Below are 57671 nucleotides of genomic sequence, written 5' to 3'. Positions count from 1 at the left end.
AAACGAGAATTGAAGAAGAACAGATTGACACCTTTTACTTAGATACAGTCAATACAAAAGGAATGTTTGACTTTTTCCGAACAGGTTGGAAATACGATACTATCAAATATGACGAGGGGTACTTTATTTTTAAAGAGGACTTTGAACGAAATAAAGAGCTATTTACCCCTGATTTGATTGAGCCAATTTTAAGTAAATCAGATATCAAAGATTTTGAAATTGAACTTATAAATAATCTCCATCAAATCTGTAATAAACTTACAGAGGTTTACGAAGCTAAAGAAAGTTATTTCTGCGAATTTGAATTTAGAGAAGAAGGCAATCAAAGAAGTATCAAATTTCAAATATCGAAATACTTTTTAGATATCCAATACAAATTATTAAACCTCAACGGAGATTGTCGATTGTCATTTTTCTACCGATGTGATAGAAATGGCAGTGATCTCGAAAAATTAAGTTTTGTAAAATCTTACATTGAATATTATCAATAATAAATAATAAGGCAGCTGCCAACAACGGCTATAGCAAATGCGGGCTGAATACTTAAAAATGAAGATATTACAACTAAATAAATTTACGGGAGGCAGACCAGGGTGCGGCTTCGAAATCCCGCACTTGCCATAGCCAAGGCCGTTGGCGTGCATTACTTCCAAAGCACAAAAGAATCAAAATTCAAAAATGATGGCAGATAACAATATTATAATTGACTTAAGAGTTCAAGAGGATTTGGAAACTAACTTGGGTAAATTACAAATACTAAATGCAGAAATTGCCATTATTCTAGACGAGATTAAAAATGGATTAAACGAAAAAAAGAATATAAGTGAGCCAAGGAATGATAAACCACAAATTAGACATCTAAACCTATTGGAAGACCCTATTCAGTTAAATATCAATTTGAAATGCAAAACATTCTTATTTGTCTTTCGGCAATTTATTTCAAAATACTTTCGAGCATTATATCAAAGTAAAGAAATTCTTGGCTATGAAAAAGTAGCCAACGTGTTGCCAGATTTATCCGTAAATGGCAGTACAAAGAAGATTATCAATCTTTTGAAAGGGACTTATGACTTTGACAAGGATATTATTAATACAATTCAAGAAGGTGGTGACTTCCTAATTATATCAAGACTCCTTAGAAATTCAATAAAAACCTATGCTGTTTTAATTACACATACTGTTTATGACGGTGAAAATGCCAATTTTTATTTGAATTTTCCTATGGATAAAGAGACAAAGGATGACACATTACTGTTTGTGAAAGAGAAATTGATTAAAATGGACGAAACTTCAAACTTCACTGTCAAAGTTGGATTTTTTGACAACTGCCAGCTTTATGCTAATAAATTGTTTGAAATACTAATTGATAAATTAGATAATAAGGGAGTATTTGATAACCAAGGTAACTCACAAAACAAATAAAACGACACGCCAACACTATATATAGCAAATAGGGCGTCCGGTGGTTTTCGAAAGTTCGGTACTATTTATAACACCGCCAAATCGTAGATTTGGCTTTTAAGAATGAATAAGTTAAAACCAAAATACAACGCTTTGGCTCAGTGCAAACTTGAAAGTTCATCGCTTTCTACTGCCCTACTTGCCATATACTAAACGTTGTGGTGCATTAAAACGAACATGAGAAAAAATATTCTAATCATATTACTTTTAGCCTTCTCATCAACCTTTGGACAGACAGATTCGAAGAAAGAGAACTACAAACCTGTAAATTTAGATGAAGCTGTTGAACAATTAAAAATCATTCATCACGACTCAACAAAGCAGAAAATTTTCGCCATGACAGAAGACGAGTTTATGACGGGTGCTCATATGGGACTTGGAATGTGGATGCGAAACAATTGGGGACTTTGGAAAGGAAAAGAACTTGCGGACTATTTTAATTCCATCGGTATTTACCACCCAGATGACATGTCAGGAATTATTCTGACTTCTTACTACAGAGAACTTCAAGGACAAGAGTGGAAAATAGATGAACAGGTTAAATACTATCAAGACTTTTGGAAGAAGTCGAATGAGCATTTCCAAAAGCTTGAGAGCGATACTGCATATCAAAAAATGATTCAGGCAAAGCAAGATTCACTTCAACAAGCTCGGTTCCTTCAAGAAAAGAGTGAATTAACAAAAGGACAAAAGGTCGTTGGTTATCTTGGATATCAATGCCGACTTCTAGACCTTGGAATGAGAAGTAAAATCGAAGGAACTGTTGTAGAATGGACTGCTGATGACAAACTAGTCGTACATATTGACAATTATGTTGAAGCAAATAAAATGAAGCGAGTAAAAAAATGTAATAATGTTCAAAACGACACGGTTATTGTAGAAAACCATAGTTCGTTTCGAATGAAGGAAAAATAAAAAACGACACCACAACAAGGCCTATAGCAAATGCTACTACTCAGAAAACCGAAACTTCAACACTATTTACTCGCCAATTCACATTCGGCGAATTGCCCTGAAAAAAGTAAATTAGTCAATCGCCTTGGTAATTGGCTAACTGCGGTGCAAAACGAAACTGAAATACGAACCAAAACGCACTTGCCATAGCCGAGACGTTGGCAGTCATTAACTAAAACAATGAGATGAAAAAAATATTATTGACATTGCTAATCATACTGTTCTCCTGTATCAGTATTTTAGCTCAAGTAAACTCTAACCACGTAAAGGTTAAAGGATACTATCGTAAAGATGGTACTTATGTTCAGCCTCATTATAGAACAGCTCCAAATTCAACGAATCGCGATAATTTTTCAACAAAAGGTAATACTAATCCTTATACCGGTAAAGCAGGGTGGATAACTCCGGACAACAATGTTAATTATTCAAATAGTACTTCTCACAACTCATATAGAATAAATTATAACTCAAACAAGGCAAGTGAAATTTGCAAATCAAGCACATGCACTAATCATTCTGTTACAAAAACAAACGGGTATCAAACATATTCGACTTCATTTTGTGAATCACATACCCCAATCTGTGAGAATCCTTCTTGTTCAAATCATTCAAGCATTAATTATGGTGGAGTTTACCTGAAATATTGTTCATCTCATACCCATACATGTAAATCAAGTAATTGCTACAACCAAGCCTTGAAAGATAATAGCGGATTTAATTCCTATACTACATACACTAATTACTGCGGGAATCACACACCAAGGTGTCAGAATCCAAGTTGTTCGGACTATGCAAGTACAAATTATAGTGGTGGCTATCAAAAATACTGTTCATCCCATACCCATACATGTAAATCAAGTAATTGCTACAACCAAGCCTTGAAAGATAATAGTNGGAGAAACGTACTGAAAGCAAGCTTAGAACTTCGTAGTTTAGTTCGTCACGGGCGGACAGAAATGCACTTCGAAATTCCCACGTTTCTTAGCTAGAACGTTAGCACCAATTAAAAAATATGACGAAAAAAAATATAGATAAAGGACAAATTTGGATGACTGTTTTTGGAGTTGTTCCAGTAGTACTTTTAATGAACCTTGGGGAGTATTTCTCCAATGACAGTGGAATGCGAATCCTTTATGGTGGATTATTTGGTGGTATTGGAGGTGCAATTGGGTTTGGGCTATATCAAATTGTAAAAGACAAATCGACCTTGATTAAAGGATTAACACTCTCTGCATTGCTTATCATTTCTGTAGTGACTGTTAGGTTAATTCATGTAAACTATTCAGATACTAGACCTACTCTAGCCCAAGAATCAGAATTTAGTACTTGTCCAGTTTGCGGCTACAAAACCTTGACAACAGATGATAAACTCTGTGGAGAATGCTTAGTTGAATTAACGGAAATAGAAATGATTGAAGAAGGATATAGCTCAATAGAAGAATTCATAAAAGAAGAACAAATTTCCTTTTTCACACCGGATTCAATAGTTGAAGATATTGATTTTTTCAACCCAAAAGTATCTGAAGATGGTTACGAAAAGGATTTGTCATGGAAGCCAATTGCTTCTAAAGACACAATTTTAAAATTTAACAAAGAATATGCTGAATACATAAAGAAAAACCCAATTGAAATAACAATTACTGTAGACAGTTTAAAAAAATAAAAAAGCTTGTAACACGGTATATAGCAAATAGGGCGTTCGGTGGTTTTCGAAAGTTCAGTACTATTTACAAACACCGCCAAATCGTTGATTTGGCTTTTAAAATGAATAAATTAAAAACAAAATACAACGTTTTGGCTCAGTGCAAACTTGAAAGTTTATCGCTTTCTACTGCCCTACTTGCCATATACTAAACGTTACAAATCATTGAAAAACTTGATTAAAAAAATATTCTTAATCTCACTATTTTCTATATTTTTTATAGGCTGCAATAACAGTTCTAATAGCAATCCTGAAGTTGATATAATTAAAGACTCTTTAAATCTTAAAAATGATATTTTTAATTTAACAAGTAAAATGCAAGAAAATGACACCGTTTATTTACTTGCAAATGTTTCTGCTTGTATGGTTTGGCAAGTGGAAATGAACCATCTTTTTAAGAAAAATGATACAATCTATGTTGAAACATATCTAAATGGAGATTTTATTGATTCAAGTAATAGTTATTTAGCTAAAGTTCCTTATGTAATTACATTAACTGATTCATTAAACTTTGAAAACTTATTTACTTATTTAGACCTAAAAAATATCAATGATGAAAAAATAAATTCCAATGTGATTACAGTAATTCATAATCTCGATACAGTTAAATATTATTCAAACGGTCTTGGAGACCATTTATATAATATCGAATATTACAACTCAATCAAAAGAAGAATATATCCTAATGCTTCCATCTATCAGCCAATCGAATTAATTCAACCACCTATTCCCGACTCTGCTAATAATAACTTAAATCTTATTAAATAAATTGACATTCAAAAAATACGATAATTTAATTGTTAAGGGTACGTCAATTGAAGTAGATCATATTTTGAAATGTTCGGAATCAGAATTTAAAACCAAAACTCAATCATTGCTAATCTCAGAAGATGATTTAAATCCATTTTCTCTTTCGAAAGCAAGATTCATTGGAAACTTTCATGGTTTTTATGGTAGAGAATTTTCTATCAAGCCTAAAAGTTCATTCTTAAGAACAAAATCTATAAGTAATTCAATTTGGATTAATGGGAAAATTGAGCCATTTGATGAAAATCAAATCTCTATTTCAATTTTATATAATAGAACTGATTTTTTAAAATTAGGTCAAAAGGTGTTAAAATACTCTCTTGGAATTCTTTTATTAATTATCTCAATTAAAACACTTATAAATGCCGAAATTCTAAATTTCATCATTTTTGGTTCAGCAATTTTATTTTTTTATCTTATTGCTATTTTAATTTTTATAGGTCACTGTAAAGACCAAATTAGCTATTTTGAAAATCATTTAATTAAGACTTTTGATAAGTAATTTATGCAATTTAAAAATATATAAATTATACTTACTCAACACATACGGACTTAGTTCTCTGCAAAACTTTCAACCTCACAGCTTTTATTTAACGGCGGGACTGATAACTTTACTGACATTTCATTACCGCTAAATTGCAACTGCCGCACTTCGTATAAACAATTGGACAATTTACAAAGCTCGCTTACGCTACTCATACGGACTAAGTTATTTGCAAAACTTTAAACTTCGCAGCTTTTAGTTACCGGTTTGACTGAGAACAAAGCTCAAAATTTACAGACTGAAAACAAGGCTGATAAAAAAGAAAACGATTTGTAACATTGTATAAAATTAATTAGGCGTCAGCAGGTTATGAAACTTCTACTCTACTTTTTAACTCCACAAAATCTGTTTGCAGATTTCGTAATGTTTGATAATTTACAAAACTGCAAAGCAGTTTTTGCTAATTAGTAAACTGTAAACATTATCTTTACTTATCGTCTAACTAACTTTATACGGGCGTTGTAAAGAATTCCCGAAAATTCAAAAATTTTACTTACCTTTGACGTTAGTAACGTAAAAGATATGGTATTATCCTTTGGCTCAAAAGAGACTGAAAAGATTTGGAACGGAGAAAGAGTTAAGAAACTCCCACTCGAAATACAAAATATCGGTAGGAGAAAATTGAGAATGTTAAATAATTCTCAAGATATTAAAGACTTAAGAGTCCCTCCTTCTAACAGACTTGAGAAGAAAAAAGGAAATCTAAAAGAATATTATGCCATAAGGATTAACGATCAGTGGAGAATAATTTTTAAATGGAATAACGGCAACGCAAGTGACGTTGAGATAATAGATTATCATTAATAAAGTAATTATGGAAAAGCTAAATAACATACATCCAGGAGAAGTCTTACAGTTTGAATTTTTAGAGCCTTTAAAAATATCTGCTTATAAACTTTCTAAAGATTGTCAAATTCCTCAAACAAGAATTTCTGAAATCGTAAAAGGAAATCGAAGAATTACCGCTGATACTGCGTTGAGATTAAGTAAATACTTTGGTAATACTGCTAAATTTTGGCTTGGACTTCAAGATGATTTTGACATTGAGGAAGAAAGAGAAAATAAAGTAGATGAACTCAAAAAAATCAAACTATACAGTGACAGAATAGTTGCTTAGAAAAGCAAACCTTGTTAAAGTAGATTTTAATCAAATAAAATCGCAAGCATTTGCTTTTCAAATTGATGCTTAGTTTCGGTGTAAATGGACTATTTATTTGACTCGAGTATTTTCTTGTGAGTAGTTGACTATAAGAAAAATAACTCTTTACAACACGCTGTATATTGCATTATGGGTAAGGCAGTTCGGTAAGCTAAGTAGTTATTTTCAATCTCGCAAAATCCGCTAGCGGATTTTGTTTTGAAAAGCAATTTACAAAACCGCCAAGCGGTTTTTGCTAAGTGCTAAACTGAAATAGTATCTTTATCAAATCCACAACGCACCATACAGTAACCGTTAGCAATAATAAAAAGTCGACAACAATAAATGAAACACCTGACCTCCTTATTTTTCTTCCTCAATATCTTCAACTTATTTGCCCAATATCCACTTGAGATTCGTTTTCAGCCAGATAGTTCGGTTTATTCATATCAAATCAACGCGAACCCAATTGAAGTTCACACAATTGTATTGCAAAACATAGCGGTTGTTAATACTGGACAAAATAGTCTTGAGATTAATCGACTAACAATTTCTGCATTTAAAGATTCGGTTGAGATTCAAACAACAACAATTCATCAGGGCAAAATAGATAGTTATGCAAATCGTTTACATTCGATTCAAGAGGCAGGTAAGCTAGAGTTTCTTGAAGCAAAACTACAAACGAAAACTTACTTAGAAAACATATATTTTTGCGCTTCCCGTTGGGTGAATGAAAACAACGCAATAGTCATCACAACTTTTCCATTGTTATTCGAAAATCTACCTGATAAAATTGTTGTTTCTGTTTTTGGTTATGATAATCAAGGAAAAGAAGTTGTTTCTACCAATGAAATAAAAGTTATTCAGTACAAATCAAACAATCAATATAGCTTTCCACTCAAAGGAACTTGGTCAGCTTTTGGAGCTCCTAGTTTGAACAGTCATCACAGATGGGTAGGCATTCAAGAGTTTTCATATGACTTCATTAAAATGGATAAAAATGGTAATTCTCATAAAAAAGATGGTAGTAAATTCAAGCAATACTATGCTTATGGAGAAGATGTAGTTTCTGTTGGAGATGGTAAAGTTGTTTCTGTTATCAATGCAATTGAAGAATCAGACATTTTGCTACAATCAGAAGATAGTGATGAACATTGGATGAAAGTAAAAGCGTTGCAAAATGAATTGATGCAAAAAGGGTTTGAGTACGTTCTAGGAAATCATGTTATTATAGAACACGCAAATGGTGAGTATTCATATTATATGCATCTCAAGACAAATAGTATAACCGTACAAGTTGGGGATACAATTAAAAAAGGACTAAAAATAGGAGAATTGGGGCAAAGTGGTATGAGTTCTGAACCTCACTTGCATTTTCAACTTTCAGACAGCCCAGACATATTGAAATCAAGATGTTTGCCAATTGTATTCTCAAATATTGGTGATAAAAATTGGAACATTCTATATGGAGAAATCATTAAAACTGATAATTAAAAATCTATTGCTAACATTGTATAAGCGGCATTAAAACGACCGCTTATACCAAACCGTTGTGCTTAATTAAAAATAAATGAAACATCTTTTCACATCCATACTTGCATTCAGCTTTTTTCTTTTTGGTTATGGGCAGTCAACCCCTAGTATTATGGGCAGTGATGCAGTAGAAATTGTCGATGAGCTTTCAACCAAAATATTGTCTGATTATCTATATCCAAAAAAGGCTGAAATTATAGCTACAAGATTAAATAATTACAGAAACCAGTTGATCAGCAATGAAATGATTGAAACTAAGGTATTCACTGATGACGTAAACGCAATAATGTTTGATGCAACTAAAGATCATCATTTAAAATTCTATTTCGACCAACAAAAATTTGAGACATTTCAAGAAAAAAATCAAACAATCATAGATTCACTCGAACGAGAACAATATCGTAGAGTAAATTTTGGCGTTCAGAAAGTTGAGAACCTTACTAATAATATTGGTCTGCTTCGTCTGAACAAATTTCAACGGTATGAAGATGTGCAAGAAGTTCTGCTTGGTGCAATGATGACACTTGCGAATTCTGATGCCGTGATTATCGACCTTAGAATTAATGGAGGAGGAGATGGAAGAACGAAAGAATATTTAGAGGCATTCTTCTTATCTAAAGAGGAGTATTTTAACCGTGAGACTGAGTTTATAAATACAACAGAGTATAGAGCGATTAAAGGATCCTGTTCAATCTGTAGCCAGCTAGAAAGAGTTCCATTATATATTTTAACCGGAAATGGCACATTCTCCGCAGCAGAAGGTTTCTGTTATGACATACAACAGTCAGGTCGAGGTCAAATTATCGGAACTAAGACCAAAGGAGGAGGTCACTCAGGTTCTAGTATTGCTTTGAAAAATGGATTTTTAGTATTCATACCTATCAGTGGTAAAAGCTCTCCAATTGAAGGTATAGGGATAATACCTAATCAAGAAACGCGTGAAGATCTAGCTCTCCTAGCCGCAAAAAAGCGAATCATTGATGACTTCATTTCCGAATGTTCTGATTCAAATCTTCTCCAACAATACAAATGGAATAGCCAGACTATCAATGCCTATCTTGCTAATCACCAACTGAGTAATCAAATACTAGAATCTTTTGAGGGTGAATACAGTGCAGGGTTTTCTGTGAAAGTTATTGATAGCAATTTGTATCTAGTAAATGACGAGAAGGAAATGAAATCTAAGCTAATCGCAATTGACGAGGGCTATTTCATTGCAAGTGAGAAAAATGATTTTGGAGAAGGAAATTATAGAATTCAGTTCCTCAATGATGGTCAAGCTAAACTGCAAGTGAATCTAGGAGTCAAGGTTGCGGAAATGCCACTTAAAAAGAAAAACTAAGCACAACAAAGCCTATAAGCAATAACGCCCTTCGGGACGCCAATGCTCATAGCCAAACCGTTAGCCACTATTTAAAACCAGACAAATTGGGACTATTTGATAAACTCTTCGGAAAGACCAAAATTGACTCATCTCAACAAGAACCTGAACAAGCAGTAATTATACGTTTTCGTTATGGAATTGACGGACTTGAACCATTACATCGACTTGAAAAGCAATTAGAAGAGAGAATTGAAAAAGAAGGTGTTGGAGAGTATGACGGACATGAAATAGCTACAGACTACAGTGACGGTTTTTTATATATGTACGGACCAAACGCTGAAACGCTCTTTAAAACTGTACAATCGACTTTGGAGAATTCCGACTTCATGAAAGGAGCGATTGCAAAATTAAGATTTGGACCTCCTGAAGAAGGGGTTAAAGAAATCCAAGTGAAATTGAATGAATAAAAAAAAAACAGTAGCTAACAAAGGCTAAGCTTCAGGCGGGTTGACGGCTTGCCTCAAGGTTTTTGCTTATCTGCTATCTTTGGTCACGGCCGACAGGTTAGCGTTTGTAAAATCCGCCCGAAAGCTTAGCCAAACCTTTAGCTGCAATTTCAAATGGACATTCAAACTACTATAAAATATCTAGACTTTGTTGCTGCTGAATGCGAGAGGCATTTAAAGGATGGGAGTGTTTCAGATGATGAACTGAATCAACTAATAATTGAATTTCAAAGGTTTCAAGATAAGGTTAAACAGTCTAGTATTCCGTATGAATTAAAAAATGAAATTCAGACATTTAAATTTGATTATAGTTCAAAGAAAGTAAAAAGGAGTTCCGTAATTATGATAATATCTATACTGACTTTTGGCAGTTGGGCATATTTTCTAGAGATGAGAAGACAAAAAAAACGAAAGGAAACTTTGGAAGACTTAAAACGAAACTCTTCAACTCTAGGATATAAGATCAAATTGAACTATTAAGAATGCATTATAAATCAAAAATAAGAGGATGGAAAAGAAGATTATATCATATTGAAAATTGGTATAAAAACAATACCTATCCTGACTTTGAAGCTTTTGAAAAATATTATGAAGATTACGTAAAAATTAGAATCGACCCTTGGAATAGGGTTTGTGAAAGGAATCCTCCACATTGGTACTCAAAAGCAATTCTAGCAAGGTTAATAGACATATATGACAGATGGGAAATTGAATATGAAAAGCAAAACAAACTATTTGATCTTCAAATTTGGATAAATGACCCTAATTTTATTAGAAGTCAAATAGTTTGTGCGAAAGTTGACAAGGAAGGAATAAAAAGGAACAATTATTTCAGAAAAGCCAATGAACAAACTATATTCCCAAAATCAAAATGGAATTCAAAAGTTTATGATTTAGATAAATTCGTTTTTGAGGAATATATGGATGAGGACTTTGCTTTCGAAAACATAGAGAATTTAGAGCCAGATGATATAAAAGAGCTAATTGAGGAAGGATATCAAAAAGATGAAATTACTATTGATGGTAAACCTGAAACTAGATACAGTAAAAGAGTTGGAAGTGTGTGGATTGGAAGAAAAAAAGCAGCTAACATTAAATATAGTGCATAGTGAGTCAGCAGGTTAAGAAAGTTAATTTACTCTCTGATACTCCGTAAAATTCGCTCCCGATAGCTATCGGGACGAATTTTGGAGAAAAGAAAATGTATCGGTGCTCTGGAGATTGGTAATGGAATTTAAAGAGTCTTTTATAGAAAGTATTTTTAGGATTCGTTCATGAAAAATCAAGAAAAGAACATGAAAAAACAATTAAAGTTTATCAAAAAATAGTGTAACTCATGTATCTTTAACTTTGTAACGCATGTATCTTAACGAACAGTGAAAGAACAACCATTTATCGATTGACAATATTTAAATGACAATAATGAAGAAACCAATTTTAATAGTTTTGACACTTGCGACGACCTTTTGTCTAGGATTCGCTTTTAAGTCAATATCAACAAATAACAACGATAATAATATGAAAAAGGTAACAGGAATTGGCGGCGTATTTTTTAAATGCAAAGACCCAAAGTCGACAACAGAATGGTATCAAAAACACCTTGGACTTGATACTAATCCATATGGTGCGACTTTTGAATGGTATGAAAGTCCTGACAGTACAACTAAAGCTCAAACACAATGGACACCATTTGCCCAAGACTCAAAATATTTTGACAAGGGATTTATGATTTGTTACCGAGTTGAAAACCTAGAAACACTCGTTGAAGAATTGAAAAAAGAAGGCGTAACCATTGTGGACAAAATTGAAACGTACGACTATGGCAAGTTTGTTCATATCCTTGACGGAGAAGGAAACAAGGTTCAACTTTGGGAAGCAATAGACTAAATAGCAGGCAAAAAGCTGAAATTGAACGAACCAAAAAATACCTAACCGCTAACATTGTATAACCGACAATTGGCTTGTGATAAAGTATTAAGAGTGAAAAGTCCAAACTCGATCAATATAGCAGGTATCGTTAGAACTTGTACTGAAAAGGACATTCAAATTGAACTGATTAATTATTAAATTGATGAAACTTAATCAAATCTACTATTCAATCAGCTAGTTATAAATATGACCAACAAAAAAATCCCACATTGCAAAGCAATGTGGGATTTTCTGCTCTAGTGATCGAGACAGGATTCGAACCTGTGACCGTCTGCTTAGAAGGCAGATGCTCTATCCAGCTGAGCTACTCGACCATTTTTTAAGACTTTGACGTCTTTCAAAAAGGAATGCAAAGAAACTACTTTCTTTAGTTTTATACAATATCTTTTTGCCAAATATTTAAATATTTTTTAATCCACTCATATATTGATATTTATATACCAAAACAAGCACCTTACTGCTTTCAATTGGCGTACTTCTCAACAGAAAGAAAGTTAATTTCAAGTTAAGATTTGTTCAACAATAAAAAATACCCTCCATGTGGTATTGTAATTCCTTTTCATCAGTCCTAGTTTTGCAACCGAAAACCTTATTTAGAATCAGTTTAAATAAAAATAAGCTCAACTATGAACCCTAGATTTAATTTCAAACAATTGATTTTCCCTGCTTTAATAGCAGCAACACTTACCGCTTGTGACAGCGATGATGATCAAGTAACTCCTGATATTTCTGTACCTACACCTGCTACTTATGAGTTTAGTAGAAATGGTGCTTCTTCAGTGTCTTATTCAGGACAGACCGACCGATTGAATCAGTTGGTAGAAATGAAAGCGGTGTTAAAAACTGGAGATAATGGAAGTTTGGTAGCTGAGTCTACTTTACTAGATATGTTTGAAAACACCAATAATAATGGTAATGGTAATTTTAGCTTTACTTCTACCAAACAGTTAGCCGATAAAACCTTTGCACCAGATGTTTCATTTTATAAATCTCTTTTTGCTGAAGTGGAATTAGCGAGTACAAATGGTGCTAACAACATTACGGCATCAAATGGTACTGCAGGATTATTACAAAGAAGTAATGGAAACACCATCCTTGTTAGCGACAGTGGGTTTGAATTTACCCAAGTATTTGAAAAAGGAATGATGGGTTCATTAATTATGTATCAGATTTCTAATGTATACACAACTGATGAGAAAATTGGAAACAGTGTAGACAACACAAATTTAGAAGAGGGAAGTAATTATACTAAAATGGAGCACCATATGGATGAGGCGTTTGGCTATTATGGAGCTCCTGTGAATTTTAGTTCAGCATACGATGGCAGTGAATCTCCTAAATTTTGGGCTGCATATAGTGAAGAGTTGAATGCTAATACCGGTTCAATCGATGCAATCATGAATGCTTATAAAACTGCTCGTCAAGCCATTGTGATGAAACAATACACTGAAAGAAATGCGCAGATTCAAGTGTTAAACGAATCTTTAGAGCGTTTGGCAGCTGCGGCAGCGGTTCATTATGTAAACTCAGCTCTAAATGCTACTACAGATGGAGATCGAATGCATGTTCTTTCGGAATTAGTTGGATTTGCTAAAGCATTAAAATTCGGTCATCCTAATTATAGAAAAATAACATTACAAGAGGTGGAACAATTGATTGAAAACAATATTGGGAAAAACCTATGGAATGTTACAACTAATGGGTTAAACAATCTAAAAACGGAAATCAGCGGTAGATATAATTTGAATGCTGTTAAAGACATTCTTTAAAATCTTACTTCTCCATTTTGTCGTAAATAATTGACCATGAAAAACCTCATTATCCTAATTGTAATCTCGGTACTGCTTTATTCGTGTGACGATGATAAAAAGGATGATATTTCTGCTAATTTTAACCAAGCTGAAATGCTTACTAATCTTAGTCAGGAAGTATTTATACCCAACTATATCGCTCTAAACGAATCGGTAATCCAATTAGATACTAAATGGCAATCGTTTAAAGGGGCTCTTGACTCAACTACTATGGAGGAATTAAGAGCGGCGTTTGAAGTGGCCTACACCAAATACCAATTAGTCAATTACTTAGAATTCGGCCCAGCGGCAAATATAAGTTTACGAAACAATACCAATACCTTCCCTACTGACACTTCCAAAATTAAAACGAATATCCGGGATGGTATTTATAATGTTAATACACTAAGCAGTTATACCGTTAAAGGTTTTCCTGCAATGGACTATTTACTTTTCGAACAAGAGGTAAACGCGACTGTAGCACTATTTAAAAACGGCAATCGTGTTCAATACATGGACGCCCTCATGGCTGATTTAAAAGTAAATACTGAAACGGTATTGAATGAGTGGAAAACAAGCTATACAAATACTTTCAACACTAAAACTGGTAGCGATGTTGGTAGTTCTATCGGTATTTTAGTGAACGCTTGGAACCAACATTATGAACGAAACTTTAGAGATGGAAAAATTGGAATTCCAGTAGGGATTAGATCGCTAGGAGTTATTCTTCCTGAAAAATGCGAAGCTGTTTATAGTGGTATTTCTACTTCTTTGGCAATAGAGAACCTAGAAGCCATGGAAAAAATGTACTTGGGTGTGGGTCAAGATGGAATTAACCGAAAAAGCTTTGACGATTATTTAATTGCAATAAATGCTGCTGAATTAGACAATGACATCAAAAATCAATTTTCTATTGCGCATTCAAAGCTTCAAGAATTGGGAAGCCCACTCTCTGAGGAAATAAAAAATGATCAAACGAAAGTACAATCGGCCTATCAAGAACTACAAAAATTAATACTACTTATAAAAATTGAATTGCCCTCTAGATTGGGAATCTTGATTACCTATCAAGATAATGATGGAGATTAATTCATGACGAAATGAAGGAATTAATTCGGCGAATTTCCATTCCCACGCACATTGCACCCCTTGCAAGCTTCCGACTCATTTTTGGGTTGATTATGTTTGCAGGGGTTCTGCGTTTTATGCTGAAAGGTTGGGTATATGACCTATACATCGCTCCTACTTTCTATTTCAAATACTTTGGATTTGAATTCATTCAGCCCCTGAATCCTGTAGGAATGTATGCCGTATTTGTCATTATGGGCTTCAGTTTCCTGTTTATGGCCATCGGTTTTTGGTACCGCCTAGCCTCTATTTTGGCCTTTCTTTCTTTCACCTATGTGGAATTGATAGATAAAACTAATTACCTCAATCATTATTACTTTGTTAGCATTGTTTGCTTACTACTTATTTTTCTTCCTGCAGATCGCTTCTTTTCCTTACGCACGTTAAGAAAACCACAAGAGCAAATAACTCATCTCCCACTCTATTGTATTGGAATTCTAAAAGTACAACTGGGTATTGTTTACTGCTATGCTGGACTAGCAAAACTCAACTCCGACTGGATGCTAAAAGCTCTACCACTCAAAATTTGGTTGCCTGCTAAGGCCAATATTCCGTTGGTGGGGAACCTGCTAACTAAAACTTGGGTAGCTTATTTATTTTCTTGGTTTGGTGCCTTTTATGATTTGTTGATTCCATTTTTCTTGTTGTCAAAGAAATATCGCTTCATCGCCTATTTCTTTGTTGTTGTGTTTCATTTGGCCACCTATTTCTTGTTCCAAATTGGAATGTTTCCTTTTGTAATGATTGGTGCAACACTTATTTTCTTTTCAGCCGAATGGCATTTAAAAATGCAAAATAAGTTGAGCCGAACTTTCCAACTAAAATTTAGTTCTCATACGCCTGACAAGATACTATCAATAAAAAATAACCTATTAAAGTATCTAGCAATGCTATTTTTAACTTTCCAATTGTTGTTTCCATTTCGGTTTTTAGCCTATCCGGGGAAACTATTTTGGACAGAACAAGGGTATCGCTTCTCATGGCGAGTGATGCTAATGGAGAAAGCAGGTTATGCCATCTTTCACATTACTGATCCTAAAACCAATAGAACTTGGGAGGTAAATAACTACGACTTTCTCACATTGAATCAAGAGAAGATGATGAGCACACAAGCTGATATGATATTGCAATTTGCTCATTATCTGGAAGAATATTACCAATCAAAGGGTATTCAAGATCCCATTATAACGGTAGAAAGCTATGTGACTTTAAATGGTAGCAGAACTCAATTAATGATTGATCCAACTGCGGATTTAACCAAACTAAAAGATACTTTTGCACCCAAAAAGTGGATTAAACCATTTAACCCTGTGAATTAACAATGCGAATCGCCCTTTTTCTATTCTTTCTTGTATCCGCGTCGCTGCATTTATTGGCTCAAAGCTCTTTTGTAAAAGGGATTGTTTCGGATAAGAATGGACCACTTGTAGGAGCTGAAGTCATCATAGTGGAAACCCAGCAAAAGACTGCAACTAATGAAAAGGGTATCTATACCTTTCAAGTCGAACGTTCAGGCGTTATTCACGTATCAGCCTTTAACCTTGACTACCAAAGCCAAGTCAAAACTGTAGAACTACCCACTGACCAATCTGTTAATTTTGAACTACAACTGTTCTCTCAAAACATTGAGGAAGTAAAAATTGAAGCTAAAAAGGAAAATAATTTCGGGATTAGCCGATTAAAAAGTGTGGAAGGAACAGCGATCTATGCAGGAAAAAAATCGGAAGTAGTGGTGATGGAAGATGTAGCTGGTAATTTAGCCACCAACAATTCACGACAAGTATTCGCAAAAGTAGCTGGGTTGAATATTTGGGAAAATGACGGTGCCGGAATTCAGTTAGGAATCGGTGGACGAGGCCTGAATCCCAATCGTGTTTCTAACTTTAACACTCGCCAAAATGGCTACGACATGAGTGCAGATGCTTTGGGTTATCCTGAAAGCTACTACTCTCCTCCTAGCGAAGCCGTGGAGCGAATTGAAATAGTGAGAGGAGCAGCTTCTTTGCAGTACGGAACTCAATTTGGTGGCTTTATTAACTTCAAATTAAAAGACGGCCCAAATGATCGACCAATTGAAATAATTGTCAGAGAAACAGTCGGCTCTTTTGGTTTTAACAATACCTTCGCTAGCATCGGTGGGACAAAAGGAAAATGGAAATATTATGGGTTTTATCAGTACAAAACTGGTGATGGATGGAGAGACAACTCCGAATTCGATGTTCATACAGCTCATGCCAATCTGCGCTATGCTATTAACCCCAAAATGGATATTGGGGTCGAATATACTTACATGCATTATTTGGCACAACAAGCAGGAGGTTTAACCGATGTCAGATTTAATCAAGACCCACAACAATCCATAAGAGATAGAAACTGGTTTCAAGTTGATTGGAACTTAGCTGCCATCAACTTCGATTACCGAATTTCCAATAAAACCACATTCAACACTCGAGCTTTTGGACTGATAGCAGGAAGAGACGCCTTGGGATTTTTAGGAGATATCAATCGGAATGACCCAATGGGAGAGCGTGATTTGTTGGTGGACGATTTTAAAAATTATGGTATTGAATCCAGAATACTTCACCGATATCAACTATTCAACAAAAGCAATATCGCACTGTTCGGAGCGCGCTACTATAGTGGATTTACCGATCGAAAACAAGGAAATGGTTCGGCCAACTCAGATGCGGACTTCAATTATTTGAGGCCAAACAATCTAGAACATTCCGATTATGATTTTCCGAGTCAGAACTTAGCCCTTTTTAGTGAAAACATTTTTTATATCAACGAAAAGTGGTCAGTAACCCCTGGTGTTCGTTTTGAATATATCAACACAGAGTCTGAAGGGTATTATAAAGTTCGCTCTGTCGATTTATCTGGAAATATCCTGTTTGAAGACAACATTGAAGATAATCGAGCTAAAAGTAGAAGCTTTCTTTTGGGAGGAATTGGGTTATCGTATAAGCCGAAAGATAACTTAGAGTATTACTCCAATTTTTCTCAAAATTATCGATCCATTAATTTTAATGACATGCGGATAGTGAATACCAATGCTCGCGTGGATCCCAACTTAAAAGACGAAACAGGCTACACCGCAGACGTCGGAATTAGAGGAAGTTATAAAGACATCATCAGCTACGACGCAAGTGCCTTTTTATTATCCTACAACAATAGAATCGGACAAATTCAAAAGATTGATGAAAATTTATTCAATTACTACTTGCTTAGAACCAATGTTTCCGACTCTAGAAGTTATGGTATAGAAACTTTTGTTGAAGTTGAGTTATTGAAATTATTCAAATCAAAAACAGAATCTTTTGGATGGAGTGTCTTCTCCAACTTTTCAGTAATGGAGGCCACTTACATTAATAGTGATAATGAAGCCATTGATGGAAATGAAGTAGAATTAGTGGCGCCAATAATATTTAAATCAGGAATGGCTTTTCGATTTAAAAATCTTAAATTGAATTATCAATATTCATATACTGCACAGCATTACACAGATGCTACAAATTCAGAGTCTACGGCCAATGCTGTTAATGGAATTGTTCCCTCCTACTCTGTAATGGATTTATCCGTTTCTTATGAATTTAAAAAGTATTTCAGCCTATACAGCGGTGTAAATAACCTTTTGAATAATTCCTATTTTACCCGAAGAGCTTCTGGTTATCCCGGTCCAGGTATTATTCCTGCGGAGCCTAGAAATTGCTACCTTACCTTGCAATTTAAGTGGTAGAATAAAACCAGCAATCTGTATCTTTGACCGAAATGCACTTGAAAAAATTGCCTCCTTACCGGCAATTTTTCATCACTCACAAAACAAGAATATTGAATGACCCTTACTATTGAAAACATCCTTTTAATTGGCTCCCTGCTATTATTCATCAGTATTTTAGCGGGAAAGACCTCTTATAGATTTGGTGTTCCCACCTTGGTATTGTTCTTACTAGTCGGAATGCTGGCGGGTTCGGAAGGATTAGGAGGAATCAACTTCAATGACTTTAAAATTGCGCAATTCATCGGGATAGTTTCTCTCAACTTCATTCTATTTTCTGGAGGTTTAGACACTACTTGGGGTGCGATCAAACCTGTGTTGTGGCAAGGAATTATGCTTTCTACCGTTGGCGTATTATTGACAGCCGTTGCCCTAGGAACTTTCGTTTGGTACATCACCGATTTTACTATTTATGAAGGGTTATTGTTAGGAGCCATCGTTTCTTCGACAGATGCCGCGGCAGTATTCTCCATACTACGCTCCAAAAGTTTGGCTTTGAGAAAAAACATACGACCTACTTTGGAACTCGAAAGTGGTAGTAACGACCCGATGGCTTACATTTTAACCATTGCATTTTTAGGATTAGTAATCAATCAAGAATTAAGCGTGGTGTCGATTATACCACTGTTCTTTCAGCAAATGATTGTTGGTGGAATTCTAGGATTGGGGTTCGGTAAAATCAGTCAATTAGTCATTAACAAAATCAAACTTGACTTCGAAGGATTGTATCCTGTATTGGTTATTGCCTTAATGTTCATCACCTTTTCTGCAACCGACTTTTTTGGTGGAAATGGCTTTTTAGCGGTTTATTTATGTGCGGTTTATTTGGGTAATCAAAACCTAATCCACAAAAAAACCATTTTAAAAATGTTTGATGGTTTAGCATGGCTGATGCAAATAGTACTCTTCCTAACGCTGGGTTTATTGGTCTACCCCAGTAAGGTTATCGATGTGATTGGCATTGGATTAATCATATCATTATTTCTGATTTTTGTAGCCAGACCTTTAAGTGTTATGATTAGCCTTTTGCCCTTCCGCATGAAAATGCGTCGGAGATTTTATATCTCTTGGGTAGGTTTAAGAGGAGCAGTACCTATTGTATTTGCGACTTATCCGCTAATTGCAGGCATCGATAAAGCAGAAATGATTTTCAATATTGTATTCTTCATTTCTTTGACTTCAGTATTAATTCAAGGAACTACATTAACAGTAATTGCGAAACTATTGCACGTAGCCTTACCAGAAAAAGTGAAGCAAAAGGCACCCATTGATATTTTCTTATCGGAACATGCGAAAACAGCCATGCGTGAGATTGAAATTCCTGCTGACAATTATATAGTTGGAAAGAAAATTGTTCAACTAGAGTTCCCCAAAATGGCGATAATCGCGATGATAAAAAGAGGAGAAAAATTCCTTACTCCAAATGGATCTACAGAAATTGAACCCAATGATATATTGATTGTGCTTTCAGATAGCCAATCGGGTATGGATCAGGTTTATGAGTGCCTTAAAATAGAACCTACTGAAGTTATGGACTAAATTTTGTTCGAGTATTATTAGATAGTTAATTAACTTCGCCACCTGAAAAATTAGCTATGAAATATCTATCCACTCTTCTCCTTTTCTTCGTTTTTGTTCAATGTACTTTCGCTCAAAGCGATAACAATGATGTAAAATTAGCAGCGCTACCTTACTATAACTTCGGAAAAGGTTTAGGATTAACCTCTCCTGACAGTCTTTTTCAATTCAACATTCGTTTTAGAATGCAAAATAGAGCGACATTTTATAGTAAGGAGGGCCAAGATGATTACATCAATGCACAAATTAGACGACTTCGGCTGAGATTTGATGGATTTGTTGGAGACCCGCGATTTTTATATGTTATTCAATTGTCATTCTCTCCTCAAGACCATGGAGTAATAGAAGATGGAGATAACATCAATATTATTCGTGATGCAGTTTTCTTTTATCGACCAAATGCTAGGTGGAATATTGGTTTCGGACAAACTAAAATACCCGGAAATCGTCAACGAATTAATTCATCCGGAGCGTTACAGTTAACAGATCGATCAATCAATAACAGCCGATTTAATGTGGATCGTGATTTTGGTTTTCACATCTACTATTTACACGAAAAATTAGAAAGTTTTGGCTATAATATCAAAAGTTCTATCACCACTGGAGAAGGGAGAAATTTCAATAGTCAGGACGATATGGGATTAGCTTATACAGCAAAAGCAGAAATTTTTCCTTTAGGATCTTTTACTAGAAATGGAGCATACTTTGAAGGAGATTTAATGCGGGAACAAACGCCCAAGGTAATGCTTTCAGCTGCTTACCAATTCAACAACAGCGCCCTTCAAACTCAAGGTCAGAGAGGGGATGCATTGTATGAACAAAAAAATTTACACTACGTTTTTCTTGACGGAGTTGTGAAATACAAAGGATGGGCGCTACAAACAGCATTTATGCAAAGAAGAACCGAAGGGTCCTCTTTTGCTTTCGACCAACTCGACACAACAGGCTCTACCTTTAATTACGCATTAACCGGACGTGGTTATGATGGTCAGTTGAGCTATATTTTCAAAAATGATTTAGAATTAATTGGGCGCTATTCCTACAGCAGACCTACCAATGAAATCAGAGCATTTGTTGGTGAGGCCAAACAATATACTTTTGGAGTGAGTAAATATTTGAAAGAACATTCTTTTAAACTTCAAGCTGAAATTACAACTGAAATGTTAGATTTTATCGGCAGAGTTGACCGCCAAAACTGGTATGGTAGAATACAAGTAGAAATAGGTATCTAACCACAAACCCTCAACACTTTTTCTAAAAGCGCTTTAAAGCAACTATAAATAGATCTCTTAAAACGCGTGCGCAAAGTCCAATCGAAGTAACAAGCGGTACACACTGATTAAACATCTTCTCAAAGAAAGAAAGAAAGAAAGAAAAAGTTGATTTACGCTAATCTTTTAGTTTCGCAATGGCTCCATCTACTTCGCATCTAATATTTCTAGTTTTTAAGAATTTAGAAGTTGCTTGAATCGACTTGTACATTTCGATATCTTCTTCCACAAAATCCACTTCCTTGCGGTAGTTTTTCAATTGCTCTCTTAAGAATTTAGATGTTTTCTCATCTGCGTTTCTCAACTCGTAGCCTTGAGAAGCTGCGAACCATTCGATAGCTAGTACGTTCTCTAAATTCTTCAACACTTTGAAAGCCTTCGTAGCAGCGTTAGCCCCCATACTCACATGGTCCTCTTGCCCGTTACTAGAATCGATGGTATCAACAGAAGCCGGGGTGCACAATTGTTTATTCTGACTGACCGCTGAAGCAGCAGCGTATTGTGCAATCATAAACCCTGAGTTTAATCCAGGTTTTTTAACCAAAAATGCTGGCAACCCTCGTTGACCTGAAACCAATTTATACACTCTACGCTCCGAAATACTTGCTAACTCAGCCATCGCAATGGCCACAAAATCCATCACCAATGCCAACGGTTGACCGTGGAAGTTTCCTGCAGAAATGATTTTATCCGCAGATTCAAAAATCACTGGATTATCAGTCACTGAATTAATCTCCGTTTCTACCACCTGATTGACATAAGCAAACGTATCTTTTGAAGCTCCATGCACTTGAGGAACACATCTCAAGCAATATGGATCTTGGACGTGCTTTTTCTCCCTACGAATCAACTCACTGCCTTCCAAAATCAATCGAATATTCTTAGCTGTGACTTTCTGACCATTGTGCGGACGTACTTCATGCACCAACGGATCAAATGCTTCAATCCGACCATCAAAGGCTTCTATACTCATGGCGGCATTCACATCAGATATTGCAGACAATCGTCTTAATTCCATTAAAATATAGCAGGAATAAGCACTCATAAATTGTGTGCCATTCAAGAGAGCCAATCCTTCTTTGGATTGTAATACAATCGGTTTCCAACCCATCTTTTCATTCATCTTCTCCCCAGTTCGTTTAGCTCCATAATGCATTACTTCGCCCAAGCCCAACAAGGGCAACGACAAATGCGCCAAAGGAGCTAAATCGCCTGAAGCACCCAAAGAACCTTGTGTATAAATAATGGGATAAATGTCATTGTTGAAAAATCCGATCAATCGCTCGACGGTTTCTAATTGGACTCCTGAATGTCCGTAAGACAAACTCTGTACTTTCAGCAATAACATGATTTTAACAATCACATTCGGTACCTTCTCTCCCATTCCGCATGCGTGAGAAATCACTAAGTTGCGTTGTAGTTTTTGTAAATCTTGTTTATCAATCTCTGTATCGCATAAAGACCCAAAACCGGTATTAATTCCATAAATAGGATCTTCACTGCGCTCCACCTTTTTATCCAAAAATTCCCGACAAGCTACAATTGAATTCTTCGCTTCCTCGCTCAACTCCAACACATAATCACCATTTAAAATGGTTTCAATTCGCTCAACGGTTAATCGTTCTTTGCTGATGTGATGTACTTTTCGTCCCATGGCCTAAAATCTTGCAATATATTGTTCTACTGATACTTTTTCTTGTTCTCCGGTTTTCATATTCTTCACCGAAAGGGTGTTATTTGCCAACTCTTCGCTTCCTACAATTACTGTAGTTGGTATGTTTTTGTTGTCGGCATATTTCATCTGCTTTTTCAATTTCGCAGCATCGGGATACACTTCTACATTTACTCCTTTGTTGCGCAACTGAGATGCTATTTTAAAAACAAACTGTTCTTCCTTTTCTCCAAAGTTCAAAAACAAAATTTGTGTGGTTTGATTTTCTATTTCAGGGAATAAATTCAATTCCTCTAACACATCGTAAATCCGATCTGCTCCAAAAGAAATCCCTACTCCCGAAACGTCTTTCAATCCAAAGATACCAGTTAAATCGTCGTAACGACCACCACCGCAAATACTACCTATGCTTACATTGTTCGCCTTCACTTCGAAAATTGCTCCGGTGTAATAATTTAACCCACGGGCTAAAGTCACATCCAACTCCAATTCCGCAGATTCTAATCCCACTAAATGGATGTAATTCAATACGTATTCCAGCTCTTCCATTCCCTTCATTCCAACTTCGGAATCAGCAAGAAAACTTTTCAAAATCGACAATTTATGTTCGTTGGTTCCTGATAAATCAAACAAAGGAGATAATTTCTCAATGGCGTCAGCCCTCACTCCCCTTTCGGTCAACTCTTCTAAAACCTTTTCTTTACCGATTTTATCTAATTTATCAATCGCTACCGTGATATTAATCAACTGCTCAGGCTGTCCAATTACTTCTGCAATTCCGCTCAACACCTTTCTATTGTTCAATTTGATGGTAAACGAAGGAATATTCAATTGTGTCAATACTTTGTCAAAAATCTGAATCAATTCCACTTCGTGAATCAATGCATCAGAACCCACTACATCGGCATCGCATTGGTAAAACTCTCTGTAACGACCTCTTTGCGGACGATCGGCACGCCAAACTGGTTGAATTTGGTAGCGCTTAAAAGGAAAAGTGATGTCATTTTGATGCTGAACAACGTAGCGCGCAAAAGGAACCGTTAAGTCATAACGCAATGCTTTTTCTGAAATACTTTTAGTTACTTTCAAACTATCCTTCTCAGCTAATGCAGTCTGATCAGCTTTAGCTAAGAAATCTCCACTGTTCAATACCTTAAAGATTAATCGATCTCCTTCATCACCGTACTTTCCAGTCAAGGTTTCCATATTTTCCATAGAAGGGGTTTCTATTGGCATATAGCCATACGTTTGAAACACACGCTTTATAGTGTCGAAAATATAGTTTCGTCGCACCATTTCTTTCGGTGAAAAATCTCTCGTCCCTTTAGGGATTCCTAGTCCTTTGCTCATGTTGTTCTGTAAATTGGCTGCTAAATTACAAACTGCGCTGTGATTGCTCAAATAAAAAGGGGTTTGTCCGAGTAGAAACCTATAAATTTGCGAAAAAAACAACTGTGGGACACTTATTGGAAATCGGAAAATTGTTTGGAAAGTTAGGATTGGTTGCTTTTGGAGGACCAGCTGCTCACATCGGAATGATGGAGGAAGAAGTGGTGAACAAGCGAAAATGGATGGATCGTCAGCACTTTTTGGACATGGTAGGTGCCACCAACTTGATTCCAGGACCTAACTCCACCGAAATGGCCATGCATTGCGGCTACCACCGAGGCGGCGTTGCCGGATTATTCGTAGCGGGAATTTCGTTTATCGTTCCTGCCACTATCCTTACCGTTATTTTAGCCGTTTTCTACACTGAATATGGTAAAGTTCCTGCCATTGAGCCCTTCTTTTACGGAATACAAGCCGCCGTATTGTGTGTGATATTAAGTGCTGTTTTTAAATTGGGAAACAAAGCCATCCAAGAAAACCATCACATGGTTTTGGCGTTTTTTGTGATATTATTCAGTGTTTTTGGATTAAGTGAAGTCATTGCCATATTGAGTGCCGGTGGTATAGGTTTATTGTTTTCATTTATGAGTCAACGCAACTCTTCAAAAGAAGGGCGAAAATTATTGCCACTTTTAATTCCTGCTGCCGCTGGTTCAGGAGTTACTGCCATTACTTCCGTTGGATTGTTCTGGACCTTCTTGAAAGTTGGAGCTATTCTATTTGGAAGTGGTTATGTATTGATTGCCTATTTAGATGCAGAATTAGTAGAACGACTGGGCTGGTTGACCAAACCAGAATTATTAGACGCTGTGGCGATGGGACAATTTACACCAGGCCCAGTTTTATCTACTGCTAGTTTTATTGGATATTATTTACACGGATACAAAGGTGCGCTAATGGCCACGGCGGGGATCTTCTTGCCTTCATTTTTGTTTGTGTGGTTGTTGAATCCATTGATTCCAAAATTGAGAAGCTCAAAAATGGCAAGTGCTTTTTTAGATGCTGTCAATGTGGGCGCTGTAGGTGTTATGATTGCGGTATTACTTCAATTTGGACGTGACATTTTCACCGATTGGAGAACGGCTGTAATCGCTGCCTTTACAGGTATACTATATTTTAGATTTAACCTCAAAAATCCGATTCTCATTGTATTAGTAGGTGCCGTTAGTGGATATGGCTTACACTTATTGACCACCTAATATTATTCTCTGCCACACAACATGAACAAACGCATTAAATACCTGATAGAAGACATCAAAGACGTCCCACCTCGCAACTGGTTTGGACTAGTAGTGGTGATTTGCTTGCTGTACATTATGTTTTTTAAGGATTAGGAATTCTAGCACTCAACACATTATTTTTCAACATACTGCTAATTGATTTAGGAGGAATGAGTATCTTGGTAGTGGATAGATTAAAAATACATTGGACGACAAATACCAAAATAAATATAGAATAGCCTCCATTTAACACACTAATAGAGTAATGTATTCAATTTCTAAGAATTATAATATAACTTATCTTTCATACATTTAAAATGCAATAATCTAACACCTTCCATCCCTGAAAATAGAAGCAGTATGAATTACAAACTCTTTATTACCTTTTTCGCTCTTTCTTTAATTTTTGTTTCATGTAAAAAAGAGGATAGCGACAATCAAGTTCCAAACAAAGATGACTATCGAAACAAATATGAAGGGAACTACTTATTTCAAGTCAATTCAAAGTACTATATGGTTTTTGATACCACCATCTACGACACCTCTTTTTATGTTGGAACAGTAGTAAAACATCCTGATAGCTTAAATCGTATTATTGTCGACTATGGGAAAGAATCTATTCCAATAATTGATGAATCAGGAAATTTAACTTTGCCTGAAATCGGAAGTGGTAATACATTTAAAGTATTCTTTTTAGACTATACAAAAATTAACATAAATACTCAACTGGGAGGACGTGGCAAAAATTTCTCAGAAGAAATTATAGGACAAAAGTTATAGCTGTTTCAATTTAGTGAACAACATTTTTAACGTTAGACTGTAAGTCAATTTTTTTACGTCCAAGAAATAGCAGGAGAGTAAATTATTTAAAAATCCTAACTAACAATTAAAGCTCGTCACTACTGCCCTTACCACCCAACTTATCCATCCATTCCACAGCAAGCCAAAACTTTCATTTCTCTCATGGGGCTTTTTCGTTGGCCTTTTAGAATCAGGGTATTTTCTCAGTCAGTTTCTAAATACTGAATATAAATACTTCTGTAATTAGCAAAAAGACCATATTGATGGTTTCTATTCCAATAGGCATAATCATAGAAATTCCTTAAAATTTTACGACAACTACTGTAAGAAGTTTTAAAAAAATGGTAGCCATTTGAAAACTTCTCTAAGCCAACACATTAATTATCAATTTTATGAATTTAGAATTAATTTAATTATTATCTTGTTAGTTCAAAAACAACTATCTACCGTCTGATAGAATAAATAAACGTAATTTTTATTTTGTATTGACTATAATACCCAATTATTATGAAGATAAGCCTACTGTTAATAAGCCTTTTCGTCTATTTTAATAGCATTAGTCAAAACATTATTTTCCCGGATTCCATTTTAAAGAAACGATTAATCCAAAATGGTGTTGATACCAATCAAGATGGAGAAATAAGTATAAATGAAGCTACACCAGTCAAATCATTAGACATTAGCTATGGTGTTCTCACAAGAAAAATAAAAGATTTAGGAGGGTTAGAGTATTTCACTAATCTAGATAGCTTGGACTGTAGTAACAACAGACTGACCTCTATACCAACTAACATGCTAAATAATTTGGAATATTTATCATGTGGCACCAATTACTTGACAAAATTAGACTTGTCTCATAAAACCAAACTAAAGTTTCTTGATGCGACAGGCCTACAGTATTTAGATTCATTAAACTTCGGAACAAATGATTCTCTCAAAGAAGTCGTATTACACTATCCATTAGTTAATAATGATATAGACTTTTCAGGTCTGCCAAATTTAGAAAAATTAGATTATTTATATCCCCGCAACTTAGACCTTACCAATAATTCAAAATTGAAATACCTTTTTTGTCCCTCACCATCAGGCATTATAGATGTATCTAATAACCCCAATCTCGAATATTTATACACTAGTAATCAAAGAAATCTTGATTTAAGAAATTCTCCTAAATTAAAATTCCTAAGGTGCATTGGTATCTATGTAAATAAAAAATTAGATAGCATTAATTTAAGTAAAAATATAAATCTTGAACATCTTGAATTGCAATTTAACAATCTAAAAAACATAGACCTATCTAATAATACAGCACTCCAATTTATACACTTATCATTTAACCAACTTTCGGACGTTGATTTCTCTAATAATATAAATACAAAACAGTTAAATTGTATTGGCTTTAAATTAGAAGCCATTGATGTGACCGGCTTAACAGTTTTAGATTCACTTTCTACAGGAAACTTCATCCATTCTATTAATTTGCTTGATCGGATAGATGTATCAACAAATATTAATCTTAAAAAATTATATGTTCAGAATTCTAATTTAACTGTGTTAGATGTTTCAAATAATCAATTACTAGAGAAAATCTACTTCGGCGGTAATGATATAGACAGTTTAAACCTTTGCAACAACTCATTGATAAACTATCTCCATTTTGAAGAATCTCCAAACCTTTCCCACATTTTCATTCCCGACACGAATTCAAAACCTGCTGTTCATCATGCAGGTAGTAATAATTGGAAGTTCTATCAATGTGAACCAATAGGAATAAAGAAAAATACAGTAGAAACTTCAATAAATTTATACCCCAACCCTACTTTGACTGAACTCCACATTGATGGTATTGATTTAACGAAAGGGTTTCAATACGAAATTATTAATATCGATTCAGAGAAAGTATTAAGCGGCAAGTTAATAGGTAAAAGTATATACGTTGAATCCTTACCACCTTCGATCTATATAGTGCGAATAGTTAGTGAAAATGATTTTTTCGTTAGTAAGAAGTTTATAAAAAAATAATCAATTTAAAGTAAGCATCTTTACAGTGTCATTTTTATTTTGGAAATTCCTGTATGAATCCCCACCTGTTCAACTTTACTTTAGACATCTCTAAAACTAACATTCCAAATACATTAAACAACCCGTTCAGGTCTTCTATTCCAGAAATTGCTCAACTAGCTGCTAAGGAGTTTCAGGCATTCATCGAGAAAGAATCGCAGAATTGGCAACCTGAGTTACTACTGAAAAAAGGGAAACTATTTGGCATGTTGGTTGTTCAAAAATTACTCAAAAAAAGAAGCTCAATTTAATTGGAAGTATTGATTCACAATTCTGGTCTACCAGGTGCAAGTGTTATTTTGAATTTGCATTTCTTAAAATAGTCAACTAGTTTAGCCATCACTATTATTGATATCAATTACTAAAATCTCTTGACGATTATACAAGATAAAAAGACATCAATCGCCGTTTTACCATTCGTAAATCGAAGTGCAGACAATTCCAACGAATTCTTTTGTGATGGAATTACTGATGAAATCATTAATGCGTTGTCTAATATTGAACAATTAAGTGTGACCTCCCGCACTTCTAGCTTCTATTTTAAGAATAAGAATTACTCCTTACAAGAAATTAGTAATCAACTGAATGTATCTACCATATTAGAAGGAAGCGTTAGGTTCAATGGCCAACAAATTCGTATCCATGCACAATTGATAGAGGTCAAAAATGACCACACCTTTTGGTCTAGCACATGGGATAGAAAATTGGAAAATGTATTTCAAATTCAAGATGAAATCAGTCTCTTAATTGCTGAAAAGTTACGTGAAAAGTATGGTCATTTGGAGATTTCAGAACATCTAGTAAAACCTGTAACTAACAGTATTGATGCTTATCAATATTGTCTTAAGGCAAAACAATTATTCAATAAATGGAATCCATCGTCGGTAAATGAGGCCATAGAACTATTCGAAATGGCACTCAAAATAGACGATCAACTCATAGAAGCGCACGTTGGTTTGGCAGATGCTTATAGTTTCTTGGCTGTGGCCGGATTTGCCCCCAATCAGGAAACCTGGATAAAGGTGAATGAACACCTAATGAAAGCGAAGTTGATTAATGCTGAATATGCGCCATTGAACTACTTATTGGCCAATCAAGCTTTCTTCACAGCTGCCGACTTTGGAAAAGCAGCAAAATACATCCAAAAATCAATTATAAGTAAACCTAACCATTCGGAAGGTCAACAATTTCTATCCTTTCTCTACATACTCAGAGGAGAATTAGATACAGCAAATACGCTATTACAATACGTTAAGTCTATTGATCCTCTGAATCAAGAAACTATGTTTTATGAAGCCTATTTCTTTTATCGCTCCTATCAATTTGATAAAGCTGAAAATAGTTTGCAGCAATTATTAGATGAAAATGCTCAGAATATCCCTGCTATCATCACAATGTTATATGTATTGCTCAAAAAAGGGGCGTATCAACAAGCGGAACATTTACTAAATACAACACCAAATGAACTCATCATGCCTGATGAACGATTGGGCCTTCAATGTTTAATTCAAATTTTAAAGTCAAATGGTGAAGGGGAATTGGACTCCTTCAGAGAATTGGAATCTAGAGCTAAAAAGGACACCTCATTTCAAGCACATGCATATTTATTCCTAGCCTACGCTAATCTAAATCAATTCGATGCCGCTTTTAAAATGATGGACAAGCTATACAACAATAAATCATCTGTATTGCTACTGACCTTTTCCGATCCGTTAGCAGATTCCATTCAGGCGGATGATCAATATCTGATTTATCATGCACGAACTTACCCACCCATTAATGCTTCAAAAATAAACACGACTAACAACTCCTCGGCCCTAAACGATAACACTTCAATGCAAATGCTCTCTACTTTAAAGGATTTTATGCAAACCGAAAAACCGTTCTTGAATCCTCAACTTACGCTAAGGTCATTAGCCAATCAAATCAATATTCATCCCAACCAATTGTCATGGCTGTTGAACGAGCATTTGAAACAAAATTACAATGAGTATATCAATCAATATAGAGTAGAAGAGTTTAAAAAGCTGGCAGTAGATTCAAGTAACAAACACATTTCCCTTATTGGATTAGCTTACGAAAGTGGATTCAATTCAAAAACAGTTTTTAATACTACTTTCAAAAAAATAGTTGGAATGACGCCTAAAGAATATCAAACGAAACACAGTTCTTTAGAATAAATGCGTTCTAAATTATAATCTAGAACCTCTTGTTTTTTTATAGCACTTTTGAAACAGTTGGGGTGACTTTCTTTGTCAAAAATTAAATACTAAATATTATGGCAACGAAAAAAATGAAAGCAATAGTAGCCACTGGCTATGGTTCACCCGAGGTCTTAAAAGTAGTTACAGTTGACCGACCTACCCCAAAATCTGATGAGCTTTTAATCAAAGTAAAAGTATCCTCTGCAACCAGAGCTGATACTATGATGCGAACTGGGAAACCTTATATCGGAAGGTTGTTTCTCGGTTTAACCAAACCCAAAAACCCCATTCCAGGAACTGGGTTTTCTGGAGTAGTTGAAAAAGTTGGTGAAGATGTAACGAGCTTTAAAAAAGGAGATGCCGTATTTGGAGAAACCACATTAAATTTTAGTGCTAATGCAGAATACTTGGTGATTAAAGAAAACGGTGTAGTACATCCGCTTCCAAATTACATTGACTTTGAAGAAGCCGCCAATTTCTGTGACGGACATGTGACATCGTACAACTTCTTAAAAGTGAAAGGAAAAATAGAAAAAGGTCAAAAAGTATTAATCAATGGAGCTTCAGGGGCATTAGGTACTTCGGCCATTCAAATTGCTAAACATTTTGGCGCTCACGTAACCGCAGTTTGTAGCGAAAAAAATGAGGGGTTGGTAAAATCATTAGGTGCAGATATAGTGATCAATTATAACCAAGAAAACTTTACCAAAACCGTAAATCAATACGATATTATTTATGATACAGTCGGAAAAAGTTCATTTCGAATCTGTAAAGCAGCACTCACCGAAAAGGGATTATATCTGTCACCTGTATTGAGCTTTTCATTATTATTTGAAGTCTTTCTATCTACTATTTCTAGTAAAAAGAAAGCAATTTTCGAAGCGACAGGCACCAATTCCGATGAGCGTCTAAATATTTTGGTAACCAAAGTGATGGAGATTTATAAAGCAGGAGGTTTAAAAACCTTTATCAACCGACAATTTCCTCTAGAGAAGTTGGCAGAAGCACATCGCTATATTGATTCAGGACACAAAAGGGGAAATGTAATCATATTAAACAATTACAAATAATTAGATCGATAGTGAGTAATGAACTATGAATTTACAAAACTAGCTATAGGCTTAAAATTAAAGCCTATAGCTCAATTAATAATATACACTTACAATTAAAAATCTAAAAAAATCTTAAAAGTATTGCCAACTCTAAAAGTTGACGTACATTTGTATCGCACACGATATAATCGAAAAAGATATAAAATACCATGACAGTTAAAACTTCGACACTTCAAAATATATTTAGAATCCTTCTCGCCTTGTTTATGGTGTATGCGGGCATTAGTCATCTTTCATTTAACCGAATCGACTTTCAAGCACAAGTACCAGATTGGGTCCCATTGAGTAAAGATTTAGTGGTCATTTTATCAGGCATTGTAGAAATTGTCCTTGGACTTGGTTTAGCGCTTTGGAAAAACAAACGGATAGAATTCGGTGGGGCGTTGGCTATTTTTTTCGTTCTCATTTTCCCCGGGAACATTTCACAATATATAGAAGGAAGAGATGCGTTTGGTGCATTAGACTCTGATCGTGCTCGATTGATTCGTTTGTTTTTTCAACCGGTATTGATCGCATGGGCACTATGGTCTTCTGGTGCTTGGAAGTCCTATCAATTAAAGAAAAATAAAGCGAACTCAACCCATTAGACTTATGAGCACAGAACAATTAAAATTGAGCAACCAAATTTGTTTCCCATTGTACTCAGCCTCAAGATTGATTACACAAGCCTATCAACCATATTTGGATAAAATGGGCATCACCTACCCTCAGTACTTGGTGTTGATGGTACTTTGGGAAAACGATGAAATCTCGGTGAACGACGTGGCGAAAAAATTGATTTTAAAAACCAACACCATTTCACCGTTGTTACAACGAATGGCCAAGCAGGAATTAATAGAGCGAAACAGATCTAGTGACGACGAAAGGTGCGTGAAAGTGAAATTAACTGATAAAGGCAAAGCTTTAGAAGCAAAGGCCAAACTTATTCCTGAGCAAATGTTAGATCATTTATTGTCTGATTCGGTGGAGCTAGATGATGTTATTCAAATGAGACATCAATTGAATCAATGGATTGAAATATTAAAAGACAAACAAAAATAGAATTATGGAATTATTAGAAAAATTGAATTGGAGATACGCTGCCAAAGCTATGAATGGCCAAAAAGTACCTCAAGAAAAAAATAGACAACATATTAGAAGCGGCCTCTTTGGCTCCTACTTCAAGTGGATTACAGCCTTTTGAGATCATTGTAATTACCAACCAAGAATTGAAAGAAAAAATACGGCCGGTGGCATGGAATCAATCAGTAATAACCGATTGTTCGCATTTATTGGTTTTTGCGGCTTGGGACACCTACACAGCTGATCGAATCAACTATATGTTTGACTTAACGAATGAGGTCCGTGGATTCAAAAACGAAGGATGGGAAAATTACCGCCAGATGCTATTAAACAGCTATCCACAGAAAGAGGCTGAGGAAAACTTTAATCATGCTGCAAGACAAGCTTATATTGCATTTTCACAAGCTATAGCAGCAGCAGCTTTTGAAGGGGTTGATGCTACTCCATTAGAAGGATTTGATCCTGCTGCCGTAGATGAAATTTTAGGTTTAAAAGAGAAGGGATTGATGAGTTGTGTGATGCTTCCTATCGGGTATAGAGAAGCTGAAAAAGATTGGCTAGTTAACCTTGAAAAGGTGAGAAAGCCAAAAGATAAATTAATAACAGTAATGGATTAATTAAGGGAACAACCAATTATTAATGAAAGCGACTTGAAAGAAAATTCAAGTCGCTTTTGTTTTTAACACCTCAATGTAATGCCTATTTTTACAATAGTTACAATGTTTTATCTATTCTATCCATCCGACACAATTAAAAATCACTACTAAAAATGCAATCAAGAATAAAAAAACTCCCCCAAAAAAAGTTAATAGGCATGCGATTAAAAATGAGTTTTTCAGACTATTGCATCGAAGAATTGTGGAAAAACTTTAACTCTAATCATGAAGGAATTACTAATAAATCGAATGAAAACTTCATTTCAATGGTGGTCTATGATTCTAATCATTTTGTTGATTTTAGTCCTTCAAACTTATTTGAAAGATGGGCTGCAGTTGAAGTTTCGAGTTATGAATTCATCCCTGCCAAAATGGAAACTTTTGATTTAGTGGAGGGACTCTACGCCATTTTTGATTACAAAGGATTAAACAATAACCCTCTTATTTTTAATTATATATTCGAAGAATGGCTACCCCATTCCATATATGAGTTGGACGATAGACCACATTTTGAGGTTTTGGGTGAAAATTATAAAAATAATGACCCTAATTCTGATGAAGAAATATGGATACCTATCAAAGTAAAAAGCTAGGATGTAATAGCAAAAAGAAATAAAAACTGAATATTGGATTATAAAAAGAATAGGTAAATGATATAACCTTTCTTTCTTAGTCCATTATTTTGTCACCTCCTACTATCCCGTTCTCCCCACTGATCCAGACTCCTTAAAATAGGCTCCAACGATTTACCTCTCTCGCTTAAGCTATACTCTACTTTTGGTGGAACCACAGGATAAATTTTGCGCACAATTAAACCGTCCTTTTCCAATTCCCGAACAGATTGGGTGAACATTTTATTGGAAATTCCTTCAATGTGTTTCTGTAATACGCCCGAACGCAAACCACCTTCCAACAGATGAAATAATATCATTGGTTTCCATTTCGTACCGATTAAATTCATGGTATAATTAAGCGGACAGTATTTCTCTTGATTCATTTTAAACAGTAATAATCTATAAATCTGCAAAATACTCCATTAGTAAACTATATTACTTTTTGGTAAGTTATTGCTATTTTGACAAAGCTACACTTCCTTTGCATAAAAAAAGAGAGATAATGAAAGAAAATAAAAAATATCCAAGATCATTTTCACACATTGGCATCACGGTACCAGATATTTATCAAGCTGTGAAATTTTATTCAGAAGTAATGGGCTGGTATGTCATTATGGAACCATCCATCGTAAAGAAGGAAACAGATACTGCCATTGGGCAAATGTGCATTGATGTTTTTGGTGATGATTGGGAAACTTTTGAGATTGCCCATTTAGCAACTTCAGACGGCATTGGTGTGGAGTTGTTTACTTTCCCTCATGGGGTAAAAGAAGCTCCTAAATTTAATCCTTTCAACACCGGGTTATTTCACTTTTGTGTGCAAGACCCCAATATTGAAGCATTAATTGAGCAAATAGTAGCCAATGGAGGAAAACAACGAATGCCGATTCGAGAATATTATCCGAATGATAAGCCATTTAAGATGTGTTACGTGGAAGACCCATTTGGAATTGTTTTTGAAATCTATACGCACAGCTATGAATTAACCTATTCTTCAGGGGCTTATAGCAAATAATTGAGAATTTTAGGAATACACACCACTTCTTAGCGACTTGGAAGCAATTTCAAGTCGCCTTTGTATTTTAATTAATGACGAAAATAAATCAACACATTACATTTCAACACAGTGTGAAGAAAAACAATATCAATCTAAAATTTTAAACTATCTAAAAATTAAATGCTCACTACACTACAGCAAAATAAATGTTGCTAAATTCGTTCGATGGTTAATCGTTTCCAAATCTACCTTTTTAATGATGCCAACTAAATTATGGTGAGTTTAATTCGCAACATTTTTTTCACTAGGCTCTTATGGGGCTTTATGGGATTGTATCTTTTAAACATCAGCGTGGATAACGTCGACCCAAATTATAAAATTATTCAGGAGGATTTCCTTTTTAATGATCAAGAGAGTATTGTAGAAATCGTTATTGAGCAGTTCATGGGGTTTGAAAACGCTATAGCAGAATATGATGAACCAGAAAATGAAGATCAAAACAAAGAATTAATAGTCAAAATTGATTTATTGGCTCATTTAACACCATCTGACCTAAATTGCCAAAACCCTTTCATAAAAAAAAGAAACTCGTTCTCTCATTTTGATGTGCAAATTATTTCTAGCTATCTAGAAATAGATAGTCCTCCACCCAAAGCTTGATTTGACTTTTATTTCACTTTTAATACCCTATGTAAACTGATACATGGGGCACTTTTTAATAGCATAAAATCAAATCACTTATGAATATCAGAACATTTCTATTATTAAACTTGGTATGGGCATACGCCGCACCTGCCATCTCACAAAACACTGATCAAGAAAAGGATAGCATTTACATTCAGCAATACGAAAACCAACAGGGACCAGATAAAGTGTTACACGCCGAACCCTTATACATTGATTTAATCCGAGACTTAGGCGCTAGAAAAGGGGAAAAAGAATGGAACGTAGGACTAGGCCTAACCGACAATTTAAAGTTTGATTCCTACGAAGCCTTGATAGAATATGAATGGGCTCCAATTGATCGTTTGGGTTTGGAAGTAGAACTGCCTTTTACATTCTATTCTCCAGTAAATGGAACAGCAAATGACTCCATTCCTGCCCACCGTCTAAATAGTTTGAAGGTTGCTGCCCAATGGTCATTTTTTGTCAGTGAACCCACCTCTACTTCAATGGCAATTGGATATATCAATGAATTTGAAATTTCGGATTTTGAAAATTTTGGGAACCCAATTATCAAAGGAAATGTCTACAATCCGTTTTTTGTTGTGGCCAAACGCTGGGGTACTAATTTTCATTCTTTACTTTATACCGGCCCTAAGATGGAGCAGTATTTCAGTACCAATAAAGTTCATACCACCTATGATGTCAATACTAGCTTTCATTATATGATAATGGGAACTCGAAATTTCATCGGACTTGAATTCAACAAAACTTTTAGTGACGAAGATTTCGATTTAACCATTCGTCCGCAAATGCGGCTCGGAATTGCCGACAATCTCTTGATTGGCATTGTCGCTGGTATCCCTGTTAGTAGAGAAAATCAAAGGCTGAGCTCGTTTGCTCGTTTAATATGGGAACCTGGTCATCATCCCAAATAATTTGTGAATGAACGATTCAGTATGAAAGGCCAACCGAAGAACAGGAAAATAGCCAAACAACTGAAAAAGATGGGGCTGAAATATTAAAGCGGCCTACCTAAAGCCAACTTTGCTGTATAAAATCGAAACTTGGTAACTAGTCAGAATCCATTTTCGAGCAGTGCTTTCCATGCGTTATACATAAACGCACTCAATGAATACCTGAAGTAACATATAGCAGCATTATCATCTAAGCGACTTGGAAGCAATTTCAAGTCGCTTTTTTTATATACATCAGTTGTCACAATCCATGAAGCCTTTCTCCGAATGAATAATGCGGTTAACTCCAACTTTCCTGTGCGTTAAATACATCCTTCTATTTTATTAAAAAAGATGATTAGGTATAGGTATTAGTACCCCATTTTGTAAATCAGGTATTTTCTACCTAGGGCAAACACTGCATTCATCGGACATTTGAGTCATCAATATTAAACAGTTCCTTAAGGGATTTTGATTCATTTTACTAACCGCTACGTTGTAGCATAACCCAACAATTATCATGTCTATTTTAACCACATCCGTTATTCCAACCATTAAAAAAGCTGCTGAACATTTAACAGAGCTACACCACTATCTTTTAGAGTTGGCCGATAAAAATACTCCTTATCCCAATCCAATCGGAGAAGCTGAACCGTTACTTTCTTTCAACGGCTATTATGCCTTAAATGATACTGGTGCTTTCCTTACTATCGATACCAATTTACTAGTCAATAAAGGAGTCGTTACCCCTCATGTTGCGCTTATATATTCAAAAGATGGAACCTCTTCCAAAGTGTATCATTTGACTGGTCCTCATCGCGATTTCGAGTCAGTTACTTGGTCAGGAATGACTTTAACAGCACAAGGAGGAAAAAACAGTGGTGTACCCAACTTCACCCTTCAATTCAGTCGTGAAGACAACGACCAAAAAATAACCTCCTCTTTTCAAGGAACCATCACTGAAGGAGATAGTACAGCGAAAACATCCATAAATGGAAAAACTTACAACAACCCTATTCCAATGGAAATGTATGCCGGTACTTACTACGACGATAAAGGAAAAGGTGCAGAAATCCTAAAAATAGGAACTGACAACTCCCTTCAATACAACTACACCAATCCAATCGGCGGTCCAGGACATTTGCAAGACGTTGACCTTTTCATTTACAACCTAAATATGTATGTGTTCTCTTTCAGCTCCTTAGATGGGCTATTGAATTACAGCATCATCATGGGAACCTCTGCTGAAGGGGGTAAAGTGTGTAACGATCTTTTTTCATTAAAGGGCACCAAAATTTCTATTCCTCGTTCGATACAAACAGTTACCTCTACGCCTATCAAGGCTCCAGTAAAGGGAACCAATACCCAAAGCGAAGATTTAGCCAATTTTGCAGGATTCTACCCCCTTGCTTCCAGTTCTCAAGTATTTACTGAAAATGCATTCATTTCCATCGAAGGAGAGTACAAAACAAGCGTAAAAGACGGAAAAACGGAAAAAGATTTTAAAGTAACCATTGGCGTTTCTTTAAATGGCACTTCTACCACCGTTTATACCTTCGATAGTACCATGTCTTTTATAAACAATGGAAACAATTGGACGCTAACTATCCCAATTAATGATCCCGTAGGAAGTGAGCTGACCATCCATTTTACACGCCGATATCAAAGTGCATATGAAAATGTTGGCAACTTTTATGGATCGGTAGTAAGTATTTCAGGAAGTTACAACGTTGCCCAATTCTCAGGTATCTCTTTGCTAAACGTAGTGCCATTGATGGGATTTTCAGGTGCTCCTCTTAAAGTTACGGAAAACTCTACTGAAACGATAGTGATTAAAAGCGACTCAGAGATTGAATATAAAGGTGTATCCTATACCAATTTAACGGTGGTACCCCTAATGTATATCGTGGGATTTATCGATCAAGATGAAAACGAAGTTATCCTTTCATTAGGAACAGATGGTGGAAAAGGGAATACCTGTATAACCACTGTGACCGCCACCAAGGAAGATAATAGAAAGCGCAAACCTTACGGATTACCTACTAGTATTGAGCTATATACTGCTATACCCAATGGAGATTCTGCTGCTCCAAAGCATTAATAGCACTGATTGACACTCTAAAAAGCCTGGTTTTGTGCCAGGCTTTTTTTAACACTTTATTTTTCAACAAGGTGTGAGAACGAATAAGGTTTCCTTTATCTTAGTAATTTGAAAATAGGCAGTTGAAAAGAACTTTGGAGTTATCCCAAAATTCTTTTCAAAAGAGAAAATTCTTGAAAAAGAATTTGATCAATTATTATCCATTTATCTGCCTGATGAAGACGTGAATTTAGAACAGTTTCAAGCCTGATGAAGGAAAAATTTAGAGGAAAATATAGAAGCGAGTCTGCAAGGTTAAAGAATTGGGATTATGGCAGCGATGCGGCCTATTTCATCACCATTTGCACCAAAGACCGCATCCATTTTTTCGGTGAAATAGAAAATGGTAAAATGCAGGTAACATCTGCAGGTGCTATTGCACATGTATTGTGGCATGAAATAAAAAATCACGCAAAAAATGTTGAATTGGGTGAATTTGTGGTAATGCCGAATCATGTTCATGGGATTTTAATTTTACAAGGAAATGATAAATATTTAACAGATGACCGTAGGGACGTTGCACGCAACGTCTCTACCAACGTCCCAACGGACAACGCAACGCCAAAAACAACCCAAATCAAAAACGACCAAATGGCCACCATTTCGCCATCGTCGAATACCATTTCATCCATCATACGTTCCTATAAATCGGCCGTAACCAAATATTGCAACCGATTAGAATTGCCAATGGCATGGCAACCCCGATTTCATGATCACATTATCCGAAATGACGAATCATTTCAACGAATTACAGCATACATTATAAATAACCCTGCTAAATGGCCGTAAAATAATTTATATTGATAATTATTGCATTGCCTATGCAGGCTAGGTAAAAAATAACAAATGCATAAACAGTAATAAAAAAAGAATTAACTACAGCCAAGATACATTAACCCCAATTCCAATATCCGGAAAACCTTTCCACCAAATAGAATCCAACAACACACCTACAACATTAAGTCACTAAAATAAAAATAGTTGACTTTTTGGCGCTGCATTGGCATACGGCGTTCTGCCCACAAAATGGCAGAATGCTATGAAACGATTTTTTTCATTTTTCAAACCAAATCAACAATCCAACCGCCTTCCGGCTATTGCCACAGAAGCGTTGGACAAGAATTACTTGTATGGCCTAAACACCTTGCGGTTTTTAGCGGCCTTTTTCATCATCGCCATGCACATCCAAAACAACCAAAAGGTAGTGGGAATCCCCCAACTGCCTGAGTTTGCTTTTTTGTATAAAGGTGCAGTGTCGTTCTTCTTTACCCTTAGTGGCTTCCTCATTACGTACATCCGCATCGGAGAATACGAAAAAACTGGCACCATCAACATCAAACGGTTCTTGTCGAATCGGTTTGCGCGTTTGGCTCCACTCTATTACACCATAGTAGCAGCGGGTTTGGTGTTCTATTGGTTGGTCGTTCCTAATTTAGGAATGGAGTCCTACACCGATTACAACCTCGGTTTAGCTGCAGTGCTTTACCTCCTCTTCTTACCCAACCTCATCAACAGTTTATACCATGTGGGCGGTGCTTTAAATGTGTCTTGGTCCATTGGTGTTCAAGAGCAGTTTTATTGGATTTTATTGCCGTTCATGAAGTTTAAAATGAAGTATTTTCCAGCCTTTTTAATCACCGTTATTGTGCTTTCGGTGTTTGTCAGCATCGGTAACGCTTACGGCATTTTTGGATTGTCCAAAGAATGGAGTGCCTTCGTCAACACCTTACGTTTCCATTACATGGCCATTGGTGCATTATTGGGTTACCTCCTTTTCTATCGTCGCGATCAATTGTTGGGTTTGTGGATCTTTTCAAAAAAATGGTTGCAACTCACTATCTTCGCTTTTTTGGTGGCTTGGTATGGCTTTAAAACAGACAGTGTTTTCATTAAAAACACCATTACCCTTCCGCTATCGTTATTGTACGGTTGGATCATTATTAATGTCGGTACTAATCCCAAGAACATCATCAAGCTCGACAATAAAGTCTTCGATTGGATTGGTCAGCGCACCTTTGGTATTTACCTCATGCACATGTTTGTGGTGTATATCGTTTCCTTTTTCTACCTCAAAACTGGACTTTTCGCCAATCATTTTCTATTGTACATTTTCAGTTTCTATGTAATGGTGTTTGCCATCACCATTGGATTGGCGCAGCTGTCCTTCAAATATTTTGAGCAACCGATTATGAAACGACATCAGGCGGCTCAAAAGCGAAAAAAGTTAGCCGACGCCCAAAAGAACCAGTCTCAACAGCTCGCCACTATATAATGCTAAATCGATACGGTTCAAGGCGAACTATCAAATTCCAATTATTGGAAAAATAATCCAATATCAGGAAAACGACAGCAAACAACTTCTTACAAACTACTTTATAATCAAATTATTACAACAAAAACAACAACTGGCACATCAATCGCATTGACCTTATTAAATTAAAAAATTATGCAAACTCCAATGAATAAAACAGAAAAACTCTTCATCGTAGACGACGATGCATTAACAGCCAACCTTTATGCGCAGCATTTAAAGAATTTAGGTTACGAAGATGTTCAACTTTTCGACAATGGTCAGGATTGTTTGAATGCCTTAATCGAAGAACCTACCATTATCTTATTGGATCATCAAATGGAAAACCTCAGCGGTATGGAAGTGCTGCAAAAAGTAAAACGATTTGATCCCAATATTTATGTGGTATTTATCTCCGGACAAGAAGATATCGCAACAGCGGTAGACGCCTTAAAATATGGCGCTTTTGATTACATCATTAAAGGGCAAAACGATTTAAAGTCCATCGAAGAGGTTTTGGTTAAAATCAAAAATGTCAACGAAATGCTCAATCGAAAAGATCCAGGTTTTTTTAGAAAAATAATCTCCTTAGTGGTATAGTTATGCAAAGAATTATTTTAATCTTCAGTATAGCCGTTGCCGTTTTGGGATTGAGTTCTTGCTCCAACCAACAGTTTTTGGTGTCCAAAACAGAAGGCGATATCCAAGACTTATTAAAACTTGACAGCAACTTTCAGCATACCATACGCCCTGATGATAAATTGAGTTTAAGTATTTGGAACCACGACGACATTAGTTTAGGCTCGGTATTTAGCATTTACAACTCCAATGAATCTTACGGAAAATGGGTGTTGGTAGATCAGAATGGATATGCACAACTTCCAAAAGTGGGAAAGGTAAAATTGGGTGGATTAACCTGCACTCAAGCAGCAGACACTTTGCTGCAATTGTATGCCTTAAACATCAAGGATCCCATCATAGTGGTGAAGATTCTCAACCGAAAAGTAACCATCTTGGGAGAAGTAAGAAGCCCAGGCAACTATATTCTTGATGAAGAACAAGTCAATTTATTAGAAGTAATAGGAAGAGCACAAGGTTTTACCAACTATGCCAATATGAAGGAAATTATGTTGGTGCGAAACAACCGCAATTACTCTTTAGACCTGCAAAAAATGGATGAATTTCAGTTACACAATTTATTGTTGCAATCGGATGACATCTTAGTAGTAACCGCAACAAGAGGAAAAGCCATTGACGAGAAAGCACCACGACTAATTCCTATCGCAAGTACCATAACAGCTATTGCAGTTGTTGCATCTTTTATACTAGCACAATGAGCGGATTCCAAGCCATAAAAAGACAATTATTACCGTTAATCAAAGGATTGCCAATTATCATTGGATTCTTTGTAGGAGCTTTATATCTAGCGCGTCAGGTGGTTAACTATACCCCAAATACGTATCAAACCATAGCGAGAATTAAGCTAGACAATCAGAAATATGGATTTAGTAACAATTCTCTTTATTCCGATTTTGATGTCTTCAGCACCGAAAACAAAATTCAAGCAGAAGCTGCGGTTTTAAATTCTCCGCTTTTAATTGGTATGGCTTTGGACAGCGTTGATTTTTCTGTCTCTCTTTTCCGAAAAGGTAAAGTTAAAAACACCATGTTGTATGACGATAGTCCCATTATCATTAGTTATGATTTTGTAAATGCTGATTTATACAACAAAGATTATTTCATCCGAATCACCGATAACCATACTTTTTTATTGATTGATGAAGATGGAGAACCACTTCCCTTTCCAGAAACTGCCCTAGGCGAAGGATTGCTATTGGATGGAGGTGTTTTAAAAATTGAAAAAAACGAAGCCATTTTGGCTCAGCGGGAGTTACAACTATCAGGAGAATACATTGTTCACATTTTCTCTAAGGATGGACTAATCGGGGATGTAACCGATCGATTAGACATTGTAGAAGTGGACAAAGAATTACCAATCATTCGAGTTGTATACAAAGACCAACACCCAAATAAAGTAGCCGACCTGGCCAATGCACTTTGTAAAACATACATCTCAGATTACGTCACTACCAAACGACAAGCCGCCGAGCAAACAGTAGAATTTATCGATCAGAAACTAATAGAGGTACAAGACGAACTGCACAAAACTGAAATCGCTTTAGAACAATATAAGGCCGTAAACGGAGTAGTCAATACCCGTCAAGAAACGGAAACAGGCTTGCGACAAATATCGAATCTTGAAGTGCAGTTGATCAATTTAGAAATGAACGAAACTGCCGTCCTAGAATTGGAGGAATACATTTCAGGCGGCGATTATTTCAATGAACGATCCATCAATTTTGGTTTTGGAGATTTATTGATGACTGAATTGGTTAAAAAGTTAAAACTATGGCAAGATGAGCGAATTGACTTATTGGTAAAATACACTCCAGAAAGCAGCGAAGTACAATCGGTAGATCAAAAAATAGAAGAGTTAAAGAAATACATCGTGGAGGCCATCAAGCGCAACAAAGTAGAAATAATGACCAAAAAGAAAGAAATTGAAAAGTCTTTGGGATTAGTTTCTAAACAATTTGATGGGTTGTCTACTCGCGAAAAAGAACTTCGCATTTTGGAGCGCAATTTCAGTATACAGGAGCAAGTCTATAATTTCTTGTCTCAGAAGAAAATTGAAGCTTCTATAGCCGCTTCAGCTAACTTGGCTTTTCACCGAATCATTCAGGAAGCAAAAGCACCAACTAAACCTGTAGCGCCCAATAAAACATTGATCACTTTTGTGGCGGGGTTATTCGGAATCATATTGGCGGTAGCTTTTATCTATTTGAGAAAATACGCTAGAGCAAAAGTGACTGGTCGTCAAGACATCGAAAGACATTCCGACTTGCCTTTATTGGGATTGATTCGAAATGGCAATGCAGATTCTGACTTTTTAGGATTAGCGAAAACTTTGCAACTAAAAGGGCAATTGAACAAAGGAACCATCCTTGCCATTAGCTCTACAATAGATGGAGAAGGGAAAACCTATATCGCCAATCATTTAGCGGCTTGTTTATCCAATACAGATATGCGCATTGCCATCGTAAGCATGGAGGCTGAGGACATCCATAATTCTAACGAGCTCAACGATTTTTTAACGACAAAGCAAACCATCACCGATTCTTTAACACACTTGCACATTGCTAACACCAATGCATTGGATTTGAGCGCAAAACTATCTCTATTAAAAGAACAATTTGATTTAGTCATCATCGACACCGTAGCTTCAGGAATTGCTATTGATGGCATTGAAGCTATGAAGTTGGCCGACATTAGTTTATATGTAATACGTTCGAACAAAACAAGTATCGACTATTTAAGCCACGCAGATCGATTGGTGGAAGAATACCAATTAGAAAACGTACAATTAATATTAAACGACGCCCATAAAGCATCTAACTACAGCGGCAACTTTGTAGGCACTCGATTCCGTCAGCAATCTATACCTGGCAGCATCAAACTAAAAATTTCCACTTACCTCAACACCTATCTAAGATGAAAAATAGGATGATGGAATTGTGGTCGAAGAACCAAGCAAAAGTGTGGATTTTTGGAGATCAAGGTTTAGTGAGCGGAGTCAATTTCACTATTGGCATTCTATTGGCTCGCTTCTTAGGAATCGAAACCTTCGGCTTGTTCTCATTGGCATGGATGGTTTTATTCTTCTCTTCTAGCATTCAGCAAGCTTTTCTAACGGCTCCCCTATTTGCGCTAACGCCCAAACAAGAAAATCCCGCTCAATGGATGGCTCAGTTGTACTTCATTCAAATTTTGTTTAGCGTATTGAGTTTTTTCATCGTGGTAGCTATCGTAGAAAGTGCCATCTATTTTAATCCTACTTGGAACTTCAATGGAATCAGCATCACCTTGGGTTTATTGGTTGCTGTTTATTTATTCAATGATTTTTCAAGACGCGTATTGTTCACCACACACCAACCCAAAAAAGTAGTCTTCATCGATGTTTACGGATATGCTTTGCAGCCACTTATAGTGATTGCGCTTTACGGATTGGATTTATTGAGTTTGCAAACGGCTTTGGCGGCGATTTTTGGAGCTCAATTGCTTTCTTTGGGTTACATCATCATTCGCATCCGACCAACCTTTATTTTTCAAGATATTAAAAATACAGCAGCCACACTGTGGAATTACAGTCGATTTTTATTGGCTACCGCTATGTTGCAATGGTCTTCAGCCAATTACATCATCTTATTTGCCGCTTCCATTCTAGGACCTGCTGCGATTGGAGCTATTAAGGTGGCTCAAAACTTAATGGGTGTGCTTAATGTGTTGTTCCAAGCCATGGAAAACATCATACCCGTGCGATCTGCTGAAGCCTATCACCGTGGTGGAATTAAAGCGCTGGGCATTTACATGCAAAAAACGACGATACAGTTTTTAACTCCAGTAGCTTTGGTACTAATCTTAGTTGGTATTTTCCATCAACAAATCATGACCACCATCTATGGAGATGAATATTTGCAATACAGTTTTGTATTGTTGGCCTTTTGTGGCATTTATATACTTGTCTTTTTAGGCACTCTACTTCGGTTCATCATTAGAACATTGGAATACAATCAAATCATCTTTTGGAGCTATGTATTCACCACTTCTTTTAGTTTACTAGCAGGAAAAGTATTGGCAACAGATTATGGCTTAACTGGTGTATTGGTTGGAATCGCAGGCACACAAATCATCAGTTTTATCTCCTTCATCACCTTTTTAAAATTCAAAGTAAAATGGAACTTCAGATTATTCACATTATCCTAGGAAAAGCCAATCCCAATCGAATGAACGGGGTAAACAAAGTAGTCAATAGCCTAGCGGAAAATCAAGCCATTTTAGGAAAAAATGTGACTGTATGGGGAATTACTAAAAACCCAGTGCACGACTATCCCAATCGGTCGTATAACACGCAGTTGTTCAAAGACACTGGTAAGTTTAGCATCGATCCCAATCTAAAAACAGAGATCGAAGGTTTGAAGGATCTCAATGTAATTTTTCATTTTCACGGTGGATTCATTCCTCAATTCAATCCCATTGCAAAACTACTTGTTAAAAACAACCTCAATTACGTATTCACGCCTCATGGTGCGTTTAACACGATTGCATTGGAGAGAGGTAAATGGAAGAAAAAAGCCTACATCCTATTATTAGAATCGTTCTTGGTGAAAAATGCCAAGCACATCCACCTTATAGGAGAAAGTGAAGTGACCGGAACCACTAAAGTATTTGGCACTGTACCCTATCAATTGATTCCAAATGGACAAGAAGTCACTGCAGCGACAGCATCAAATGATTCCAAAATTGGGAATAACACTCCCGTATTTGGATTTGTAGGCCGATTGGATACCCATACTAAAGGCCTCGACACCCTATTGGAAGGCTTTGCCAATTTCATACATAAACACAACGCTAACAGCGAACTACAACTCGTTGGAGACGGTCCTGACCGAGCTAACTTAGAAAAGCTGGCACAGAAATTACATATTGGGAATCATATGAAATTCTTAGGTGCAAAATATGGAAATGAAAAAGATCAGTTGGTAAAACAACTGGACTTTCTCTGTTTGGTCTCTCGAAACGAGGGATTGCCAGGAGTGGTTTTAGAAGCCGCTAGCGAAGGTATTCCTGCCATTGTGAGCAAAGAGACCAACCTAGCTAACTACATCACCAAAAACAGAGCAGGATTCGTAACCGAGCAAAATACAGTAGCAGGTGTTACTGCCGCTTTAGAAAATGCTTTCACGGCTATCCAAACCCAAGAATCTCAAGAATTAGGAAAGAACGCCAGAAAAATGATTGAAACCCATTTTGATTGGTCGACCATTGCACAACGCCACATCAATACTTATGAAACCGCATAGACTGCCCTTCATTATCCGAAATATGGAAACCATCCTCACCATCATTTTATTCGTGATGATTGCGGGATATTTCAGCATTGTTGAAGAACGAGGAATCAACCAAGTCTTCAAAACCATTAGTAGGATTGGAATGGCTGGAGCCATCATTTATGTGCTTTCTGTTTTAAAGAAATTAGGCCACGTTAGCGCACTCAAGTATGAAAACACCCTTGCCCCTGCTTTTTATGTCATGTACCTTTTATTAGGCTTTGCCTCTTTCATGTGGAGTTCTAAATGGCAGTATTCAGCATTGCAGTGGTTTATGACGGTGGAGAGCTTCATTTTTGTATTGCTATTTATGAAAGCCGTGGTGATTTACAACACCCACTACCCAGAGAAAAGCATCAACTTTATTCGCCTATTTGCTTGGTCTATTTTTCCCATCATGCTCACTTTCGTGATTGGATCGTTAATCGACGAAGACACTTTTTACCGTGGAATGCGAGGTGGCGAAGAGCAGCGCCTCGGCGGATATATTATGAATCCGAATGAACTAGGAATGCTTTCGAGTATCAGTGCAGGAATGAGTTATATGTACTTGCAAATCTCTAAACACAAATTCTGGGGATTCTTAATGATGTTAGCTTCTATCTTGGTTCTGGTATGGACATCATCACGATCTAGTGCCATCGGTTTCTTGATGATTATGGGAATTCTCGTATTAAAATCAAACAACAAAAATCTAAAAATTGTCATGTTTACTGGCATCACTATCGCCGTTCCTTTATTGATTCGATTTGTCGTTTTTAAAGACGATGGCGGCGTAGAAGAAGTATTGAGCATGACGGGAAGGTTGCCCTTTTGGACGGCTTTACTAAATGAAGGAATCGTACACGAGCCATTTTTTGGCTATGGATTTATGCGAATCAATTACACCGATTATTTTCAAGGGTTGAATACCTATCCTGCACGAATGACACACAATACTTTTATGCAGATTTTAATGAATTTAGGATTTGTTGGTTTCTTTATCGGATTTTGGAATGTGGTGCTCACTATTCGGAATTTCATACTGCACAAGAACCATCCTTACGGCAACTTTTTTATAGCGCTTTTCATTCCGGTCATCATCAACTCATTTACAGAGTTTGGAATTTTCGGAGATGCCAACTACGGTATTTTGTTTTGGCAGTTTCTCACCTTGCTATTCATCATTAAACCTGCGGAAAGATTGCGACTAGATGAACGATTAAAACTCAAGAAATTCAAATCTAAATACAAGATAGACTACCCTATTTTTCAACCGACTGAAGCAGATGCAGCGATTAAATAATAGATAGTTTCATCTACTAACCCATTAAAATAAAATACCATGAATAATTATAGCAATAGACCAAAAATAGTAGTGACTGGCGGAGCAGGATTTATCGGATCGCATACCGTAGTAGAATTATGGAACGTTGGTTATGAACCTATCATTATAGACAATTTCTCCAATTCCCAACCTTGGATTTTAGACCGAATCAAGCAATTGACCACTAATGACATTCAATGTTATGATTTAGATTGTGCCAATCAAGTAGCAATGGAAGATCTATTTTCTCAATTGGGACAAGTCATTGGAATTATTCATTTTGCTGCCTACAAATCGGTGAGTGAATCGGTAGCTCATCCTGAAAAATATTACGCCAACAATATGGGGTCGCTACAGACGATTATCAACATCAAAGAAAAATTCAATATTCCTGATTTGGTATTCTCTTCTTCAGCAACAGTCTATGGAGTGGCCGATCATTTGCCTGTAACAGAAGATTGTGACTTAAAACCTGCTAGTTCTCCTTATGGAGAAACCAAACAATTGGGCGAACAACTCATTAAAGATCAATTGGAAACTGGCGCCATCATTTTGAGGTATTTCAATCCAATTGGTGCTCATCCAAGTGGTTTATTGGGTGAATTGCCAAGCGGAGTTCCTCAGAATTTGGTTCCATTCATCACGCAAACCGCTATTGGAGATCGGGATCACCTGCAAGTTTTCGGAACAGACTACGAGACCAAAGATGGCACTTGCGTAAGAGATTACATTCACGTAGTTGATTTAGCGAAAGCTCATGTAGCAGCGCTTTCTCGATTGCTCTCCACAAGAAGAACCGATGTCTACAACATAGGAACAGGCAAAGGAAATAGCGTGCGGGAAGTCATAGAGACTTTTGAAAAAGTATCAGGTGAGCAATTACCTGTGAAATATGTAGATAGACGACCTGGCGATATTGAATCCATTTATGCCGATTGCGGAAAAGCAGCATTAGCACTACACTGGAATGCGACATACACTTTAGAAGATGCATTGATGCATGCTTGGCAGTGGGAACAAAGTTTAAAAATAGAAAAGTCAAACGCAGCTTAACCAATTATTTTTTCAAGCGTTGAGAGGTTGGTCATTGTGACCAACCTTTTTTTAGCTCATTTTTCTAATATTGAAGCCTATTTCAAAGGCTTACAACTATTCCATATTTTGGAAATCAGTTTCAAATTATGGAAAACGGAACGGCAAAATTCACTACTCATAAATCGCAATTAACTAATAAACAACGAAATAACAAACCAACATAGAAATGGCACGGCTTTGACATATAGGATAATAAACAGAGAAAGTTTAACCTTTATGAAAACAAGTTCAATATACTACAGCGACATTATCCAACTGATTAAGTTGTATTCCGTAAAGCCTACTAACCCATTCATTTTTGACCCTTATGGCCGTTTAGAAATTGACCATGAAGAAGAATTAGCAGAAGAAGGATGTAAAATTTTAGTCAACCTTGCGGGAAGGCTAACTGAATACAAAGGAATGTCTTTGGACTCGTTTGATTTGATCTTGGATTTTGGAAAAGTTCAAGCTCCCGCAAACTTTGATTCACAAACGTTGAAATACATCAACCAACCAGAAGGAAACATGCGCTGGTTGTATCAAGGGAAACACTTGAAGAATGTATTGTCATTTTACAACGCTTCAGGCAAAAGAGGAAAATTCATCTCTACCGCTATCAAAGTCATCTCTAAATTAGGTCTAGATAGATTGGCTTCAAATGGCCAAATCAAAATCTACGCTAAGGAGGTGTTGAAGCTGAACCAAGTCACAAAAGAATATTGGGATCAATACAGCATATTCATGGGTACTCCGGGTTTGCAGCGATCTGTTTTAGTGGCTTTGTTGGAGAATAAAAAAGTAGTCAAATTCTTAAAGGTTCCAACTAGCGAAGCTTCCAGCAAATTAATTGAAAATGAAAAGAACGCCTTATTATCTCAGCACCTACAAACATCAGCTTATTTAAAACTACCTAAGGTTACGTGTTCTGAAAACAGTAAAGGAATCATTGTTGAAAATGTCAAAGCAGCGAACTCTGAACGAATAGAATCATTTACCACAATACATGCGGCCTTTGTTACTGAAAACTTGTTCAATCATTCAGCGCAAACAACTTTAAAACAAACTTCATTTTGGAAAGAAACTCAAGCGGCTTTTCATCAGGACCGATTTTCGAAAAATGCACAACTAGTGGAATTAAGAATGCTGGGAGAGCGAATTATTCATGGAATGAACGAAGACGTTCCAGTTCTTACACATTGGGCTCATGGAGATTTTACACCTTGGAATATGTATTTAAACGAAGATAAAATTGCATTGTACGATTGGGAAATGTATCGTGAAGAAGCCCCTGCACTTTTTGATTTATTCCACTTCCATTATCAAAAAGGAATCTTGATGGATCACTTCAATTTACAGCAAATTGAACTACAAATTGAAGAGACTTTGAGAATGAAAACCATCCGAAAAGCAATTAAAAATAAATCAATTGATGTTCAATTATATCAACGATTGTATTTGTTAACCACTGTTGGATATTTCATGCAAGTGTATGGTAAACAAAAACTCACCATTCAGAATCAATGGCAAATTGAAACGTGGAAAAAGGCATTAACCAAAGAATTACAGCTGATGGAAAGCAACGAAAACTGTAGAACTTACTTTATAGAAGAATTGAATAGAGAATTACAATCTACCCCGCATGCCTTTTTAAAATTTGATTACAAGAGCCTAAGTGAAGTACCCGAATCTTCAGATTTAGATTTAGCGATTACCAAGCAAGGGATAAAGAAAATAATACAATGCTGTGAGCAAAGTCCACTTATCAAGCGATGGACACATCGTCAAAAAAGCTTTATGAGTACAATAGAAATTCATTTTATTGATGATCGTTTTTTGAGTTTAGACTTGATTCACCAATTTAAACGCAAGCACTTAACGATGCTTTCGGCAAAAGACCTATTAAGAGATAGCTCTACTTCTGAAAAAGGAATTATGCTCCCGTCTCTAAAACATGATTTAGCCTATGCCTTCAGTTTTTATACTTTAAACCATTCTGCAATTCCTTTACGATATCACCAATTTTTCAGTAATCACTCCTCAAATAGCATAACGGAGGCGATTAATTATATTAATCACTTATACGGTACTGATTTCAAAAATTTAGCACAACTATTCACACAAGGAAGAACGGCAGAAAGTCAAGTCGCAGAAGCACTTTACGATACTTCCTTATTCACTCTAATGAGTGGTAAATGGAATTATTACATCGATACCATTAAGGAACTCATTTATCACCGCGGTTTTATGGTTACTTTCAGTGGTGTAGACGGTGCAGGAAAATCAACTGTGATTGAAATCGTAAAAAATAACATTGAGCGAAAATATCGCAAAGAGGTTGTTCTGTTGAGACACCGACCGGGAATTTTACCCATTTTAAGCGCCATCAAACATGGCAAACAAAAGGCAGAAAAAATAGCCGGAGATACTCTTCCAAGAAAAGGAAAAAACAACAATAAAATTTCTTCGGCAGCTCGTTTCTTATACTACTACCTCGACTATATGATCGGTCAAGTATACGTTTACTTCCGATACATTCTAAGAGGAAAAATAGTGCTGTATGATCGGTATTATTTTGATTTCATCAACGATGCCAAAAGGAGTAATATTCAAATCAATAGAAACATAACAAAAGCACTTTATCGATTTGTAATGAAACCAAAACTCAACATTTTTTTATACGCAGAAGCTGAAACCATTTTGGCGCGAAAGCAAGAATTGAATGCTGAAGACATAATAGAAATGAGTAGCAATTATCGCTCACTTTTTGATGAACTGAAGCTGAAGTTTAAAAAGAGCTATTACACCAGTATAGAGAACAACATTTTAGACGATACCATTGCAGCTGTATTGAGAGAATTTGCAAAGGTAGCCTAATCCAACCGCTTAAAAAACACGAAACCATGTCAAAGAAGACCATCCTTATTTCAGCATACGCAGTAAATCCTTACAAAGGTTCCGAAGATGGGACAGGCTGGAACATTAGCAGAGAAGTTGCAAAAGAGCATCCCACCATCGTGATTACTCGAAAAAATAACATCCCTCATATTGAGAAATTTTTAAAAGAAAACTCAACGGATGTGCACAGCAACAGTGTTTTCATTGGCTATGATCTACCGGCTTGGGCAATGTGGTTGAAAAAGAGAATTGGCGAAAGAGGATATGTGTTATATTACTATTTCTGGCAGTTGTTCTTGCCGCTATTCATCAAGAAAAACAAGTTGCAATTTGACATCGCACATGCAGTCAACTTTCACAGCGATAGTGTGCCTACTTTTCTATGGACGTTAGGAAAACCAACCATGTGGGGACCAGTGGGGCACCACCCTAAAGTAAAAGCACAATTCCTTCGACCAATCTACGGTAGAAAAGCCGCTATAAAAGATCAATTCTATTTCATTTTCAAATGGTTGCTAAGAAATATGGATCCATTTTTCCGATTAGCCGTAAAAAAAGTAGATACGATTTTTGTCATCAATTCAAGTATTGCTAAAGTCATGAATGCTCCAGATAGTAAGGTAAAAATTGTACCTGCAGTGGCCACAGAATCAACTGATTCAACTGCTACTTTAAACACAGATCAATTCAATGTATTATCGGTTGGACGATTTCACTACATGAAAGGTTTTGACTTGACGATAGAAGCATTTGCCATTTTTTATGATTCCCTTACTCAAGAGTTGAGAGACAAAACACAATTGATTCTAGTTGGAAATGGAGAAGAAAAAACTCGCTTAAAACGTTTAGCAAAAGCGTTGAAAATCGACCATAAAATAAAATGGGTAGAATGGGTAGAACGCGCTGAAATGAAGCAAATCTATCAGAATGCAAGTGTATTCTTATTTCCATCTCATGAAGGTGCCGGAATGGTGGTACCAGAAGCGATGAGTTATGGATTGCCCATTGTAACCTTGGACAATGTTGGTCCGGGAGAGTTAGCCGGAAATGCTGGTTTAAAAGTGAAAGTTGAAGGTTATTCAGAAACTGTGATGGCACTTGCTGGAAAACTGATTGAACTACAAAGAGATTCGAATAATGCTAGGTTCTATTCTAACCTTTCAAGAAACCGGTTTAAGCGTGAATTCACTTGGGGAGCAAAAGGAAATCAGATAAAAGCTGCTTATCAAAAAATTCAAAAGTCAGTAGCGATTTTTCACCCTTCATCAGAACTTTATGGTGCCGATCGAATATTAGTCAACGCCATCAATGCAATGCCAAAGGATACCAAAAAGTCAGTTTATTTAAAGTTTGAAGGGCCTTTAGTAAAATTTATTAAGGAGAATACTACCAATACAGAAGTAAAAGTCATTCCTTTTATGCCCATTATCTACCGCGGTATTTTTAACCCTCGTGGGATCCTGACATTTATTGGAGAATGGTTTCGGTTTAGGAAATACTTCAAAAAACAACATCAAAAGCATTCATTCGATTCAGCGTATGTCAATACGTTGAGCACTTCATTTATTCTTCCGTTCTTGCAACAATTCAAAATTTCCTCTTATATCCATGTGCATGAAATCATTGATTCTCCGAAAGCAATAGGCTGGTTAACTGCTCAATTGGCTAATCGTTATGCAAAAAAAGTAGTGTGCGTATCTGCAGCAGTTGAAAAAGGATTAATCAGGTATTCAAAGCGAATAGCACAAAAAATTGTGGTTATCCACAACGGTATTGATCAAATTGTTGTAAAACCTAAGATTGCAAGGGGTCTTTTAAAATTTTATTTATTTGGAAGAATTATGCCTAAAAAAGGACAATGGTACTTATTAGAAGCATTGAAGCAACTAACTTTGGATCAACTCAAAGACGTTCAATTTACATTAATGGGAGGCGCTGTACCAGGTCAGGAGGAATCACTCCAAGAATTGGAAAAAGCGATTGAAAAGGCCGGACTAAAAGATATTGTAGTCATCAAAAACTTTGCACCGAATATCACCTCAGCGATGGAAGATGCCGATATATGCTTGGTTCCATCGATGATGAAAGATCCTTTTCCTACAACGGTTTTAGAAGCAATGAGCGCAGGAAGACCTGTTATAGCCACCAACCATGGAGGAGCAAAAGAAGCTATCGCTGACAGCAATGGAGGACTTTTAGTAGATCCGGGGAAGCCATCACAACTAGCGGATAGTATCCTTCAATTGATTAAAGGAAAAGCCACTTTGCCTGCGATGGGACGATCTGCTCAGAAAAAGTACCTATCCGCCTTTACTAAAAGTCATTTCAATCAAAATTGGGAGGCATTCTTAGTTGGTAATGGCTTTGCTTAATTCATTTTGATGATTCCAAAATTTGGAAAACACTTCTCTTATTTGGAAACAACTCGCCTCTCACCCAATCCCAAAACACTTAATAACAAAACATTAGACACTAATCTCAAGAGAGGCACACTGTTGGCACATCCGTTTTCAAATACGATTAAAATGAAAAAGAAAAATAAACTAGCCATCATCGGAACCGTAGGACTACCTGCTTGCTACGGTGGATTTGAAACATTAGCAGAACATTTGGTAGAACATACCGCCAAAGACTACGACATCACTGTATATTGCTCGGGAAAGAAGTACCCCAAAGAGGAGCGTCAAGCAACTTATAAAGGCGCAAAATTAAAATTCCTCCCATTTGATGCAAACGGGGTTCAAAGTATCATTTACGATACCTTATCCATTCTCCACGCGTTGTTTACTGCTGATGTGATGTTAGTTTTAGGAGTGGCTGGAGCTTGGATTTTTCCATTCATTCGTTTGTTTACCAACAAAAAAATTATTGTTTCCATTGATGGAATTGAATGGAAAAGAGACAAGTGGAACAAGTTTGCCAAATGGTATTTATGGTGGGCTGAAAGTATTGCCGTCAACTATTCCCACATCGACATTTCTGACAACGAAAGTATACAGAACTATACTGCTCAACGATATGGAAGTTTAAGTCAGATTATAGAGTATGGCGCTGACCACACCATGAAGGTGAAACCAACTGTATCTGATAAAAAACAATATCCCTTTCTGCAAAAAACATACGCTTTTAAAGTGTGCCGAATAGAACCAGAAAATAACGTACATGTGATCTTGGAATCCTTTGCAACCATGCAAAAATATACCCTAGTGATAGTAGGAAATTGGAACATCAACGAATACGGCAGAAAGTTAAAAGCGGATTATGCAGATTATGATAATATCATTTTACTTGACCCTATCTACAATCAGCGTCAATTGGATGTTTTACGATCCAATGCCATGGTTTATGTTCATGGTCACAGTGCCGGAGGAACCAACCCTTCATTAGTGGAAGCCATGTACTTAGGTTTACCTGTTATAGCCTTTGGAGTTTCATATAATCGCACGACAACTGGACATCGAGCGCTTTACTTTGGTAATCAAGAGGAGTTGATAACAATCATCGAAAATACCTCCGTGCGAGACTTAGCGAAATTGGGAAAAGTGATGAAATCCATTGCAGATCGTCGTTATACCTGGGAAATTATTGCTAGCAAATACAATTACCTCGTTCAAAGAGCATTAAAAAGCAAAAACAAAGAGAACGTAAAATCGAAAATCGCTCAAATACCGAATACAAGTCTACTTCAAAACAAAGTAGCCCATCTGAATAATCAGAAATTATTTTTCGAAAACTAATCACCTTACTTCAACTTAAATAACACTATTATGGAAAACATAGTACTTCAATCCATTTCAACATTTATTTCGACTACTCTCTTAACAGGATTATTAATTCACATCTATATCGTCCTCAGTAAAAAAATAGGATTAGTTGATCAACCAGGCAATAGAAAAATCCATCAACAGTCCACTCCGTTAGTTGGAGGACTAGCCATTTTCACTGCTTTTACAATAGTCGCATTCTTTCATTCTTCCCTATTATTGACCATTTTGATCTATCAACAATCGTTTATTGCATTGGCATTAATTTTCCTCATGTCCATTTATGATGATCGTTTCGATCTTTCGGCAAAACTTCGTTTATTGATTCAAATTGCTGCTGCCTTTTTAGTGACTCATTCAGGAGTACGTATTGAATCTATGTTTGGACTATTTGGCATTCATGAAATTCCTTTAGCAATCCAATATATCATCACAATCTTAGTCTTAGTAGGATCTACCAATGCATTTAACTTAATTGATGGCATAGATGGATTGGCAGGCAGCATTGGATTAGTTACAACCTTGCTTCTAGCAGGCATAGCTTTGAGCTTAAATCAACAGCGTATTTTTATAGTTTGCCTCACCCTATCTGCAACACTTATTGCATTTCTAAAGTTCAATCTATATCCAGCTAAAATATTTATGGGAGATGCCGGTTCAATGACGTTAGGCTTTTTATTAACCACTTTAAGTATTATTCTTCTTCAAGCTGCAATGCAGCACACGAATTCTCAGTCCATTTTCATTCTTATTGCTAGTGGTTTACTCGTTCCAGTGATTGATGCTTTACGCGTATTTCTAAAGCGTTTTTCAAAAGGATATTCCATTTTAGCTGCCGATAAATCCCATCTGCATCATTTACTGTTGAACAATAAAAAGAACCATGCAAAAATTGTGTTTTCTATCGTAGCGCTTCAACTTGCACTAATGCTAATTGGAATCATACTTTCGGCAATTTTCAGCAGCACTTTAGTGATTTTGTCACTTATTTTAATCCAAGTTGTACTTTCCAAATGGTTGATGATAAACCAAACCCTTGCTGAGTGGCAAATTCAATTGCAACAAAATGAAAAAGTGTTGAATAGCTAAATTAGTCTTCATTTTTTCCGTAATTTGGAATCCATCTAAAAAAAGGAAAAAATGAGTGCATACAAGATATTTATTGTCGACGATGATCCGTGGTATTCTCAAATATTAGAATACCATTTGTCGTTGAACCCTGATTTCGAAGTTCATTGCTTCGCCTCTGGTAAAGAATGCCTTAAAAATTTACACCTCAATCCGCAGTTGATTACCATCGACTACAGCATGGACGACATGACGGGTGATGAATTACTGACTAAAATCAAACATTGGAATTCTAAAGTACCAGTTATAGTAATTAGTGGACAGGAGGAAATTAGT

The 57671-nt window shown here is 36.1% G+C and carries 50 protein-coding genes, 1 tRNA gene and 1 pseudogene (2 of these 52 cut by a window edge); 48 read left to right on the top strand and 4 right to left on the bottom strand.

Annotation, left to right across the window (positions count from 1 at the left end):
- The 14 genes from GQN54_RS14890 to GQN54_RS14825 all read left to right on the top strand — a co-directional run.
- Positions 1-491 carry the 3' portion of a hypothetical protein gene (locus GQN54_RS14890; protein ID WP_160634357.1) on the top strand. The gene continues 409 nt to the left of window position 1, outside the view, so only the last 491 of its 900 coding nucleotides appear in the window; its start codon lies off the left edge, out of view; the stop codon is at positions 489-491.
- Positions 492-678: 187 nt separating this feature from the next.
- On the top strand, positions 679-1422 hold the full coding sequence (locus GQN54_RS14885) for a hypothetical protein (protein WP_160634356.1): 744 nt from the start codon (positions 679-681) through the stop codon (positions 1420-1422).
- Between the two features lie 216 nt (positions 1423-1638).
- Entirely contained in the window at positions 1639-2376 is a 738-nt protein-coding gene (locus tag GQN54_RS14880) for a DUF6794 domain-containing protein (RefSeq protein WP_160634355.1), read from the top strand.
- Between the two features lie 1051 nt (positions 2377-3427).
- Entirely contained in the window at positions 3428-4078 is a 651-nt protein-coding gene (locus GQN54_RS14875; RefSeq protein WP_160634354.1) for a hypothetical protein, read from the top strand.
- A 354-nt stretch (positions 4079-4432) separates the two neighbouring features.
- Complete coding sequence (locus GQN54_RS14870) at positions 4433-4885, top strand: hypothetical protein (protein WP_160634353.1); 453 nt, start codon at positions 4433-4435, stop codon at positions 4883-4885.
- A 1-nt stretch (position 4886) separates the two neighbouring features.
- Positions 4887-5426 (top strand): hypothetical protein, encoded by a 540-nt coding sequence (locus tag GQN54_RS14865; RefSeq protein WP_160634352.1) that lies wholly within the window; start codon positions 4887-4889, stop codon positions 5424-5426.
- A 564-nt stretch (positions 5427-5990) separates the two neighbouring features.
- Positions 5991-6272 (top strand): type II toxin-antitoxin system RelE/ParE family toxin, encoded by a 282-nt coding sequence (locus GQN54_RS14860; RefSeq protein ID WP_160634351.1) that lies wholly within the window; start codon positions 5991-5993, stop codon positions 6270-6272.
- 10 nt (positions 6273-6282) lie between these two features.
- Positions 6283-6585 carry a HigA family addiction module antitoxin gene (locus tag GQN54_RS14855; protein ID WP_160634350.1) on the top strand — a complete coding sequence of 101 codons (303 nt, stop codon included), beginning with the start codon at positions 6283-6285 and terminating at the stop codon, positions 6583-6585.
- Between the two features lie 366 nt (positions 6586-6951).
- Complete coding sequence (locus GQN54_RS14850) at positions 6952-8100, top strand: M23 family metallopeptidase (protein ID WP_160634349.1); 1149 nt, start codon at positions 6952-6954, stop codon at positions 8098-8100.
- 76 nt (positions 8101-8176) lie between these two features.
- Complete coding sequence (locus GQN54_RS14845; RefSeq protein ID WP_160634348.1) at positions 8177-9481, top strand: S41 family peptidase; 1305 nt, start codon at positions 8177-8179, stop codon at positions 9479-9481.
- Positions 9482-9567: 86 nt separating this feature from the next.
- Positions 9568-9930 (top strand): hypothetical protein, encoded by a 363-nt coding sequence (locus GQN54_RS14840; RefSeq protein WP_160634347.1) that lies wholly within the window; start codon positions 9568-9570, stop codon positions 9928-9930.
- A gap of 153 nt (positions 9931-10083) precedes the next feature.
- Positions 10084-10449, top strand: a complete 366-nt coding sequence (locus GQN54_RS14835) for a hypothetical protein (protein WP_160634346.1) — start codon at positions 10084-10086, stop codon at positions 10447-10449.
- A 2-nt stretch (positions 10450-10451) separates the two neighbouring features.
- Positions 10452-11078, top strand: a complete 627-nt coding sequence (locus GQN54_RS14830; RefSeq protein WP_160634345.1) for a hypothetical protein — start codon at positions 10452-10454, stop codon at positions 11076-11078.
- A 313-nt stretch (positions 11079-11391) separates the two neighbouring features.
- Complete coding sequence (locus GQN54_RS14825) at positions 11392-11856, top strand: VOC family protein (protein WP_317163993.1); 465 nt, start codon at positions 11392-11394, stop codon at positions 11854-11856.
- A 282-nt stretch (positions 11857-12138) separates the two neighbouring features.
- Here the strand turns inward: GQN54_RS14825 and GQN54_RS14820 are convergent.
- Positions 12139-12212 (bottom strand) — tRNA-Arg (locus tag GQN54_RS14820).
- A 312-nt stretch (positions 12213-12524) separates the two neighbouring features.
- Here GQN54_RS14820 and GQN54_RS14815 point away from each other — a divergent pair.
- The 6 genes from GQN54_RS14815 to GQN54_RS14790 all read left to right on the top strand — a co-directional run bounded on the left by GQN54_RS14815 (position 12525) and on the right by GQN54_RS14790 (position 21401).
- A complete protein-coding gene (locus GQN54_RS14815) occupies positions 12525-13667 on the top strand; it encodes a DUF4856 domain-containing protein (RefSeq protein ID WP_160634344.1) in 1143 nt (380 codons plus the stop codon).
- 36 nt (positions 13668-13703) lie between these two features.
- Positions 13704-14777, top strand: a complete 1074-nt coding sequence (locus GQN54_RS14810) for an imelysin family protein (RefSeq protein WP_160634343.1) — start codon at positions 13704-13706, stop codon at positions 14775-14777.
- Positions 14778-14788: 11 nt separating this feature from the next.
- Positions 14789-16135, top strand: a complete 1347-nt coding sequence (locus GQN54_RS14805; RefSeq protein ID WP_160634342.1) for an HTTM domain-containing protein — start codon at positions 14789-14791, stop codon at positions 16133-16135.
- 2 nt (positions 16136-16137) lie between these two features.
- On the top strand, positions 16138-18552 hold the full coding sequence (locus tag GQN54_RS14800) for a TonB-dependent receptor domain-containing protein (protein WP_160634341.1): 2415 nt from the start codon (positions 16138-16140) through the stop codon (positions 18550-18552).
- Positions 18553-18648: 96 nt separating this feature from the next.
- Positions 18649-20130, top strand: coding sequence for a potassium/proton antiporter (locus GQN54_RS14795; protein WP_160634340.1), 1482 nt, complete (start codon positions 18649-18651; stop codon positions 20128-20130).
- 56 nt (positions 20131-20186) lie between these two features.
- Positions 20187-21401 carry a porin gene (locus GQN54_RS14790; protein WP_160634339.1) on the top strand — a complete coding sequence of 405 codons (1215 nt, stop codon included), beginning with the start codon at positions 20187-20189 and terminating at the stop codon, positions 21399-21401.
- A gap of 157 nt (positions 21402-21558) precedes the next feature.
- Here GQN54_RS14790 and hutH read toward each other — a convergent pair whose 3' ends face one another.
- Both hutH and hisS read right to left on the bottom strand, forming a co-directional pair.
- On the bottom strand, positions 21559-23094 hold the full coding sequence (hutH, locus tag GQN54_RS14785; protein ID WP_160634338.1) for a histidine ammonia-lyase: 1536 nt from the start codon (positions 23092-23094) through the stop codon (positions 21559-21561).
- A 3-nt stretch (positions 23095-23097) separates the two neighbouring features.
- Positions 23098-24462 carry a histidine--tRNA ligase gene (gene hisS / locus GQN54_RS14780; protein WP_160634337.1) on the bottom strand — a complete coding sequence of 455 codons (1365 nt, stop codon included), beginning with the start codon at positions 24460-24462 and terminating at the stop codon, positions 23098-23100.
- A 104-nt stretch (positions 24463-24566) separates the two neighbouring features.
- Here hisS and chrA point away from each other — a divergent pair, with 104 nt between their 5' ends.
- The 10 genes and pseudogenes from chrA (at position 24567) to GQN54_RS14730 (ending at position 34210) form a co-directional block, all read left to right on the top strand.
- A complete protein-coding gene (chrA, locus tag GQN54_RS14775; RefSeq protein ID WP_160634336.1) occupies positions 24567-25700 on the top strand; it encodes a chromate efflux transporter in 1134 nt (377 codons plus the stop codon).
- A gap of 381 nt (positions 25701-26081) precedes the next feature.
- Complete coding sequence (locus GQN54_RS14770; protein ID WP_160634335.1) at positions 26082-26501, top strand: hypothetical protein; 420 nt, start codon at positions 26082-26084, stop codon at positions 26499-26501.
- A gap of 528 nt (positions 26502-27029) precedes the next feature.
- Positions 27030-28544, top strand: a complete 1515-nt coding sequence (locus tag GQN54_RS14765; RefSeq protein ID WP_160634334.1) for a T9SS type A sorting domain-containing protein — start codon at positions 27030-27032, stop codon at positions 28542-28544.
- A 53-nt stretch (positions 28545-28597) separates the two neighbouring features.
- Entirely contained in the window at positions 28598-28834 is a 237-nt protein-coding gene (locus GQN54_RS14760; RefSeq protein WP_160634333.1) for a hypothetical protein, read from the top strand.
- Positions 28835-28954: 120 nt separating this feature from the next.
- Positions 28955-30763, top strand: coding sequence for a helix-turn-helix domain-containing protein (locus GQN54_RS14755; RefSeq protein WP_207554924.1), 1809 nt, complete (start codon positions 28955-28957; stop codon positions 30761-30763).
- 98 nt (positions 30764-30861) lie between these two features.
- Positions 30862-31857 carry an NAD(P)-dependent alcohol dehydrogenase gene (locus GQN54_RS14750; RefSeq protein ID WP_207554923.1) on the top strand — a complete coding sequence of 332 codons (996 nt, stop codon included), beginning with the start codon at positions 30862-30864 and terminating at the stop codon, positions 31855-31857.
- 191 nt (positions 31858-32048) lie between these two features.
- Positions 32049-32486 (top strand): DoxX family protein, encoded by a 438-nt coding sequence (locus tag GQN54_RS14745; RefSeq protein ID WP_160634332.1) that lies wholly within the window; start codon positions 32049-32051, stop codon positions 32484-32486.
- Between the two features lie 4 nt (positions 32487-32490).
- A complete protein-coding gene (locus GQN54_RS14740) occupies positions 32491-32940 on the top strand; it encodes a MarR family winged helix-turn-helix transcriptional regulator (protein WP_160634331.1) in 450 nt (149 codons plus the stop codon).
- Positions 32941-32944: 4 nt separating this feature from the next.
- Positions 32945-33578, top strand: a pseudogene (locus tag GQN54_RS14735) (nitroreductase family protein).
- A gap of 152 nt (positions 33579-33730) precedes the next feature.
- Entirely contained in the window at positions 33731-34210 is a 480-nt protein-coding gene (locus GQN54_RS14730; protein ID WP_160634330.1) for a GyrI-like domain-containing protein, read from the top strand.
- Between the two features lie 92 nt (positions 34211-34302).
- Here the strand turns inward: GQN54_RS14730 and GQN54_RS14725 are convergent, their stop codons facing one another.
- Positions 34303-34614 carry a winged helix-turn-helix transcriptional regulator gene (locus GQN54_RS14725; protein WP_160634329.1) on the bottom strand — a complete coding sequence of 104 codons (312 nt, stop codon included), beginning with the start codon at positions 34612-34614 and terminating at the stop codon, positions 34303-34305.
- Positions 34615-34733: 119 nt separating this feature from the next.
- On the opposite strand from GQN54_RS14725, the gene GQN54_RS14720 reads away from it, so the two are divergent.
- The 18 genes from GQN54_RS14720 to GQN54_RS14635 form a co-directional block, all read left to right on the top strand.
- The gene (locus GQN54_RS14720) at positions 34734-35246 is read left to right on the top strand and encodes a VOC family protein (protein WP_160634328.1); all 513 of its coding nucleotides are present in this window, start codon (positions 34734-34736) and stop codon (positions 35244-35246) included.
- 333 nt (positions 35247-35579) lie between these two features.
- Positions 35580-35888, top strand: coding sequence for a hypothetical protein (locus GQN54_RS14715; RefSeq protein WP_207554922.1), 309 nt, complete (start codon positions 35580-35582; stop codon positions 35886-35888).
- An 80-nt stretch (positions 35889-35968) separates the two neighbouring features.
- Entirely contained in the window at positions 35969-36829 is an 861-nt protein-coding gene (locus GQN54_RS14710; protein WP_160634326.1) for an HAEPLYID family protein, read from the top strand.
- Positions 36830-37367: 538 nt separating this feature from the next.
- Positions 37368-38948 carry a hypothetical protein gene (locus GQN54_RS14705; RefSeq protein WP_160634325.1) on the top strand — a complete coding sequence of 527 codons (1581 nt, stop codon included), beginning with the start codon at positions 37368-37370 and terminating at the stop codon, positions 38946-38948.
- A 249-nt stretch (positions 38949-39197) separates the two neighbouring features.
- Positions 39198-39776 (top strand): transposase, encoded by a 579-nt coding sequence (locus tag GQN54_RS14700; protein ID WP_160634324.1) that lies wholly within the window; start codon positions 39198-39200, stop codon positions 39774-39776.
- Positions 39777-40026: 250 nt separating this feature from the next.
- Complete coding sequence (locus tag GQN54_RS14695) at positions 40027-41259, top strand: acyltransferase family protein (RefSeq protein WP_160634323.1); 1233 nt, start codon at positions 40027-40029, stop codon at positions 41257-41259.
- Between the two features lie 174 nt (positions 41260-41433).
- Complete coding sequence (locus tag GQN54_RS14690) at positions 41434-41877, top strand: response regulator (RefSeq protein WP_160634322.1); 444 nt, start codon at positions 41434-41436, stop codon at positions 41875-41877.
- A gap of 2 nt (positions 41878-41879) precedes the next feature.
- A complete protein-coding gene (locus tag GQN54_RS14685) occupies positions 41880-42614 on the top strand; it encodes a polysaccharide biosynthesis/export family protein (RefSeq protein WP_160634321.1) in 735 nt (244 codons plus the stop codon).
- Positions 42611-44833, top strand: coding sequence for an exopolysaccharide transport family protein (locus GQN54_RS14680; protein WP_160634320.1), 2223 nt, complete (start codon positions 42611-42613; stop codon positions 44831-44833). Before GQN54_RS14685 ends, GQN54_RS14680 begins: the two co-directional genes overlap by 4 nt.
- Complete coding sequence (locus GQN54_RS14675; protein ID WP_160634319.1) at positions 44830-46101, top strand: lipopolysaccharide biosynthesis protein; 1272 nt, start codon at positions 44830-44832, stop codon at positions 46099-46101. Before GQN54_RS14680 ends, GQN54_RS14675 begins: the two co-directional genes overlap by 4 nt.
- Positions 46071-47198 carry a glycosyltransferase family 4 protein gene (locus GQN54_RS14670; RefSeq protein WP_160634318.1) on the top strand — a complete coding sequence of 376 codons (1128 nt, stop codon included), beginning with the start codon at positions 46071-46073 and terminating at the stop codon, positions 47196-47198. Before GQN54_RS14675 ends, GQN54_RS14670 begins: the two co-directional genes overlap by 31 nt.
- Entirely contained in the window at positions 47185-48510 is a 1326-nt protein-coding gene (locus GQN54_RS14665) for an O-antigen ligase family protein (RefSeq protein ID WP_160634317.1), read from the top strand. Before GQN54_RS14670 ends, GQN54_RS14665 begins: the two co-directional genes overlap by 14 nt.
- Before the next feature lie 39 nt (positions 48511-48549).
- Positions 48550-49584, top strand: coding sequence for a UDP-glucose 4-epimerase GalE (gene galE, locus GQN54_RS14660; RefSeq protein ID WP_160634316.1), 1035 nt, complete (start codon positions 48550-48552; stop codon positions 49582-49584).
- Between the two features lie 258 nt (positions 49585-49842).
- Entirely contained in the window at positions 49843-52482 is a 2640-nt protein-coding gene (locus GQN54_RS14655) for a hypothetical protein (protein ID WP_160634315.1), read from the top strand.
- Between the two features lie 26 nt (positions 52483-52508).
- Positions 52509-54875 (top strand): glycosyltransferase family 4 protein, encoded by a 2367-nt coding sequence (locus GQN54_RS14650; protein ID WP_160634314.1) that lies wholly within the window; start codon positions 52509-52511, stop codon positions 54873-54875.
- A 153-nt stretch (positions 54876-55028) separates the two neighbouring features.
- A complete protein-coding gene (locus tag GQN54_RS14645) occupies positions 55029-56240 on the top strand; it encodes a DUF1972 domain-containing protein (RefSeq protein ID WP_160634313.1) in 1212 nt (403 codons plus the stop codon).
- A gap of 30 nt (positions 56241-56270) precedes the next feature.
- Positions 56271-57356 carry a glycosyltransferase family 4 protein gene (locus GQN54_RS14640; RefSeq protein ID WP_160634312.1) on the top strand — a complete coding sequence of 362 codons (1086 nt, stop codon included), beginning with the start codon at positions 56271-56273 and terminating at the stop codon, positions 57354-57356.
- A gap of 51 nt (positions 57357-57407) precedes the next feature.
- A protein-coding gene (locus tag GQN54_RS14635) for a sigma-54-dependent transcriptional regulator (protein WP_160634311.1) crosses the window boundary here: on the top strand, positions 57408-57671 show its 5' portion. It continues 1089 nt past the right edge of the window; only the first 264 of its 1353 coding nucleotides appear in the window; the start codon lies at positions 57408-57410; the stop codon falls past the right edge of the window.

Origin of the sequence: Acidiluteibacter ferrifornacis (genome assembly GCF_009909615.1) — a bacterium.
Classification (GTDB): domain Bacteria; phylum Bacteroidota; class Bacteroidia; order Flavobacteriales_E; family Vicingaceae; genus Acidiluteibacter; species Acidiluteibacter ferrifornacis.
This window is presented reverse-complemented; position numbering and strand designations above follow the sequence as displayed.

Coding starts and splice junctions, on each gene's coding strand:
- GQN54_RS14885 (WP_160634356.1), top strand. CDS start 679: ATGATGGCAGATAACAATATTATAATTGACTTAAGAGTTCAAGAGGAT.
- GQN54_RS14880 (WP_160634355.1), top strand. CDS start 1,639: ATGAGAAAAAATATTCTAATCATATTACTTTTAGCCTTCTCATCAACC.
- GQN54_RS14875 (WP_160634354.1), top strand. CDS start 3,428: ATGACGAAAAAAAATATAGATAAAGGACAAATTTGGATGACTGTTTTT.
- GQN54_RS14870 (WP_160634353.1), top strand. CDS start 4,433: ATGCAAGAAAATGACACCGTTTATTTACTTGCAAATGTTTCTGCTTGT.
- GQN54_RS14860 (WP_160634351.1), top strand. CDS start 5,991: ATGGTATTATCCTTTGGCTCAAAAGAGACTGAAAAGATTTGGAACGGA.
- GQN54_RS14855 (WP_160634350.1), top strand. CDS start 6,283: ATGGAAAAGCTAAATAACATACATCCAGGAGAAGTCTTACAGTTTGAA.
- GQN54_RS14850 (WP_160634349.1), top strand. CDS start 6,952: ATGAAACACCTGACCTCCTTATTTTTCTTCCTCAATATCTTCAACTTA.
- GQN54_RS14845 (WP_160634348.1), top strand. CDS start 8,177: ATGAAACATCTTTTCACATCCATACTTGCATTCAGCTTTTTTCTTTTT.
- GQN54_RS14835 (WP_160634346.1), top strand. CDS start 10,084: ATGGACATTCAAACTACTATAAAATATCTAGACTTTGTTGCTGCTGAA.
- GQN54_RS14830 (WP_160634345.1), top strand. CDS start 10,452: ATGCATTATAAATCAAAAATAAGAGGATGGAAAAGAAGATTATATCAT.
- GQN54_RS14825 (WP_317163993.1), top strand. CDS start 11,392: ATGAAGAAACCAATTTTAATAGTTTTGACACTTGCGACGACCTTTTGT.
- GQN54_RS14815 (WP_160634344.1), top strand. CDS start 12,525: ATGAACCCTAGATTTAATTTCAAACAATTGATTTTCCCTGCTTTAATA.
- GQN54_RS14810 (WP_160634343.1), top strand. CDS start 13,704: ATGAAAAACCTCATTATCCTAATTGTAATCTCGGTACTGCTTTATTCG.
- GQN54_RS14805 (WP_160634342.1), top strand. CDS start 14,789: ATGAAGGAATTAATTCGGCGAATTTCCATTCCCACGCACATTGCACCC.
- GQN54_RS14800 (WP_160634341.1), top strand. CDS start 16,138: ATGCGAATCGCCCTTTTTCTATTCTTTCTTGTATCCGCGTCGCTGCAT.
- GQN54_RS14795 (WP_160634340.1), top strand. CDS start 18,649: ATGACCCTTACTATTGAAAACATCCTTTTAATTGGCTCCCTGCTATTA.
- GQN54_RS14790 (WP_160634339.1), top strand. CDS start 20,187: ATGAAATATCTATCCACTCTTCTCCTTTTCTTCGTTTTTGTTCAATGT.
- hutH (WP_160634338.1), bottom strand. CDS start 23,094: ATGGGACGAAAAGTACATCACATCAGCAAAGAACGATTAACCGTTGAG.
- hisS (WP_160634337.1), bottom strand. CDS start 24,462: ATGAGCAAAGGACTAGGAATCCCTAAAGGGACGAGAGATTTTTCACCG.
- GQN54_RS14770 (WP_160634335.1), top strand. CDS start 26,082: ATGAATTACAAACTCTTTATTACCTTTTTCGCTCTTTCTTTAATTTTT.
- GQN54_RS14765 (WP_160634334.1), top strand. CDS start 27,030: ATGAAGATAAGCCTACTGTTAATAAGCCTTTTCGTCTATTTTAATAGC.
- GQN54_RS14760 (WP_160634333.1), top strand. CDS start 28,598: ATGAATCCCCACCTGTTCAACTTTACTTTAGACATCTCTAAAACTAAC.
- GQN54_RS14750 (WP_207554923.1), top strand. CDS start 30,862: ATGGCAACGAAAAAAATGAAAGCAATAGTAGCCACTGGCTATGGTTCA.
- GQN54_RS14745 (WP_160634332.1), top strand. CDS start 32,049: ATGACAGTTAAAACTTCGACACTTCAAAATATATTTAGAATCCTTCTC.
- GQN54_RS14740 (WP_160634331.1), top strand. CDS start 32,491: ATGAGCACAGAACAATTAAAATTGAGCAACCAAATTTGTTTCCCATTG.
- GQN54_RS14730 (WP_160634330.1), top strand. CDS start 33,731: ATGCAATCAAGAATAAAAAAACTCCCCCAAAAAAAGTTAATAGGCATG.
- GQN54_RS14725 (WP_160634329.1), bottom strand. CDS start 34,614: ATGAATCAAGAGAAATACTGTCCGCTTAATTATACCATGAATTTAATC.
- GQN54_RS14720 (WP_160634328.1), top strand. CDS start 34,734: ATGAAAGAAAATAAAAAATATCCAAGATCATTTTCACACATTGGCATC.
- GQN54_RS14710 (WP_160634326.1), top strand. CDS start 35,969: ATGAATATCAGAACATTTCTATTATTAAACTTGGTATGGGCATACGCC.
- GQN54_RS14705 (WP_160634325.1), top strand. CDS start 37,368: ATGTCTATTTTAACCACATCCGTTATTCCAACCATTAAAAAAGCTGCT.
- GQN54_RS14700 (WP_160634324.1), top strand. CDS start 39,198: ATGAAGGAAAAATTTAGAGGAAAATATAGAAGCGAGTCTGCAAGGTTA.
- GQN54_RS14695 (WP_160634323.1), top strand. CDS start 40,027: ATGAAACGATTTTTTTCATTTTTCAAACCAAATCAACAATCCAACCGC.
- GQN54_RS14690 (WP_160634322.1), top strand. CDS start 41,434: ATGCAAACTCCAATGAATAAAACAGAAAAACTCTTCATCGTAGACGAC.
- GQN54_RS14685 (WP_160634321.1), top strand. CDS start 41,880: ATGCAAAGAATTATTTTAATCTTCAGTATAGCCGTTGCCGTTTTGGGA.
- GQN54_RS14680 (WP_160634320.1), top strand. CDS start 42,611: ATGAGCGGATTCCAAGCCATAAAAAGACAATTATTACCGTTAATCAAA.
- GQN54_RS14675 (WP_160634319.1), top strand. CDS start 44,830: ATGAAAAATAGGATGATGGAATTGTGGTCGAAGAACCAAGCAAAAGTG.
- GQN54_RS14670 (WP_160634318.1), top strand. CDS start 46,071: ATGGAACTTCAGATTATTCACATTATCCTAGGAAAAGCCAATCCCAAT.
- GQN54_RS14665 (WP_160634317.1), top strand. CDS start 47,185: ATGAAACCGCATAGACTGCCCTTCATTATCCGAAATATGGAAACCATC.
- galE (WP_160634316.1), top strand. CDS start 48,550: ATGAATAATTATAGCAATAGACCAAAAATAGTAGTGACTGGCGGAGCA.
- GQN54_RS14655 (WP_160634315.1), top strand. CDS start 49,843: ATGAAAACAAGTTCAATATACTACAGCGACATTATCCAACTGATTAAG.
- GQN54_RS14650 (WP_160634314.1), top strand. CDS start 52,509: ATGTCAAAGAAGACCATCCTTATTTCAGCATACGCAGTAAATCCTTAC.
- GQN54_RS14645 (WP_160634313.1), top strand. CDS start 55,029: ATGAAAAAGAAAAATAAACTAGCCATCATCGGAACCGTAGGACTACCT.
- GQN54_RS14640 (WP_160634312.1), top strand. CDS start 56,271: ATGGAAAACATAGTACTTCAATCCATTTCAACATTTATTTCGACTACT.